The following is a 57,671-nucleotide window of genomic DNA, read 5'->3' as shown; positions in this document are numbered from 1 at the left end:
GGAACAGCCGGGCCTGCAGCGGCGGTTCCTCGTCGAGCTGGAAGCCGTACGCGCCGACGGCCGCGAGTCGCCCGGCGAGATCCGCCTCGGCGATCTCTTCGACGGGCATCGTCACGGGCGCGGCGGGCAGCACCCGCTGGAACGGTTCCCCGTCGTGGTCGCCGAAAACGGTCCGCAGTGTCTCGTGGCGGGCCACGACGTCGCCGACCGCGGCGGTCAGCGCATCCGGGTCGAGGCGACCCCGCAACCGCCACGCGATCGGAATGTTGTACGTCGGATCCGGCCCCTCCAACCGGAACACAAACCACAACCGCCGCTGCGCAAACGACAACGGCACCCGCACCGGCCGCTCCCGCACCACCACCGGCACCCGCGACGAACCCACCAACCGCGGCAACAACGCCGCCACCGACGGCGCATCAAACACCGCCCGCACCGCCACCTCAACACCCAACACAGCACGCACCCGACCCGCAAGACGCATCACCAACAACGAATGCCCACCCAGAGCAAAAAAGTCGTCGTCGATTCCCACCGACGGCAGCCCCAACACCTCGGCGAACAGATCACACAGCGTCTGCTCCCGGGACGTGCGGGCGGCACGCCAGGAGCTCAACGCGGTGAAGTCCGGGTCCGGCAACGCGGCCACATCCAACTTCCCCGCCACCGTCCGCGGCAACACATCCACCTCCACAAACGCTGCCGGAACCATGTACTGCGGCAACCTCGCCCGCAACGCCTCCACATCCACCGGACCACCCACCACATACGCCACCAGGCGACCGTCCCGCACCACCACCGCACACTGCCCGCCCAACACCGCCTCGATCTCACCCAGCTCGATGCGGAACCCGCGCACCTTCACCTGACCATCCGCGCGACCCGCGAACTCCAACACCCCGCCCGCCGACCACCGCGCCAGATCACCCGTGCGGTACATCCGGCTCCCCGCCGGACCCCACGGATCCGCGACGAACCGCTGCGCGGTCAACCCCGCCCGGCGCAGATAGCCGTGCGCCAGGCCGGGACCGGCAACGTAGAGCTCACCCACCACACCCCACGGCACCGGCCGCAACGCCGCATCCAACACATACGTCCGCACATTCGCCAGCCGGTACCCCACCCGACCCGGACCGTCCCACCCATACGCGTCCACAGATGATTCCGTCGGACCGTACAAGTCATGACACGCCAGGCCCGGCGTCGCGCACACCCGCTGCCACAACTGCGCATCGATCGCCTCACCACCGACCAGCAGCACACGCAGACCAGCGTCCAGCACCCCCGCGGGAACAAGCTCCCGCAGATGCGTGGGAGTCACGTCCAGCACGTCCAGCCCGTGCTCGCGCAGACAACCCACCAAGGCCCGCGGATCGCGACACACCTCCGCATCCACCACATGCAACGTGTGCCCATCCAGCAGCCACAACAACGGCTCCCACGAACCGTCAAACGTAAACGACGCCACATGCGCCACCCGCAACCCACGCTCCCGCATCAGATGCTTCCGATGACTGTGGAACAAATTCACAATCCCCCGATGCGGCACCACCACACCCTTCGGCACACCCGTCGAACCCGACGTGTAAATCACGTACGCCGCATCCCCGGCCCGCGGCCCGACGGCTGCCGACAGCTCGACCGGGCCGGCCGAAGCGGCGAACATCCCGGAGGGGCCGATCAGCACACGCGGACCCGACCACGCCACCTCAGCGCCCTCGGCGGCGATCAGCAGCGCCGGTCCCGCGTCGTCCAGCATCGCCGCGACCCGGCCGGCGGGCTGGTGGGCGTCCAGCGGCAGATACGCGGCCCCGGCCTTCAGCACGCCCAGGATCGCGGGCACCGTCAGCGGACGGGCCGTCGCCAGCGCGACCAGGGCCCCTCGCCCGACGCCCTCCCCCGCCAACGTGCCGGCCATCCGCGACGACCAGTCGTCCAGCTCCGCGAACGTCCAGGACCGCCCGCCCGACACCAGCGCCACCGCACCCGGGGTCGCATCCACCTGCGCCCGGAACAGATCCACGATCGACCCGCCCGGCACCTCCACCTCGGCCACCGGCACGATCCGCTCCCGCGCGTCGAGCACATCGATGCGCCCGATCGGCAGCGACGGGTCGGCGGCCACCGCCGCCAGGATCCGCTGCAGGCGTTCGACCAGTTGGTGCGCGCTGTCATGCTCGTACAGATCGGTGGCGTATTCGAGCGCGCCGCGCACCCCTTCGGTGGTTTCGAAGAAGTCGAACGACAGGTCGAACATGGCGACCTGCTGGCGTACGGGCTCGGTCTCGACGCGCAGTGATCCGAGGTGCCAGGTGCGGTCGGCTTCGCCGAGGTAGGACACCATGGTCTGGAACAACGGATGCCGCCCCAGAGAGCGCACCGGATTCAACACCTCGACCACATGCTCGAACGGCACCTCCTGCCGATCGAACGCCGCCAGATCCGTCTCCCGCACCCGCCCCAACAACTCCCGAAACGACGGATCACCCGACGTATCAGTACGCAACACCACCGTGTTCACAAAGAACCCGACCAACCCGTCCAACACCGCATCCGGACGACCCGCCACCGGCGAACCCAACGGAATGTCCGTACCCCCACCCAACCGCGTCAACAACACCGCCACCGCCGCCTGCACCACCATGAACAAGCTCGTACCGGTGGAACTGGCCAGTTCGCGCAGTCGCGCAGTGACGTCGCCGGGCAGGTCGAAGGGCACGACGTCGCCGCGGTGGCTGGCCGCTGCCGGGCGGGCCCGGTCGGTGGGCAGGTGCAGCTCCTCGGGGAGCCCGGCGAGCGCCGCACGCCACAGCTCGGTCTGCTCGGCGAGCCTGTCCGCCTGATCACGCTGCCACAGCGCGAAGTCGGCGTACTGGACCGGCAGCGGCGGGAACGCCGGGGGTTGCCCGGCGCACCGAGCGGTGTAAGCGGCCACGAGGTCGCGGCGCAGCGGCACGTCGGACCATTCGTCGCCGGCAATGTGGTGCAGCAGCAGAAGCAGCACGTGTTCGTCCGGGGCGATGCGGAACAGCCGGGCCTGCAGCGGCGGTTCCTCGTCGAGCTGGAAGCCGTACGCGCCGACGGCCGCGAGTCGCCCGGCGAGATCCGCCTCGGCGATCTCTTCGACGGGCATCGTCACGGGCGCGGCGGGCAGCACCCGCTGGAACGGTTCCCCGTCGTGGTCGCCGAAAACGGTCCGCAGTGTCTCGTGGCGGGCCACGACGTCGCCGACCGCGGCGGTCAGCGCATCCGGGTCGAGGCGACCCCGCAACCGCCACGCGATCGGAATGTTGTACGTCGGATCCGGCCCCTCCAACCGGAACACAAACCACAACCGCCGCTGCGCAAACGACAACGGCACCCGCACCGGCCGCTCCCGCACCACCACCGGCACCCGCGACGAACCCACCAACCGCGGCAACAACGCCGCCACCGACGGCGCATCAAACACCGCCCGCACCGCCACCTCAACACCCAACACAGCACGCACCCGACCCGCAAGACGCATCACCAACAACGAATGCCCACCCAGAGCAAAAAAGTCGTCGTCGATTCCCACCGACGGCAGCCCCAACACCTCGGCGAACAGATCACACAGCGTCTGCTCCCGCGAGGTGCGCGCCACCCGCCCACCCCCGGAACCGAACTCCGGCGCCGGCAGCGCCGCCACGTCCAGCTTCCCCGCCACCGTCCGCGGCAACACATCCACCTCCACAAACGCTGCCGGAACCATGTACTGCGGCAACCTCGCCCGCAACGCCTCCACATCCACCGGACCACCCACCACATACGCCACCAGGCGACCGTCCCGCACCACCACCGCACTCTGCCCGCCCAACACCGCCTCGATCTCACCCAGCTCCACACGGAACCCGCGCACCTTCACCTGACCATCCGCACGACCCGCGAACCCCAACACACCCCCGGTCGACCACCGCGCCAGATCACCCGTGCGATACATCCGGCTGCCTGGCGCGCCGAAGGGATCCGGGACGAACCGGTGGGCGGTGAGTCCCGGCCGGTGCAGATACCCGTCGGCCAGGCCGGTTCCGGCGACGTACAGCTCGCCGAGCGCGCCGGGCGGCACCGGGCGCAACGCGCCGTCGAGCACGTACGTCCGCACGTTGGCAAGCCGGTACGCGGACCGCTCGGCGCCGTCCCACCCGTACGCGTCGACGGACGCCTCGGTCGGGCCGTACAGGTCGTGGCACGCCAGGCCCGGCGTCGCGCACACCCGCTGCCACAACTGCGCATCAATCGCCTCACCACCGACCAGCAGCACACGCAGACCAGCGTCCAGCACCCCCGCGGGAACAAGCTCCCGCAGATGCGTGGGAGTCACGTCCAGCACGTCCAGCCCGTGCTCGCGCAGACAACCCACCAAGGCCCGCGGATCGCGACACACCTCCGCATCCACCACATGCAACGTGTGCCCATCCAGCAGCCACAACAACGGCTCCCACGAACCGTCAAACGTAAACGACGCCACATGCGCCACCCGCAACCCACGCTCCCGCATCAGATGCTTCCGATGACTGTGGAACAAATTCACAATCCCCCGATGCGGCACCACCACACCCTTCGGCACACCCGTCGAACCCGACGTGTAAATCACGTACGCCGCATCCCCGGCCCGCGGCCCGACGGCTGCCGACAGCTCGACCGGGCCGGCCGAAGCGGCGAACATCCCGGAGGGGCCGATCAGCACACGCGGACCCGACCACGCCACCTCAGCGCCCTCGGCGGCGATCAGCAGCGCCGGTCCCGCGTCGTCCAGCATCGCCGCGACCCGGCCGGCGGGCTGGTCCAGGTCGAGGGGCAGATACGCGGCGCCGCTGCCGAGTACCCCGAAGACGGCCGGCACCATCAGGCCGCGCGGCAGCGCGAGCGCCACCAGGTCGCCGCGGGTCACGCCGCCTTCGCGCAGCAGCGCGGCGAGTCCGGCCGCCCATTCCTGCATTTCGGCGAACGTCCACGTACGCCCGTCGGCGACCAGCGCCACGGCGTCCGGGGTTCGGGCCACCTGCTCGCGCAGCAGCCCGGTGATGGTGGTGCTGGGCACCGGTGCCGCGGTGTCGTTCCCGTCGTGCAGGATCCGGGCCCGCTCGGCCGGGGTCAGCACGTCGAACGCGGCCGCAGGCGCGTCCGGGGTGGCGCAGATCCGGGTCAGGACCAGGGTCAGCCGGTCGAGCAGGGTGTCCGCAGCCGCCTGCGTGAACAGGTCGCCGCGGTACTCCAGGTCCAGGTGCAGTTGCGGGCCGGGCCGGGCGGTCAGCGTCACCGGGTAGTGGGCACAGTCGCGGATCTGGGCGCCGGTGACCCGTACGCCGCCGGGCACCTCGGGCAGAGTCTCACCGAGCGGGTAGTTCTCGAAGACGGTCAGCGTGTCGAACAGGTCGCCGTGCCCGGCGATCCGTTGGATCTCGGCCAGTCCGAGATGCTGGTGGTCCATCAGCCGTGCCTGGCCGTCCTGCAGCTCACGCAACGCCACCACGACCGGTGTGGCCGGGTCCAGCCTGATCCGCACCGGGACGGTGTTGAGGAACAGGCCGATCATCGTGCCGGCCCCGGCGAGTTCCGGTGGACGCCCGGCCACGGTGGCGCCGACCACCACGTCGGTGCGCCCGGTCAGCGCGCCGACCACGATTCCCCAGGCGCCCTGGACCAGCGTGTTGAGCGTGAGCCCGCGGGAGCGTCCGAGCGCGGTGAGCCGGGCGGTCAGGTCGGCGGGCAGGTCCCGGACGAGCCGGTCGGGGACGACCGCGCGGGCCGGTGGGCGCGCGGCGAGCAGGGTGGGGCCGTCCAGCCCGGCCAGGGCGTCGCGCCACGCGACCTCGGCGGCCCTCCGGTCCTGGGCCGCGGTCCAGGCGAGGTACGCACGGAAGTCGGCGGGCTCGCCCAGTTCGTCGCCGCGGTACAGGGCGAACAGCTCGTCCAGCAGCAGCGGCACGGACCAGCCGTCGAGCAGCAGATGGTGGTGCGTGACCACGAGCCGGTGCTGGTCTGCGCCCAGCCGTACCAATGTCATCCGCAGCAGCGGCGCGGTGGCCGGGTCGAACCGGGTGGCCAGGTCGGTGTCGAGGAAGCCGGGCAGTTCGTCCGCGGTCAGGGCCAGTTCGGTCCAGGGCAGGGGTACGTGGCGGCCGACGATCGCGGCGGCCTGCCCGTTCTTGCGCCGCCGGAACGCGACCCGCAGGTTGGGTCGCCGATCCAGCAGTCCCTGTCCGGCGCCGCGCAGCCGCGCGGCGTCGACGGGGCCCTCGAGCGCGATGGTGAGCTGTCCGGTGTAGACGTCCGGCCCGTCGCCCGCGAGGTGCACGTGGAAGAGCAGACCTTCCTGCAGCGGGGTGAGCGGCAGGATGTCGGCGATGCCGGTGGCCGGTGCGGTCGTCACGGAATCTCCCACTCGGCTTCGAATTCGTCGATCTCGTCCTGGCTCAGCGCCAGCGTCAGGTCGGACGGGGTGAGCCCGCCCGCGGCCGGTCCCCGGGCGTGGTCGACGAGCGCTTGCAGGGCGGCGAACCATCCGGCGGCGAGGTCGGCCACCGCGGCGGCGTCCAGCAGGTCGGACGGGTGCGCCCAGGTGACGCCGAGTTCCGGTCCGGTCGCGGTGTCCTGCACGTACGCATTGATTTCGAGGGTGTACGGCGCGACCGGCATGCCGAGGTCGAAGCCGCCGGCCAGGATGCCATGGCCCGCAACGTGTTGCCAGTCGGCGCCCGGGGTGGCCGCGAACCGGCCGAGGTAGTTGAAGCTGATCTGCGGTGCCGGGCACGCGGCGAGCGTGGGTTCGGTGTCCGGGTTGAGGTAGCGCAGCATGCCGTACCCGATGCCGTGGTCGGGCAGCGCGCGGAGCTGTTCCTTGACCCGTTTCAGCGCGGTGCCCGCGCCGGGGCCGCCGGCCACGGCGTCGGTCAGGTCGATGTCGCCGGGGTCGAGGCGCACCGGGAAGACGCTGGTGAACCAGCCGAGTGCCGGGGTGAGGTCGGCGTGCGCGACGACCTGTTCCTCGCGGCCGTGGCCTTCCAGCGCGATGAGCACGGACCGTTCGGCGGTGCCGCGCCACCGGGCGACCGCGAGCGCGAGCGCGGTGAGCAGCACGTCGTTGATGCCGGCGTGGAAGGCCGCGGGGACGGTGGTGAGCACCGGTTCGGTGGTGGCGGCGCCCAGGTGCACGGTGTGCCGGGTGACCGTGGCGAGGTCGTCGACCGGTCGCAGCGGCCGGTGCGACAGCAGCGGGTCCGGGCCGGTGAGGATGCCGTGCCACCGCGGGAGCTCGGCGACGCGGTGCGGCGCGGTGGCCGCGGCGCGCAGGTCGGTGGCCCAGCGCCGGAACGAGGTGCCGCGGTGGGCCGGCTCGCGCTTCTCCCAGGCAGCGGCGAGGTCGGCGGGCAGGATCCGCCAGGAGACCCCGTCGACGATGCTGTGGTGGATGACCAGCAGCATCCGGCCCGGCGCGGACGGCCCGGCGTCGAACCACACGGCCTGCGCCATGATGCCCCGTTCGGGGTCGAGGCGGCCGGCCGCGGCCTGCTCCTCTGCTTCCACACAGGCGTCCGGTCCGGCCCGGGTGAGCCACGGCTCGACCGTGCCGCGGGGTGCGACGCGCAGCAGGCCGGCCGCGTCGGGGGTGGCGCGGATCAGCCGGGCGCGCAGCAGGTCGTGCCGGTCGGTGAGCGCATTCAGTACGGCCACCAGGTCGCCCTCGGCGGCACCGGCCGGGGTGGTGAGCACGATGGACTGGCTGAACGCGGCGATCGGCCCGCCGGTCTCGTCGAGCCAGCGCAGGATCGGGGTGAACGGGATGTCGCCGATGCCGTCGTCGGGCCGGTCCTGGTGGCCGGTGTCGAGGTCGGTGACGACGCCGGCGAGCGCGGCGACCGTACGGTGCTCGAACACCTGCCGGGACGTGCAGATCAGCCCGGCGGCGCGGGCACGCAGCACGAACTGGATGGACATGATGCTGTCCCCGCCGAGGCTGAAGAAGTCGTCGTCGATGCCGACTCCGGGCACCCCGAGCACGTCCGCGTACAGGTCGCAGAGGAGTTTTTCGCGCGGCGTTCGGGGGGCGGTGCCGGTGGCCAGCGCCGCGTGGTCGGGGGCGGGCAGCGCGGCCCGGTCGAGTTTGCCGCTGGTCAGCACTGGCAGCCGGTCGAGCAGCACGAACCCGGTCGGCACCAGGTGGGTGGGCAGCCACGACTCGGCGTGCAGGCGCAGCGCTTTGACCAGCGCGGCGGGGTCGTTGAACGCCGCGGGCGTGTTGGCGTGCGGGACCACCGCGCCGGGCCGGTACGCGTCGGCCGGTGCCGCCCCGAGCTGGAAGACGACGTCGAGTTCGCCGGTGGTGGAGGTGCTGTCCCAGGTGACCGCGACCCGGTAGCCGTGGCCGTCGGCCAGGTCGTGGAAGTCCTCGACCGCCGGGCCGGTGCGCCGGTGGTGGGGCACCCCGCTGACCCGCAGTCGCGGCGGGCGCGCGGCGAGCCGCTCGCGTACCGCGTCCAGGCTGCCGTGCCATGGGTACGCGGCCTCCGCCACGTCGCCGGCGGTGGGGGCGGGTGTCCGGGTCAGCACCACGTCGTAGCGGTAGCGGCTGAGCTCGTTGTCGTAGCGTCCCCGTTTGACGCGTACGTCGACACCGCGGATCGCCGGGATCCGCAGGGTGGTGAAGTAGTCGGGGTCGAGTAGCAGTTCGCGTTCGGCGTGTATGGCCGCGTCGATGTCCGCGTCCGGCCGTCCGGCGTGGATCGCCCGGTGCAGCATCCGGTGCAGGCGCAGGTTGCGGACGTCGCCGACGAAGATCGCGCCGCCCGGGGTGAGCCGCCGGGCGGCGGCGTGCAGCACCGCGCTCAGGTAGTCGGCGTTCGGGAAGTACTGGACCACGGAGTTGATGACGACCGTGTCGAACCACCCGGCCGGTACGCCGTCCAGGTCGTGGGCGGGCTGGGCGCGCAACGTGACCCGCTCGGCCAGCCCGGGGACGGTGCCGACGGCGCCGCGCAGCGTCTCGATGGCCTCCTCGGACAGGTCGAGACCCCAGTAGCTTTCGCAGTACGGGGCGAGCCGGGACAGCAGCAGCCCGCTGCCGACGCCGATCTCCAGGACGCGGCGGGGTTGCAGCTCCCGGATCCGGTCGACGGTGGTGTCGCGCCAGGCGCGCATCTCGTCGAGCGGGATCGGGCCGCCGTCGAAGCTGCTGTTCCAGCCGGTGAAGTTCTCGTCGAAGCGTTCGGCCCGACCGGCCTGATAGAGCAGTTCGTGCAGGTCCTTCCACTCGGCGACGTGCGCCTCGGACTGCCGCGCCGCGGACTGCGCCGGCACGACGTACGCGGCAAGCCGGACGTCGCCGGGCCGGTCTTCGCGGGCGATGACCGCGACCTGGCCGACCCCGGGGTGGCGGGCCAGCACGGATTCGATCTCCCCCGGTTCGATCCGGTAGCCGCGCACCTTGACCTGGTCGTCGACGCGGCCGAGGAAGTCGAGCCGGCCGTCGTCGCGGCGGCTGGCCAGGTCGCCGGTGCGGTACATACGCCCGCCCGGCGGGCCGTACGGGTCGGCGAGGAAGCGCTGCGCGGTCAGGTCGGGGCGGTTGACGTAGCAGCGGGCCAGGCCGGGCCCGGCGAGGTACAGCTCGCCGGGAGCACCCGGCTCGACCGGCCGCAACCCGGCGTCGAGCAGGTACGTGCAGGTGCCCGGGTCGGGCCGGCCGATGGGGACGGACGGGCCGTCGTTCGCCTGCGGGTCGCACTCGCCGAGCGTGGAGTTGACCGTGGCCTCGGTCGGCCCGTACGCGTTGAACATGCGGCGGCCGGGCGCCCAGCGGGCGACCAGTTCGGTGGAGACCCGTTCGGTGCCGGCCAGCAGGATGCCGGGCGGCAGTTCACACTCGGCGGGCAGCGCCGCCAGCAACGCCGGGGGCAGGATCATGAAGTTGGTGCGGTGCTTCATGGCGTATTCGGTGAGGGCCGGGCCGGGCACGCGGCGGTCGGCGGGGACGATGACCAGCCGTCCGCCGGAGAGCAGGGCGAGGCACAGGTCCCAGAACGCCACGTCGAAGCTGGGTGACGCGAAGTGCAGTACCCGCACGTCCGGGGTGAGGCCGAACCGTTCGAACTGGGTGGACAGCAGCTTGGCGACGCCGGTGTGGGTGAGCAGCACCCCCTTGGGGCGGCCGGTCGAGCCGGACGTGTAGATCAGGTACGCGGCGTGCTCGACGCGCTGGCCGCGGCGGTCGGGGTCCGTGGCGGGCAGCCCGGCCAGCTCGGCGGCGAAGCCGGGATCGTCGAGCAGCAGCCGAGGCACACCGTCGGTACGCGGCACAGCGCCGGTCACCTCGGTGGTGGTGATCAGGCAGGCGGGCCGGGCGTCGCCGACCAGGTAGGCCAGCCGTTCGGCCGGGTCGGCCGGGTCCAGCGGCAGGTAGGCGCCGCCGGCCTTGAGCACCGCGAGTTCCGCCACGATCATGTCGACCGACCGGGGCACCGCGAGACCGACCACAGCGTCCGGGCCGACCCCGCGGGCGACCAGGGCGTGGGCCAGCCGGTTGGCGCGCGCGTCCAGCTCGGCGTACGTGACCTCGGTGTCCTCGAAGGTCACGGCCACCGAGTCCGGGTCGCGGGCGACCACCGCCGCGAACAGGTCGGGCATGGTGGCCGAGGCCACGGTCAGGGGGCCGCCGCTGACGTGCTGCCCTCGATCGGCGGGTGCGCCGGTGCTGCCGGTGATCTGCATGCAGTCGCTCCTGAGGGGCGCGTCCGGGGACAGGTGGGACGAAATGTGCACGGTGGATCGCGGGACCGGCGCGTCGGCCGGCCCCGTACGGTTGCGGGTCGGTCAGGGGTGGCGGGTGAGGTAGCCGCCCATCGTGCGGAAGTACTCGGTGGCGGCGAGTTCGGTGCCGTCGTCGAGGCGTACGCGTTCGACCGCGAGTCCGTGGCTCGCGCCGCGGCGGGCCTCGGCCCCGGCGACGATCACCACGGCGTCGCCTTCGCGGATGAAGATGCGCCCCGGCGTGCCGCCGTAGTGGCCGCGGGACACCGACGCGCCGATGAGGCGCAGCCGCCGCCCCTGGTGGTACGTGAACGCGTTGGGGTACGGGTCGGACTGGGCCCGGATCAGCCGGTCCAGTTCCTCAGCGGTCCACGTCCAGTCGATGCGGCTGTCCTCTTCGGAGCGCTTGTGGAAGAAGCTGGCCCTGGTGCGGTCCTGCGGCGTCCAGTCGGTGCGGCCGGAGGCGATCAGGGCGAGGCCGTCCACGGTGATCGGGCCGAACAGGTCGAGCGTCTTGTGGAACAGGTCGGTGGTGGTGTCGCGCGGCCCGACCGGAACGCAACGCTGCAGCACGATGTCGCCGGCGTCGAGTTCGCCGTCCATCATGTGCGCGGTCACCCCGACCTCCTTCTCGCCGTTGATCAGGGCCCAGATCAGCGGGGAGAACCCCGCGTACGCCGGCAGCAGCGAGTCGTGCACGTTCAGCGTGCCGAGGCGGGGCAGCTCGAAGACCTGCGGCGGGATCCACGTACGCCAGTTGGTGGCGACGATGACGTCCGGGTCGGCCTCCTTCAGCGGGCCGAGCAGGTCGTCGTCGGGACGGTCGCGGACCTCCACCGCAATGCCGTGGGCGGCGGCGAGGTCGGCGACCGAGTCGTTCCAGATCCGCTCGTACGCATGGTCGCTCGGCGGGTGGGTGACCACGAGGGTGACCTCGTGCTCCGAGTCCAGCAGCGCCTGCAGGGTGCGGTGACCCCAGGTCTGGTACCCGAACATGACAACCCGCACGGTGCCTCCCGGTTCAACTCCGGCCGGTTCGTCCGGCCCACTCACAGCGGCAGAAGTTAGGTTAGTCTAACCTTGCTTTCAGTCGCCCCGGGGGGCGGCGTCCACGGACCGCTGAGTGTCGACTTCGGTCGGCCTGACGATGGGGACTGCCGATGTCGCAAACCGCTCCGCAGGGTGCCAATCCGGTGTATGACCTGGTGGGAGTGGGTTTCGGTCCGTCCAATCTCGCGTTGGCGATAGCCGTGCACGAGCGCAACGCCGGCGCGCACGACCCGGTGACCGCGGTCTTCCTCGAGCGGCAGGCCCGGTTCGGATGGCACCGCGGCATGCTGCTGGGCGACGCGACCATGCAGGTGTCGTTCCTCAAGGACCTGGTCACGCTGCGGAATCCGACCAGCGGGTTCAGCTTCCTGTGCTATCTCAAGGACCGCGACCGGCTCAGCGACTTCATCAACCAGAAGAACTTCTTCCCGCTGCGCGTCGAGTTCCACGACTACCTGGAGTGGGCCGCGGCGAAGGTGACCGGCATGGTCCGCTACGGGTGCGAGGTGACCGCGGTCGCGCCGGTGATCCGTGACGGCGTGGTGGAGGCGTTCGACGTCACGGTGTCCGGCGCCGGGTCGTACCGGGCACGCAACCTGGTCGTCGCGACGGGCCTGCGCCCACAGTGCCCGCCCGGGATCACCCCCTCGGAGCGCGTCTGGCACAGCCGCGACCTGCTCTCCCACATCGACGGCCTGGCGGACGCGGACCCGTCGCGGTTCGTGGTCGTCGGCGCCGGGCAGAGCGCGGCGGAGGTGACCGCGTTCCTGCACGAACGGTTCCCCACGGCCGAGGTGTGCGGCGTCTTCTCCCGGTACGGCTACAGCCCCGCGGACGACAGCCCGTTCGCCAACCGCATCTTCGACCCGGCCGCTGTCGACGACTATTTCCACGCCGCCGCCGAGGCGAAGACGATGCTGATGGACTACCACGGCAACACCAACTACGCGGTGGTCGACACCGAGCTGATCGAGGCGCTGTACCGCCGGGAGTACCGGGAGAAGGTGAGCGGGATCCGGCGGCTGCGGCTCATGAACGTCTCCCGGCTGGTCGACGCGAAGGACGACGGGGACCGGGTGCTGGTCAGCGTCGAGTCGCTGGCCAGCGGGGAGTTCACGCTGCTCGACGCGGACGTGCTGATCTGCGCGACCGGGTACCGGTCGGTGGACCCGTTCCCGCTGCTCGGCGACGCGGCCCGGTGCTACCGCCGCGACGAGGCAGGGCGGCCCGTGGTGGAACGCGACTACCGGATCAGCGCCGAGAGGTCCGTGCGGGCCGGGGTGTATCTGCAGGGCGGCACCGAGCACACGCACGGGATCACGGCGTCGCTGCTGTCGAACGCGGCCGTCCGCGCCGGGGAGATCCTCGACTCGATCGCGGCGCGACGCCTACTCGGGGCTGGGGTGCTCGACGACGTTCTGGATGTACAGCTGCTCGCCTAGTGTGTCGAGCAGGGTGAGCTGCGTTTCCAGATAGTCGACGTGGTGTTCCTCGTCGGCGAGGATGTCCTCGAACAGCTTGGCCGAGGTGACGTCACCGATCGAGCGCATGTACTCGATGCCCCGGCGCAGCCGGTCGACGGCCTCCACCTCGATCGCCATGTCGGACTGGAACATCTCGCGAACGTTCTCGCCGATGCGCAGCGGGAACAGCCGCTGATAGTTCGGCAGCCCCTCGAGGAACAGGATGCGGTCCGTCAGCACCTCGGCGTGGCGCATCTCGTCGATCGACTCGGCGCGGGTGTGCGCGGCCAGCTTGGTGAAGCCCCAGTTGTCCTGCATCTTCGCGTGCAGGAAGTACTGGTTGATGGCCGTCAGCTCCGCGGTGAGCTGTTCGTTCAGGAATTCGATGACTCGTTCGTCGCCCTGCATGACGCGACTGTACCGATTACGACCTATTTCGGCCTATCAGGCGGCCAGCGTGTCCGCGCCGATCTCCTCGACGAGCAGCTCGCCGATGCGCTCGACGCAGCTACCGCAGCCGGTGCCGGCCCCGCAGGCGTCGCCGACCTCCTCCTCGGTGCGCGCGCCGCAGCGGATGACCGCGCGAACTTCACATTCGCGTACTCGAGCGCAGATACACACATACATGTCGCGCCCGCCTTCCCCGTGTACCGATAAGGTGAGCCTTACCTTAAGCGACCCGAGGAAGTCTCGCACCCCTCGAAGGACCAGGGCTTTCTGACCGTCCGGCCAGGGCGGCGGCCGCTACACGGTCCGTGGTTGCAGCACCTGCGCTGCCACGAGTTCGACAGTGACCACCACCGCGGCGGCCTCCACCGCCAGCAGCCCGATCAGCACCAGGACCTGCACCGCGCCGGCCTGCACCGCCGACCCCCCGCCCAGCATCACGCCGACGAACGCGCCCGGCAGCGTGACCAGCCCGACCGTACGGGTCTGGTCGAGCGCCGGGACCAGAGCGCGACCCGCCGTCGGACGGCACACCAGCAGCACCGCGTCCCGGGTCAGCAAGCCGATCGCCAGCGCGGCCTCGTACTCGCCGGCCCGGGCCTGCAACTCGTCCAGCGCCCGGCGCCCGGCCAGCGAGGTCGCGGTCATCGCCCCGCCGATCAGGATCCCCGCCACCGGCAGCACCCCCAGCGGCGTCCACGGCACCGGCCGCGCGATCGCGATCGCCACGCCCACCGGCAGCACCGCGGCGGCGATCGGGATCGCGGCGGCCCACGCGTACCGGGCCGAGCCGATCCGGCGCGCCGACGTGACCGCGGCGACGGCGAACATCATCACGATGAACGCCACGGTCGACCACCACGAACGCAGCACCGCCGCGATGATCAGCGACACCCCGCCGAGCTGCACCACGGCCCGCACCGCGGCGGTGACCGTCGCCCGCCCCACACCGAGCCCGCCCAGCCAGGCCACGACCGCCGCCGCGGCCGTGAGCAGGATCAGCAGCGCGGCGAACGACCCGGACATCATGGCGATCAGTCTGCCCGGCACGACCGCGGGCACGGCGAAGGGCGGCCCCGTTTCCGGTGCCGCCCTTCGTTGCTACGTATCCGGTCCGGTCAGGACGCGGTGGTGAACACCGCGACCGCGTTCGGGCCGACGGTCAGGTCGTGACCGCCGTCGAAGCTGGCCCGCAGCGTGTCGGCGGGCACCGGAAAACCGGTGGCCGGGTCGACCGGCGCCTTGTCGGCGCTGTACACGTACTTGTTCAGCGTGATCGTGCCGGTCGCCGCGGTCATCGAGACCGTCGCGGGCGAGGAGTTCCGGTTGACCAGGACGAACGTCCAGCCACCGCCGGCCGAGGCCGGCAGCTTGGCCTTCAGCACGCGCACGCCGGTCGGCTGCGCCGGGGCGTACATCGTGGAGCCGGCAGGCAGGTACCGCGACAGCAGGCTCCACGTGTAGAACCAGGGGCGCAGCGTCGCCTTGTTCCCGATCTGGTAGTGGTCCCACATGCCGCACTGGACGGCCTTCGCGTACCCGTCGAGGCACCACGCCATGGCGCCGTCCACCCCGGCCCGGGCCTCCTGCACCGCGAGGTCCGCCATTCGCACGCCGTGGGCGTACTCGGAGGTGAAGGAGTAGTCCTTGTCGTCGCCGTCGCCGGGCGCCTTCATCCCGGTCTCGCCGAGAATCACCGGTGCACCACCGTTGGCCGCCTTGAGCTGCCGCACCGCCTCGCTCAGCACACCCTCGGGGTACTCCGGCGGCGAGCCGAGGTCCACCTCGTGCACATAGAAGTGGGCCTCCGACGTGGCCACCTTGTGGTCCAGCGCGGACTGCAGCCACCAGTCGTTGGTGGCCGAGCCACCCGGGTACGTCCAGCCGGCGCTGTGCGAGAACGTCCGGGTGAGGTCGTTCATCGGGTCGGTGGTGGACGCCGTCGGCGTGTTCAGGGTGATCGAGGAGACCGCCCGCTCGATGCCCGTGCGCTTGGGCATCGTCAGCCGCAGGTAGTTGGTGCCCGCGGGCACCGACTGCGCGTTCACGTCCACCCGGTACCACGGCGTGGTGGCGTACGTGACGATCGGCTCGGTCTCCGCGACCGTGACGTTCGTCCAGGTGGAGCCGTTCTTCGACGCCTGGAACGTCCAGTCGGTGCCGGTGTTGTCGGGCGTGCGGTAGAACCGGGCCGAGAAGCCGGTCAGCCCGTTGGCACGCCAGACGATGTTCTGGTCGGTCCCGGCGTTCTCCACCGGCACGGACATCAGGCCCAGGTCACCGTCCTGGGCGGCGATCCCGGCCTCCGCGGTGTCCGGCCCGGCGATCAGGCCGGTGTCGACCTTGGCGGCACTGAACGCGGTGCGCAGGTTCGCGTTGGCGGTGGACCAGTCGGCGTACTTCAGGCCCTTCGCGTTGTTCGGCTCGTTGACGCCGACGTACGCGACGATGTTGGTGTAGCCCTTGTCCTTGAACTTGCGCATCAGGTCGGCCTGCAGCTTGGCGCCGTCGGCCGAGATGTAGAACGCGCGGTCGTTCACGCCCCACATCCCGGTCACGATGCCGACGCCCTGCTGCTTGTAGTGGTCCAGCACCCGGAACAGGTTGTGCATCTGCGGCGTGTTCCAGTCGTACGTGCCGACCGTGCCGGACGGGTTGAACCACGGCTGGTTGATCATGATCCGGACCAGGCCGGGACGGATGAAGTCGGCGCGCTGGGTCATCTGAGCGAACGCGGCGTCGGTCCACTCGTCGTTGCCCGAGGTGTCGTCGTTGCCGCCGCGGAACAGCGGGTCCTGGTTGTACCCGAGTCCGAGCCAGCCGCTGTTGACGGCGTTCTCACCGGCGGCGGCCGGTGCCGGCGCGGATGACGCCAGCATCGAACCAGCCAGGGCGACGACCGCCAGGGGTACGGCGAGCGCGCGCTGGCGGGTGATCCTGCTTCGCATGCACAGTCTCCTGCAGAGTCGAAAAGGGATGGACGGAATGCCCAAGGCAGGGAACCCCGTCAATGTCAGGACTCTATGTGGAGAAGTGTTCGCGTTCCGTAAGGGGGTGTCGTTCCGTGGCCGCGCCGTTGCCGGACGTGGCGTCGTCGAACCGGGCGTCATCGCGGACCGGCCTGCCTGAGCCGGTCCGGTCGGGCAGACTCGACGGTGATGAGTGCCCGCGTGATGGTGTTCGCCCCGGCGCCGATCCTGACCGTGACGATCGAGCAGCAGACGAGCGCGCCCGAGCTGCACCTGCACCCCGGCGGCCATGGAGTCTGGCAGGCCCGGATGGTCGCCGCGCTGGGGGTGCCGGTCACGATCTGCGTGGCCGTCGACGGCGAGCCCGGCGACATCCTGCGCCAGCGCCTCGAACACGAGAACGTGACCGTGAAGTCCGTGCCGCGTGGCTCGCCGAGCGGCTGGTACGTGCACGACCGGCGCGGCGGCAGCCGCCACGAGATCGCCCAGCACCCCGGGGAGCCCCTGCGGCGTCACGACCTGGACGAGCTGTACACGCTGACGCTGACCGAGGGCTTACGCGCCCCGGTGAGCATCCTGTCCGGCCCGGCCGACCCCGGCGTGATCGACCCCGACGTGTACCGCCGGTTGGCGGCCGACCTGACGGGCAACGAGGTCCGTGTCGTGGCCGACCTGACCGGCGAGCATCTGGCGGCCGTCGTGGACGGTGGCGCGTCGTTCGTGAAGGTGAGCCACGAGGAGCTGATCGCGGACGGGCGGGCCGCCGACGACCGGCCGGAGACGCTGCTCGCGGCGGGGCGGCGGTTGCGCGCGGACGGCGCCGCCGCGGTACTGGTCAGCCGGGCCGCCGAGCCCGCCCTCGCGCTGTTCGAGGACCGGGAGGTGTGGGTGCACCCGCCGGCGTTGCAGGTGACCGAACACCGGGGCGCGGGGGACTCGATGTCCGCGGGGGTGGCCGCCGTGCTGGCCCGCGGCGGGGACCTGACGGACGCGATCCGCACCGGCGCGGCCGCGGGCGCGCTCAATGTCACCCGCCACGGCCTGGGCACCGGCCGTGCCGATGCCGTGGCCGAGCTCGCCACCCGGGTGCGGTTCGCACCGTACGGGGCATGACGGGCCGGCGAGCGGGTAACCGGTATCTCATGACCAAGAAGACACGGTCCCATGAGCTGGACGCCGCGGACCGCAATGCACTGCCCGACAAGATGTTCGCGTTTCCCCGGGTCCGCAAGGAGCCGCTGACCGACGCCAGCCACGTGCGCAACGCCATCGCCCGCTTCGACCAGGTACGCGACGTCAGCGACCGCGAGCGCGACGAGGCGTTCCAGCGCATCAAGCGGGCCGCGCACAAACACGGCATCGAGATGACCGAGAACCGCTGGCAGGAGCTGGGGAAACCGTCGGCCACCAGGAAGTCCTCCGACAAGCCCCGCTGACCCGGCGGCCCCCGCGCGGCCGGTCCGGGCCCACATGCCTCATTCAGTCGGGGCCCAGGCCCTGGCGAAGGTGCATCCCGTGCCCGGGCCGGTGCCGCTGCGGCTGCACCGCACCCCGGTGGACGTGGGCGAGACCGTCGAACAGGACCGCGTCGGCGCGAACGTGGTCGGCGAACCACTCCGCGTGGCGCAGGTTGGGCAGTGCGGCGCACGCCGGGGCATGCAGATGCGGGCCGCAATGCGTGGAGACCTGCAGCCCGAACGCGTCGGCCACCGCGGCGGCGGCGAACAGCCCGGTGTAGCCGCCGCAGCGGGTCGCGTCGACCTGCAGGCAGTCCACCGCGCCCGCCCCGCACATGCGGCGGAAGTATTCCGTCGTGGTGCCGTACTCCCCCGCCGTGATCTCCGTGGTGGCCGTGGAACGCAGCAGCGCCAGGTCGGCGAGCCGGTCGGACGAGACCGGCTCCTCGAACCAGGTGACGCCGAGCCGGGCCGCGTCCGCGGCTACCGCGAGAGCCTGCTTGGTGTCGTAGGCGCCGTTCGCATCGATCATCAGCGTGACGTCGGCGCCGACCGCGTCCCGGGCGACCGCCACGCGGTGCAGGTCCCGGGTGACGTGGCCGCCCCGCGCCTCCCCGATCTTGATCTTGACGGCGGTCATGCCGTCGTGGCTCACCCAGCCGGCGAGCTGGTCGCAGAGCTGGTCGTCGGTCATGCTGGTGAACCCACCGCTGCCGTAGACCGCCACGGTGTCCCGGCACTGCCCGAACAGGGCGCTCAGCGGGATGCCGAGCAGCCGAGCCTTGAGATCCCACAGGGCGACGTCGACCGCGGAGATGCCGTACGACGTGAGGCCGGGCGTGGGCGCGTTGCGGCTGGCCTGGCGCATCCGCAGGTGGGCCCGGCCGATGTCGTGCGGGTCGAGCCCACGGACCGCGGGCGCGAGCACTTCGTCGACGACGCCCGCGACCGCGGCGGGCCCGTACGTCCAGCCCAGTCCCTGCTCGCCGTCGGCGGTCACGACGACCGTGACGACCGTGGTCGCCGACCAGGCCAGCGTGCCGTCCGTCTCCGATTCGGGCAGCGGGACCCGGTGGGCCGCCGTCCACAACTCCTTGATGCTCATGTGGTCACCGCCGCTGATCGTGGAGTGCCGCCGCCAGCACCTGCGCGAGATGGACGCCGCGACGTCCGCTGCGGCCGGCAGCGATCTGGACCCGGCACGAGAAGCCGTCGGCGAGCACGAGGGTGTCCTCGCCGGCCTCGCGGACCGCCGGGTAGAGCACCCGTTCGGCGCAGGCCAACGACACGTCCCGGTGCTCCGGGGTCATGCCGAAGTCCCCCGCGAGCCCGCAGCAGCCGCTGTCGAGCACCTTGGCGTCGAGCCCGATGCGGCGCATCACCCGGGTGTCCGCCTCGAACCCGAGCACCGCGTGCTGGTGGCAGTGCGTCTGGACGATCGCCCCGGATGATTCCTGCAGGCGGGGCGCGAAGTCGGGCGCGTCGCGGTCCAGCAGTTCGGCCAGCGTGAGCGTGTGCGCCTTCGCCTGTTCGGCCACGTCGGCCAGGTGCCGGTCGCGGGCACCGGACATCAGGCGGATCATGTCGCCGCCGCGCAGGACCGCGGTGCAGCTCGGTTCCAGCCCGACGATGGTGCGTCCGGCCGCGAGCTGCGGGGTGAGCGTACGCAATGTGTGGGCGACGACGCGCCGCGCGATGCCGAGCTGTCCCGTGGACATCCACGTCAGTCCGCAGCAGACGGGCCGGGGCGGGATCTCCACCGCGAAACCGGCCGCCTCCAGCACGGTGACCGCGCTGGCCGCGACGTCCGGGGCGAAGCTGCTGGTGAACGTGTCCGGCCAGAGCACCACGGTGCCGCGGGTGCCCTGCGGCCGGTGGCGGCGGGCTCGGTGCCGGAACGCCGTGGTGAAGCGCACCGGGGCGAACCGTGGCACGTCCCGGGCCGGGTCGACCCCGGCCGCCGCCTTCGCGAGCCGGGACAGGCCGGGCAGGTGGGTGACGGCGTTGGCCGCGCCCGGCGCCAGCGCGGCGACCCGGGCCCACAGCGGCAGCCACCCCAGGGAGTAGTGGCTGCGGGGCCGGACCCGGCCGGCGTAGTGGTGGGCCAGGAACTCCGCCTTGTACGTGGCCATGTCGACGCTCACCGGGCAGTCACTCTTGCAACCTTTGCACGCCAGGCACAGGTCGAGAGCGTCGCGTACCTCGGTGCTGCGCCAGCCGTCCACGATGGTGCTGTCGGTCGGGTCGACGCTGCCGCGCAGCATCTCGAACAGCAGCCGCATGCGCCCGCGGGTCGAGTGTTGCTCCTCCCGGGTGACCAGGTAGCTGGGGCACATCACACCGTCGTCGTCGGTGTCGCGGCGGCGGCACTTGCCGACCCCGAAGCAGCGGGTCGGCACCCCGGCGAAGCCGCCGTCGTCGGGGAACGCGAAGTGGGTCCGCGGGTGGGCCGGTGGCCAGCCCGCGCCCAGGCGCAGCTGCCCGTCGAGCGGGTTGGCGTCGATCACCTTGCCCGGGTTCATCCGGGCGTCGGGGTCGAAGATGCGCTTGAACTCGGCCATCGCGTCGAGCAGGTCCGGGCCGTACATGGTGGACAGGAGCTCGCCGCGGGCCTGGCCGTCGCCGTGCTCGCCGGACAGCGACCCGCCGTACGAGACGACCAGCGCGGCCGCGCGGGTCACGAACGTACGGAACTTCGCGATGCCGGTCTCGGAACTCAGGTCGAACGGGATGCTGGTGTGCACGCACCCGTGCCCGAAGTGGCCGTACAGCGACGCGGCGTCGTAGCCGAACTCGCGCAGCAGCGTCTGCAGGTCCCCCAGGTACGCGGCGAGCCGGTCCGGGGCGACGGCGGAGTCCTCCCAGCCCGGCCACGTGTCGGGCATGCCGGGCACCCGGGCGGTTGCGCCGAGGGCTGCCTCGCGCACCGAGTCGATCTCCTTGATGTGCGCGGTGTCGGTCACCACCTTGTCGACGGTCAGGTCGCCGTCGCCGCGCAGCGTCGCCAGCAGCCGGTCCGCCGCGGCGTGGGCGGCCCGGTCGTCGTCGCCGGTCACCTTGATCATCAGCCAGGCACCGGCCGCGGGGATCTCGTGGATCGAGACGGTGTTCAGGCGGCGGTCCTTCTCGTACTCGATCAGCTTGTGATCAAGGCCCTCCAGCACGTATGGCGAGTGGCGCAGCGCGGCCGGCACGTGGGCCGCGGCCGTGACGATGTCCGGGTATCCGGCCAGCACCAGGCACACGTGGGTGGGTTCGGGCAGCAGGCTCAGCTCGGCGCGCAGGATCGTGACGCACGTGGACTCGGAACCGATCAGGGCCCGAGCCACGTTGAACCCGTTCTCCGGCAGCAGGTCCGGCAGGTTGTAGCCGGAGATGCGGCGCGGAATCCGCGGGTACCCGGCGCGGATCGCGTCGGCGTACCGGTCGCGCAGGTCGCGCAGCCGCCGGTAGATGTCGGCGCGGCGGCCGCCCGCTGCGAGGATCGCCGCGTACGCGTCGTCGGAGGTGGGGCCGACCCACATCCGCTCCCCGTCGTACGTCAGGATCTCCATGCGGCGCACGTTGGCCGCGGTCGTGCCGCTCCACTGGGCGGTGGCGCCGCACGAGTTGTTGCCGAGCATGCCGCCGATCGTGCAGTGGTCGTGGGTGGCCGGTTTCGGCCCGAACACCAGTCCGCCGTGTTCCCGGCCCGCCGCGTTGACCGCGTCGAGCACCGCGCCCGCCTGCACGACCGCGGTGCGCTCGGCCTCGTCGACCGATTCGACCGCGCCGACGTGCCGGGCGAAGTCCAGCATGACGGCCGCGTTGGTGCACTGCCCGCCGAGGCTCGTGCCGCCGCCGCGGCTGAGCAGCGGTGCCTGGTGCTCCCGGCACACGCGCACCGCCGCCACCACGTCGTCGAGGTCGCGGGGCAGCACCACGCCGACGGGGACCTGCCGGTAGTTGGAGGCGTCCGTCGAATACAACGCCCGGGTGCCGGGGTCGAACCGGACGCCGCCGCGGACCGCCGCGCGCAGCGCGGACTCCAGCGCTGCCGCGTCCACCGGGGGGACCCGCCGGGCGGTCGGCGTGGGCAGGCCGACCGCGGTCATCAGCGGGCCTTCAACTGCTGGATGCGGTCCTTGAACAGGGTGGTGGCGATGGCCGCCCTGTGCGGCTGCCCTTTCAGGAACGACTGGGCGAACTTCTTGGCCTGCTCGTAGGTGACCTGGCCGGGCAGCGGCGGCTCGTTGGGATCGACCGCCACGTCGACCAGCGCGGGGCCGTCCACCGCGAGCGCGGTCGCGATCGCGTCCGGCAGCGCGGCGGGGTCGCTCACGTGCGTGCCGTGGCCGCCGGCGGCGCGGGCCCAGGCGGCGTAGTCGGGCACCGGTTCACCGAAGCGCACCCCGTGCTCCGGGTACCCGAGCACCATCTGCTCCCACAGGATCTGCCCGAGCGAGTTGTTGTTGTTGATCACCACTTTGACCGGCAGACCGTACCGGCAGGCGGTGTGGAACTCGGCCATCAGCATGGCGAATCCGCCGTCCCCGACGTACGCGATGACCTGCCGTCCCGGATGGGCGTGGGCGATCGCGATCGCGTACGGCAGCCCGGGCGCCATCGAGGCGAGGTTGCCCGACAGGTAGAACTCGCGGTTGCCGCGGATGTGCCAGTGCCGGGCCGCCCAGGTCGCGATCGTGCCCGAGTCGCAGGTGAGCACCGCGTCGTCGGCCGCGTGCCGGTCCAGCAGTTGCACCAGGTACTGCGGCGCGATCGGGTCGCGGTCGGCGGACTCCAGGGCCGCCATCTTGCGGCGCCAGTCCTCCATCTGCTCCTGGTACACCTGCAGGTGCTTGCGGTCGGCGCGGCGGTGCAGCTTCGGCAGCAGCGCCTCCAGCGTGGTCGCCACGTCCCCGACCAGCGGCACGTCGGTGGGCAGCCGGTTGCCGGCCCGGGTCGCGTCCAGCTCCACCTGGACCACCTTCACCGAGCCCGGCGAGGGCAGATGCTTCGTGTACGGGAAGTTGGTGCCCAGCATCAGCAGCGTGTCGATGTCGTCGACGAGTTCCGCGCTGGGTGCCGTGCCGAGCAGCCCGATGCCGCCGGTCGTGTAGGGCGAGTCGTCGGGCAGCACCATCTTGCCCGACAGCGTCTTGATGACCGGTGCGGCGAGCATCTCGGCGGTCTCCTCGACGAGCCGGCCGGCGCCGCGTGCGCCGATCCCGGCGAGGATCGCGACCTTGCCGCCGTCGTTGAGCACCTGCGCGGCCTCGTCGAGGTCACGTTCGGACGGGCGTACCGGCGGGGACAGGTAGACCGCGGCGGTGGCCGGCGCGTGGGCCGGCGCCACGGTGGGCCACGGGTTGTCGCCCGCCTCGGCGACCTGGATGTCGTTGGGCAGCGTCAGGTGGGCCACGCCCTTGCGGGCGTACGCGGTGCGGATCGCGATGTCCACCAGCGCCGGGAGCTGGACCGGGTTCGTGACGACCTCGTTGTACTCGGTCACGTCCTCGTACAGCCGGTCGAGGTGGACCTCCTGCTGGTAGCCGGTGCCGAGCACGGAGGTCTCCTGCATGCCGGTGATCGCCAGCACGGGCGCGTGGTCGAGTTTGGCGTCGTACAGGCCGTTGAGCAGGTGGACGCCGCCGGGGCCGGAGGTGGCCAGGCACACCCCGATCCGGCCGGTGGCCTTGGCGTAGCCGGTGGCCATGAACGCGGCCGCCTCCTCGTGGTGCACGAGCACGAACTTGATCTTGTCGGCCTGGCGGCGCAGGCCCTCCATGATCCCGTTGATCCCGTCGCCCGGGATGCCGAACACGGTGTCCACACCCCACGCGGACAACCGGGCGATCATGACTTCAGCAGCTATCTGGCCCATGACCTCCGCAGTACCCCGCGGCGCGCCTGCGATACCTCCGCGGAGGGAGATTTCGGCGGCGGGAGACGGCGGAAAATACACACGTGTCACCGGCACCGGCGCGGGTAACTCAGACCAGCGAGGTTCCCGCTCGCCGAGGAGGCAAACCATGCCACAGCAGGCACCCCGTACCGTCGTGATCACCGGCGCCAGCGGGGGCATCGGCCGCGCGACCGCGCGTCGGCTGGCCGCCCGCGGTGACCGGCTGGCGCTGATCGCCCGCGGCGACGCCGGTCTGGCGGCCACCGCCGAGGACGTCACGCGCGCCGGTGGCACCGCCCTGCCGATCAAGGCCGACGTGGGCGACCACCGCGAGGTGGGGGCGGCCGCCGCGCAGGCCGAGGCCGAGCTCGGACCGATCGACGTGTGGATCAACAACGCGTTCACGTCGGTCTTCGCGCCCTTCACCAGGATCGACCCGGTGGAGTTCCAGCGCATCACCGAGGTCACCTACCTCGGCTACGTGTACGGCACCCGGGCCGCACTGGACCGGATGCTGCCCCGCGGCCACGGCACGATCGTGCAGGTCGGCTCCGCGCTGGCCTACCGCGGCATCCCGCTGCAGAGCGCGTACTGCGGTGCCAAGCACGCCATCCAGGGCTTCACCGAAGCGTTGCGCTGCGAGCTGCTGCACGAGCACAGCCGGGTACGGGTGACGATGGTGCAGATGCCCGCGGTGAACACCCCGCAGTTCGGCTGGGTCCGTTCCCGGCTGACCCGCCATGCCCAGCCGGTCCCGCCGATCTTCCAGCCCGAGGTGGCCGCCCGCGCCATCGAGTACGCCGCGGATCATCCCCAGCGCCGGGAGTACTGGGTCGGCGGCTCGACCGTCGCCACCCTGATCGCCAACGCCGTGGCGCCCGGCGTGCTGGACCGGTACCTGGCCCGCACCGGGTACGCCGCGCAGCAGACCGACCAGCCGCACGACCCGCGTACCCCGGGAAACCTGTGGAAGCCGGCCGACGACGAGGCGGACCACGGCGCGCACGGCGTGTTCGACCAGCGGGCGCACCGGCGTACCCCCCAGCTGTGGGCGTCGCAGCACCACGTCCTGGTCACGCTCGGCGCGACCGCGCTGGCGGGTGCCGCTGCCGCGCTGGCCCGCCGCCGGGCGTGATCCGCACGCTCCCGGGGTGAGCGCGGGCTCACGCCGGGGATGCGCAGCGGCGTCGGGTGCGGGTCAGGGCTGGCGGAGTTCCACCCGGCCGTCGTGGACCCGGACGGGCACCACGGGCTGATCGCTGGCGGCCGGGCCGTGCACGACCGTGCCGTCGGCCAGGCGGAACGTGCTGCCGTGCCAGGGGCACACCACGCAGGCGTCGGGGCCCGCGCCGACGATCTCGCCCTCGCCGAGCGGCCCGGTCTCGTGCCCGCACCGCTCGATCAGCGCGGTGACGTGGCTGCCGGTGCGGTAGAGCAGGACCGGGACGTCGCCGACCGTCCGTACCGTGGTCTTTCCTTCGGGCAGGGAGCTCAGCGATCCCACCGACGTCCAGTCCTCGGGGATGCGGGCGATCTCGGGGACGGCCTGGTTGGTGCCGGCGCCCTGCGCGTACGACAGATGACCGCCGAGGTACGCGCCGAGCCCGGCCGCTGACAGGCCGGCGAAGCCGAGCGACTTGCCGCGGGTGTCCCGGCCGCCCAGCCGCGCAGCCAGCGAGGCGGCGTACAGGCCGAGCGCGACCGTGTTGGCGGCGGCGTGCACCAGCCCGACCCGGCGCCGGTCCCGGGTCATCTGCGACCAGTCGAGCAGCCCGGCGGCGATCGCCGGGGCCGCCGTACCGATGCCGACCGCGATGAGGGTCGTGGCGGCGCGGGCGCGGCCGCGACCGGGGATCAGGTCGAGGACCGCGGCGGACAGGAACGCGCTGACCGGCACCTGCACCAGTGCCGGGTGCAGCGGGTGGCCGAGCCAGATGCCCTGCAGTACGTCGCGCAGCCGCTGCGGCTTGACCGTCCCCGTGACGGCGGCCTGCAGCCTGTCGCTGACCGGATCGAGCGAGCGGGCTTCCTGAAGCCGGGTAAGCATCTGCATGACAGCCGGGTTCCCCTTTCCCCGGCGCCGAAACCCGCTGTTCGCACCGCCCGGCCGGCCGAGGGGATCAGCGCCGGCGGGCTGCGCCCGGGAGTCGTCGTCCACGCCCGACCGGACCGTCGCCTCAACGGCGGCGCCGGCCCTCGGCGGTGACCCGAACGGGTGAGCCGGTCCGGATGCGCCACGAGGGCCGGGGCCGCCGGGCGAAGGTACTAGGACAGAAAACGCGGGCGACCGCGGGAAGGGCTGGGACGCCAGGTCATGCGCTTCGCTTCTCCGGTACGCGATGCCGCGCACGCCGTGGCACGCCCTCGGGAGGTCCCGCGGTGCGGTCGCCCGAACCGGTGATGCACAGGTCGGAGGTCCACACCGCCGATCGTGATCTGGCCGCCGCGGCCGCCAATACGGTCGCGTCGCACCGTGCCCGGATCACGTTCCATGATCCGGCGGCGGTGGATTTCCGGCTGAGTTCCGTGTCGGGCCGGGGCTTCGGAGCGCACACGGTGCGGATCACCGGGATGCGGTACGCCGGCACGTGCGATCCGCTGGACTTTCTGCTCGCCGGATTGCTCACCGAGGGCCACGCGGTGATCGAGGGCGCCGGTCAGGAGATCGCGCTGGACCGCGAGGCCGGGTTCCTCTACCCGCCGGGGCACCCGTTCCGTTGCGACTACCTCGACCCGGCGCTGCTGCACGTGCAGATCCCGCTGGCACACGCCGAGCAGGTGGCCGAGGAGACCACGGGGTTGCGCGGGGCGGATCTACGGTTCGAGGCGATGACCCCGGTGTCCGAACCGATGCGCCGCCACTGGGCGGACACCGCACCCTACCTGGGTCGCCGGCTCGCCGCGCCCGAGCTCACCCCGCTGATCGCCGCGCACCTGCTGCGGTTCGCCGCCGCCACGGTGCTGGCCGTCTTCCCGAACACGGCCCTGACCGCCGCCCGCGGACGCGAACCCGGCCGGATCGCCCCGGCCGTGGTGCGCCGGGCGGTGGCGTACATGGATGCCCACGCCGGCCAGCCGCTCACGGTCGCGGACGTGGCAGCCGCGGCGGGCGTCGGACCGCGGGCGCTGCAGGACGGTTTCCGCCGGCATCTCGGCACCACGCCCCTGAGCTACCTGCGACGCGTACGCCTCGAGCGGGCGCACCGTGATCTGCAGGCCGCGGATCCGGCCGGGGGCGTCACGGTCGCCGCCGTGGCACGCCGCTGGGGTTTCGCGAACCTGAGCCGGTTCGCCGGCGCCTACCGCAGCGCGTACGGCCGGCTTCCGGGCCAGAGCCTGCGCACCTGATCCTCCGATTCAGTCTTTCCCGGGAGCCGTGATGCACACGATCGCCTTCGAGACCGCACACGTGGCGGCGAATCAGTGCTGTTGCGCCGCGCACGCACGCCAGCGGTCCGCGTGGCGCCGAAGCACACCGCCGCACCGGCTCGGCGGCCCGGTGCGCGATGCCGGGCCGGTGTCCCGCCGTTGCCCGAGCCGGCGACGGCACCTCGGGGGGATGTGGTGAGGGCGTTGGCGGGGTGCGGCGGGCGTCCGCCGCGGCCCACGGTCGCCCGCCGGCCGGACCTGGCGGCGCTGCGCCGCCACGCGACGCCCGCCGGGTGCCGGCGGCGCCGGTCCTGACGGCGCCACCACGGCACGTTCGTCACCCGTCTCGCGCCGAAAACAACGCAGCCAAATCACAATTGTCTACAGAGGATGAACGGACGTGATGCCACTCATAAATCAACCCGCCAGCCCTGATCAGTTAACAAACCTATGCTTTTCTGGACCGTGGGTTCGGCCTTCGGGGCCGTGCACATAGGGACCTGGGGAGCACCATCATGCCCGCGTCAGCCGCGCTCGACGCGCCGCCGGCCAGCATCGCCGACGAATCTTCCGCACCATTTCTCCCGGCCCCGCCGGACGACACCGAGTTGTACGCCTATTTCGGCCCGCAGCGCCGCTGGGTCCTCCTGTGCATTTCCCTGTCGTACGCCGTCACGGCGGCCACACTGTTCCTGTTCTCGCTGCGGCACCCCGCGCTGTGGGTGTTTCTGATCCTGCTGGCGCTCAACGCCGCCGGGCTGCTGCTGTCCTGTGTGGACGGCCAGCGTCAGCGGCGGATCACCCGCGACTCGCACGAACTGCTCCTGCGGGCCTGGCACCCGGCACCGGCCCCCAGCATGGACGTGTTCCTGCCCACCTGCGGCGAACCGATCGCGGTGCTGCGCAACGCGTACGACCACGTGGCGCGCCTGCGGTGGGGCGGGGCGCTGCGGGTGTGGGTGCTCGACGACGCCGCCCGGCCCGAGGTCCGGTCGCTCGCCGACGCGTACGGGTTCACGTACCGGACCCGGCCGGACCGCGGTCATCTGAAGAAGGCCGGCAACCTCAACGACGCCCTCGCCCGCAGCGACGGCGATCTGATCGCCATCCTCGACGCGGACTTCTGCCCGCGCCCGGACTTCCTCCAGCACCTGGCACCGTATCTGGAGACGCCGGACGTCGGCATCGTGCAGAGCCCGCAGTGCTTCGACACCGATGCGCGGATGCCGTGGCTGCAACGCGCCGCAGGTTCGGCGCAGGAGCTGTTCTTCCGATGGCTGCAGCCGTCCCGCGACGCCGACGACGCCGCCATCTGCTGCGGCAGCAACGCCGTCTACCGCCGGTCGGCCGTGGAACGCATCGGCGGCTTCGCCCGCCTCGACCACAGCGAGGACCTGTACACCGGGCTGGCGATGCTGCGCGCCGGGTACCGCACCCGCTACGTGCCCGTCCTGGCCGCCAAGGGCCTGTCCCCCGCCACGATGCCCGCGTTCGTCAACCAGCAGTACCGGTGGGCCATGGGCAACCTGCACCTGCTGACCGACACCGAATTCCGTCGCATGCCGGGCCCGTGGCGGTGGCGGCTGGCGTACGTCAACGGCGTGCTCGGCTACCTTATGGCCGCGGTGAACGTGTTCGCCGCGCCGCTGCCGCCGCTGGTGATGATGTTCTGCTATCCCGCCGAGATCCGGCCCTGGCACGCGCTGCCGCTGCTCGCTCCGCTGTGGGTGTGGCTCGTCCTGCTGCCGTCGGTCTCGGCGACCCGGTGGCGCATGGAGGTGATCCGCGCCCACCTCATGGTGAGTTTCGCTGGAGCGCTGGCGCTGGTGCACACGCTGCGGCACCGGTCCGCGGCCTGGGTGCCCACCGGTACGGGCGGCGGCCGGTCCGCACTGGCCCGTACGGTCGGGCGGGTCGCCCTGGGCTGGCTGGCGGTCACCACGATCGCCATGTGGGCCGGCGTGGCCTACGACGCCGCCCGCTACGGCTGGGCGCAACACTGGGGCGTCGCCGGGTACGCGGCGCTCATGACGTACCTGAATGTGCCGTTGATCGCGGCCCTGTTTCCGGACGAGTCCCGGTGAACGGCAGCCGGGACCGGATCGGCTGGCCCGAAGCGCTGGCCATCACCACCGTGCTCGCGGTGATCGGCCTGCTCGCCTCGGGCTGGGTCGACGCGATGCTGCCGTGGGCCCGGTGACGCGAGCCGTGACGCCGACCGCCACCATCGCGGCGCCGGCCGCTCCCGCCGCTGCGGCGGCCTACCGGCTGAACTTCCGGCCCGACATCGAGGGCCTGCGCGCCGTCGCGATCCTCACCGTGCTGGGATTCCACGCCGGCGTGCCGTTCTTCTCCGGCGGGTACGTCGGCGTGGACGTGTTCTTCGTTGTCTCCGGTTTCCTCATCACCGGGCTGCTACTGGCCCGGGTCACCGCGCACGGCACCTTCTCCCTGGCCGACTTCTACGCCCGGCGGGCCAGGCGCATCCTGCCGGCCGCGGGCGTGACGCTGGCCGCCACGGCCACCGCGGCATGGCTGCTGCTGCCGCCACTGGCCCGCGTGGACGTCGCCCACGACCTGATCGCGGCCGCCGCCAACGCGGCTAACTGGCGGTTCGTCGCCGCCCAGACCGACTACCTGGCCGTTCAGGCCGAACCCAGCCCCGTGCTGCATTTCTGGTCGCTGGCCGTGGAGGAACAGTTCTACCTCGGATGGGCGCCGCTGGTGCTGCTGGTCGCGGCGCTGGCTCGCCGGTGGGACCGCCGGGCGCTGCCCGGCATCGCGGTCGCGGTGGGTGCGGTGACCGCCGGATCGTACGCGCTGAGCCTGCGCTGGACCGCGGTCTCGGCGCCGCTGGCGTACCTGGGGTCGCCGTCGCGGGCGTGGCAGTTCGGGGTGGGTGCCGCGGCCGCGCTGGCCGCACCGTACGCGGCCCGGCTGTTGTCCGGCCGCGGCGAGACCTGGGCACGGGCGGTGCTCGGCTGGGGCGGGATCGCGGCGATCGGGTGGGCCACGGCGGCGTTCGACGGGCTGACCGCGTACCCCGGCACCGCGGCGCTGGTGCCGACGCTCGGGGCCTGCGCGGTGGTGCTCGCCGGTCACCGCGCCGACGACCGGTCGCCGGCGGGGGTCGAGGCGGGGCGCCTGCTGGCCACCGGTCCGGCGCGGACGGCCGGGCGGCTCTCGTACGTCTGGTACCTGTGGCACTGGCCGGTGCTGGTGCTGGCCGAGGCGGCCCTCGGCGAGCTGCGCTGGCCCGCGCGCCTGGCCCTGGTGCTGGCGGCAGGAATACCCGCCGCGCTGACCGCCCGCCTGGTCGAACGCCCACTGAGGTTCTCGCTCGTGGTGGCCGCCCGGCCCCGCCGGGGTCTCGCCGTCGGCGCCACCGCGGTCGCCGTGCCGCTGGCCGCGGCCCTGCTGCTGGGCAGCGGCGCCATCCGGCAACTGGAGGCGGGCGGGCCGGCCGGTCCCGTCCCGGTCGGCGCGGCGGGCGGGCCGTGGCTGCTGGCCGAACCCGGACCCGACCGGCAGGCCGGGCCGGTACGGCCCGCACCGGCCCAGGCCCGCCGCGACTTCCCGGCCGACGCCGGCTGCGAAGTGCCGCCGGAGGTGACGACCAGCCCCGCCTGCCGATACGGCACGCCAGGCGCCGCCGACCGGATCGTGCTCATCGGCGACTCACACGCCGGGCAGTGGTTCGCCGCCGTCGACAGCCTCGCGAAACGCCGCGGCTGGGCCGTGGAGGTACTGGTCAAGCAGGGCTGCCCGCTGCCCCGGCTGACCGTACGCAGCCCGCAGCTCGGGCGTGCGTACACCGAATGCGACACGTGGCGGCGCCACGCGCTGGCCCGGATCGCCACCGGTCCACGGCCACGGCTGATCGTCGTGGCCAGCCTCAACCGGTACGCCGCCGACACCCGGGCCCTGGCCCGTGGCTGGGACTCCACGCTGCGGCCCCTCGTGGCGACCGGTGCGCCGATCGTGTACCTGCGCGACACCCCCACGTTCGGGCGGGACGTACCCACCTGCATGTCGGGTGCGCTGAACGACTGGCAACGGTGCGCGGTCGCGCGGGACGCGGCACTGCCGCGCGACCCGCTCGCCGAGGACCTGGCCAGAGGCCGCCGGCCCGGAGTGTCGGACGTCGACCTGACCCCGGCGCTGTGCCCGCCGGGGCCGCGCTGCCCGGCCGTTCGCGAAGGCATACTGCTCTACCGCGACGGCTCCCACCTCACCGACACCGCCGCGGCCGTGCTCGCCCCCCGCCTGGAGCACGAGCTGGAAAGCCAGGGGCTGCTGACCGGGTGAGGACTTCCCGGGTGGCGTGAATCGGGCATGCTGGACGTGTGCGACTGATTCTCAACGTGCTGTGGGTCATCTTCGGCAGCGGGCTCCTGCTGGCCATCGGCTACGGGATCGCCGCCCTGGTCTGCTTCGCGCTGATCGTCACCATCCCGTTCGGCGTCGCGGCGCTGCGGGTGGCGGGGTACGCGCTGTGGCCGTTCGGCCGTACCGTCGTCAGCCGGCCCGACGCCGGGGTGGCCTCGGGACTCGCCAACATCCTGTGGGTCGTGCTCGCCGGCTGGTGGCTCGCGCTGAGCCACATCGTCGCCGGGATCGCGCTCTGCCTGACGATCATCGGGATCCCGTTCGGGATCGCGAACTTCAAGCTGGTCCCGGTCGCGTTCTGGCCGCTGGGCCGGCAGATCGTCGACATCGATCAGAGCCCGGCGCCTCGCTGACGATCAACCAAGCCGGGCGTCTAGATCGTTTTCCTTTGCAAGATCGTTTACTCAAACAATCCCGTTCCGCCATTGCCAGGCGCCTGGAAACCAATAATGATCATCACCGAAACTGGTGATCTTCTACCCCAGTCACGCCATCACCATCGGCCACAGAAATGCACTTCCGATGCACCCCTGCTTTAGTCAAAGTGGGATCCATCACCGCCGCATAACGGTCATTTTTTTTCAGGCTGAGACGCCGCGCGGAAGCTGCGGAGGGTCGGGCATCAATCCGCACCTACGGCCGATGCCACCGGTTCCCGAAACGCGCCATGATTGCAACCGTTCTGCTCCCGAGGCGGGGAGCTGATTCTGGGGTTGCTCGCTCGGCCGAGGCCGTGGATACGCCGAAAGATCAGGCGCTTCACGGGGGGCACCCCTTTCTAAGAAATGGGTGTGGCGGGACGATGTTCCGTCCGCCCTGTGTGTCAGTGAAAGGGAACAGCTTGAACATCTTGAAATTCGCGCGGGGACGAGTCGGAACGGCGATCCTGACCGTTGCTGCCGGGGCGGCCCTCGCCTCCGCGGCCGCGAGCCCTGCGCTGGCGGCGACCAAGGGCACGTGGGTCAACTGGAACTCCAGCTCCGCCCCGCTGACCGTGAAGGGGTACGGCAGTACCGCCAAGGGCTACGGCAAGTGGCGCGTGGTGGACAACAGCCAGGGGACCCGGTCGTACACGTCCGGCTACTACTGGTACGCCAACGCGGACAACCACAAGAAGTACGGCGCGATGGTTTCTCAGTCGAACGCCGGCGTCTGCTACGCCCCGCAGTACACGAGTTGCACGGCTGCGTACTACAACGCCGGTTCCGCCGAGAGCACGCACTCTAACGTCACGGGCGGTCAGTGGCTCGACTTCAGCACCGCAGCGGCCTTCAACGGCAACTACGCGCGCGCCGCAGAGCAGGTGTGCCTGGACGTTCCGTTCCGTAGCGACCCGTGCAGCGGCTACACCTACACCCAGGGTGAGCCCTACTAATTGGAATTCCCGGCCGCCGGGTAATACAGAATTGCCCGGCGGCCGGTCCCACGTATTGAAGGAGAGCTCGACGAGAATGGCCGCGAACCGCTTGGTGTGTCACGAGTTGACGAAGAACTACCGCAATGGCTTCCGGCTCGGGCCGTTGACGCTTGAGCTTTCGGCCGGGGTGACATGTCTGGTGGGCGCGAACGGCGCGGGCAAGTCGACCTTCTTCAGAATGGCCGCACAGGTGGACCGGCCGACGTCGGGCACCGTGCGACTCGAGTCTTCCGACGACCGGGCGGCACTGGGGTACCTGCCGCAGGAACCGAGCCTGCCGCCGGCCGCGACGTGCGAGGAATTCCTGCTGTATGTGGCGTGGCTGCAGAAGGTGCCCACCGGTGCACGTCAGGAGGCCGTCGCCAGCGCCCTGGCCCGCGTCGGGCTCACCGACAAGCGCACCGCCGCGGTACGCAGCCTGTCCGGCGGTATGCGGCGGCGGCTCGGCATCGCCCACGCAATCGTGCACGATCCGGCCCTGTTGCTGCTGGACGAGCCCACCGTCGGGCTGGATCCGCGCCAGCGCATCGGCCTGCGCGAAACGATCGCCAACCTCGGCGGCGACCAGATCGTCATCGTCTCCACCCACCTGGTCGAGGACATCCGCGGCCTCGCCGACCGGGTGATCGTGCTCTCCGACGGCGCAGTCATGTACGACGGCGACGTCGCCGGCCTGGAACGCCAGGCCACGCCGGACGCACCCGGCGACACCGACCTGGAACGCTCCATCGCGGCCCTGATGGGAGCAGCGGTATGACCTCACAGCTCAGATACGCGCGCAAGACCCTGCTCGGCCCGTGGATGATCCTGGCGGCCCTGGGCATCGAGGTGACCAACTTCATGCTGCGCGGAATGCCGTGGCGCGGCGAAGGCCTCTGGAGCGTCGACTGGTTCGCCATCTCGCTGTTCATCATCGGCCCGCTGGCCGCGGGCGTCGCCGCCATCGACGCGGCACGCCTGTCCCGGCCCGGCAACCTGCACCTCGTGGTATCGGTCGCCCGGCGCGGACGTGCCTACCTCTGGGCCGCGGCCTGGTGCGCCATCCCCCTGAGCGTGCTGCATCTGGCGGTCATCGGGGCCGCCATGATCGTCGGCCGTGTCGGGCATCCCAGCGTGAGCTGGTGGTCGCTGCTGGGCGCCGCGCTCGTGCAGTGCGCGGGCATCGTCTGGTACGTGTGCCTCGGCTCCGCCGTCGGCCGCTACACCAATACCCTCGTGGCCGGCCTGGTCGGCGGCGTCGGCGGATTCGCGCTCAGCTACCTCGTCGGCGGAGCGTTCGACAGCAAGCCGACGTTCCAGCTCCTCAACCTCGGCTCAGCAACCATCACCATGGTCGGCAAGTCGTTCAACGCCGGCTACCTGAGCGCCCAGGCCGTGTTGCTGTTGGGGACCGGGGCACTGCTGCTCACCCTGCGGGTGCAGGGCCGGTCCGGCCGCCGGCTGCCCACAGGCGCCGCCGCCGTCGCCGCCGTCCTCGTCGTGGCCGCGATCGCCATCGCACCGACAGCCTTGCCGTCGCAGCGGTACGACTCGACGCCGCACGCGCCCACCTCGTGTACGGGCACCGCACCGCAGATCTGCCTCTACCCCGAGCACCGCCGGTACGCCGCCGCGATCAACAATTCGATCGACACGCTGGCCAAGGCGGCCCAGGCGCACGGCTACTCGCGGCTCGTGCCTGCCCGGATCATCGAGGAGAGCCGCAGCTACCACCCGTCCGGGCCCGGCGTGTTCGCCCTCTACCTGCCCGCCCAGGTCTATGAAGGCGGCCAGTTCACGGTGCAGGATGCGGCGACCGCCATGCTCACCCCCTCCCACTGCGCGTTCGTCCAGAACCCGTCGGTCGGCGGGATCGACGTGGACCGGTTCACCGCCAACTACTTCTCCCTGGTCACGACGTGGCTGCACCTGGCCGGTGTCGACGACGTCATGACCCCGGTACCTGTGCGGCTGCTCACCCCGAAGCAGGCCGACACCGTCCTCAACGACTTCGCCGGCTGCCGGCTGGACGCGTCGCTGTGAACCAGCCGACGCCGGTCCGGTCGCCGGCAAGGCACGCACGGACCACGTCCGGGACTCACCTGTGGATGCTCGTACGGGCCTGGGCCGGCGTCCACTCGACCAACGCCGCCGGGGGGACGTTGGTGGTCGTCGCGGTCGGGTCGGTCCTGCTCTCGCAGGTGTCGTTCTCGGATTTCGGCATGGTGCGGTTGATCTCGCCGGTGTCCGCCCTGCTGTTCCTTCCGGTGATTGCGGGCACGGCCGCCGCCATCGCCTGCGACAACACCGCCAGGCTGCCGCTGCCCGATCCCCCGCGCGCCGCCGCAGCGCGCGGGGCCTGGGCCGCCGTCTGGACCCTCGCCGCGGCGCTCGCCACCTCGTCGGGCATCCTCACCGGCTCGACCATCGGCTGGGCCGCGGTCGTCCGCAACGTGCTGCTCTACAACGCGCTCGGCCTGATCGTCGCGCGGCTCGGCTACCCGCACCTCACGTGGTTGCCGTCGCTGACCTACACGATGGCATGCATCCTGTTCGGCTATCCCAACCACGGGATCGGGTACTACTGGTGGGCCGTGGTCATGGCGGATCAGGTCACGGCGGCCTCCGTCACGGGAATCGGCCTTCTCTACGCAGCGGCGTTCCTTGCGTACGTGGCGCCGATCCGTCGCCGTCGCCACACAGACACGCCATGACCGACGACACGACGGCGCGAGTACTTCATCCCGCGCCGCCGTGTCGTCGGTTCAGTCGGGCCCCTGTCCGCGATGCTCGAGGCGATGGGACGGTGGCCGAGGGCAGCGCGGAGGGCGGCGGTACGCACCTGGGCGACTGCTGCACTGATCACCATCGGGCTGGTCGCGTGCGGCGGGCCTGACCCGGTGCCGGTGCCGGTGCCGCCGGCGCCCACCCCGACGGTGACTCCCACGGCCCCGGCCTGTGTGACGGACGCGAAACTCGTACCGTCCTGCGGTGTGCTCTGGGGTGCCGCCGCCGGCGCGTTCAGCGCCGTGCCGCGGGACCGGGCGTTGAAGCGGTGGGAGGCGAAGACCGGTCGCACCGCGACGATCTTCCACACCTACCACCGGGGCGGCGACCTGTTCCCGAGCCCGGCGGAGATCGCCATGACCGAGGATCCGGCCAGGCCTCGGGTCCTGCTGGTGAACTGGCGGGTGGCCGACGGCACCACGTGGGCGGACGTCGCCCGCGGCGGGGCGGACGGACGGATCGACCGCTGGGCACGCTACGTCCGCGACGCGTATGGTCAACGGTTCTTCCTGGTCCTGAACCACGAACCGGAGGTCGACGTCGATCCGGTCCCCGGGTCCGGGATGACCGCCCGGGACTTCGCCGCCATGTACCGGCACGTGATCACGCGGATACGCGGCGACGGGGTGCGTCACGCGGTCACGGTGCTGGCGTACATGGGCAGCGAGAAATGGATCGCCCGGTCCTGGTGGAAGGACCTCTACCCGGGCGACGACGTCGTGGACTGGGTCGGGCTGGACTCGTACGTGTCCGCGGAGCCGGGCCGCTACCACTACGGCGGGTTCGCCGACCTGCTCGACCGGCAGCCCGGCGGGGGTGGCACCGGGTTCTACGACTGGGCGGTCGGCGCCCACCCCGGAAAGCCGATCATGGTCGCGGAGTGGGGCGTCTACCACCGGGTCGGCCGGACCGCCGACAAGGGCCCCGAGTTCGCCAGCGTGCTGCCGGAGCTGGTGCGGCGGCCCGCGGTCAAGGCCATCGTGTACTTCGACACCAAGGACGATCTCTTCGGCGATCGCGACATCAGCGTCGACAGTTCCCCGTCGAGTCTGGCCGCGTTCCGGAGGCTGGCGGCCAGCCCGCTGTTCGACGTGACGCTGGACGGCCGGTGACGCCCCGCGCGACGCCCACGGCGGGGGTACCTCCGGTCACGTCGTCGCCGTCCGCGCCATGATGGGCGCATGAGCCACCGGCCGTTCGAGGCAACCGTGATCAGAAGTACGGCCGTCCTGGCCGTCGCGCTGCTGCTGGCCCTGGCGGGCTGTACCCGCCCGGCACCGGTGCCGGTGCCCGTGCCACCGGAGCCGGCGCCGTCCGGGAACACTCCCGAGCAGGCGCCCGGACCGTACTCCAAGGTGCTGCTGATCATGGAGGAGAACCACGAGTACGACGCCATCATCGGCGACCAGGAAGCGCCGTACCTCAACGACATCGCCGCCCGGTACGGCATCGCCCGCCACCTCGACGCCGGCTATCCACCGCAATGCCCGTCGCTGGCCGCGTACCTGCTGCTCACCAGCGGCAGCACGCACGGCGTCTGCGACGACCGGGCACCGCGCGCCCACCCGCTGACCAGCGACAACCTGTTCCATCAGGTCGCCGCCAGCGGACGCGAATGGCGCAATTACGCCGAGTCGGCACCCGGGCCGTGCCCGCTGGACAACGCCGACCAGGGCCGATACCTGGTTCGGCACGTGCCGGCCACGTACTACGTCAACGAGCGTGCCGACTGCGCGCGCTGGGTGCTCCCACTGGGTGACCTGAACGCCGGCGCCCTGCACACCGACGTCGCCGCGGGCACGTTGCCGGCGTTCGGGCTGATCAGCCCGGACGCGTGCCACGACATGCACGGCGCCGACGCCTGCCCGCAGCAGCGCACCGCCACCGGCGACCAGTGGCTGCGCGACTGGCTCACCCAGATCCTCGCCGGGCCGGACTACCGCGCCGGACGCCTCGTCGTGATCATCACGTGGGACGAGGGCAGCAAGGAGAGCAACCACATCCCCACCCTGGTGATCGCGCCGACGACGCAGCACGTCACCGCGGACGGGCCGTACACGCACTGCTCGACGTTGCACACCATGGCGGACATCCTGCGCGTGCCGCCGCTGGGCTGCGCCGCCACGGCCCCGGCGATGACCGACGCGTTCCATCTCGCGGCCGCCGATCGGGCGGCGGCCGTCCGCCCGTCGGCGGTGCCGGAGTGAACGCGATGTCCGCCTTGTCGCCGCGGGTCGCGGGAGTCCGGGGCATGCCCTCGCACGCCGCAATGCCCGAAGACCGCCGGCACAGCGCGGCGCGTTAGGGGGTGGCCCGGGGATGTCCCCCTTGCCGGTACCGGTGGGGTTGTACCTACAGTAGTCGGCATGGCACCGGCGCGATCCCTTCACGAGATCCTCTCGGGGTTGACCGGCGACGCCGGCACCCCGGGCGATCTCGCCGCCGTGCTGGACGCGGGTGGGCACCCGGACCTCCCGCCGGACCTGCTCGCCGAGGCCGTGGTCAGCTACGCCGGCACGGCTGCGGCCGAGGTCGCGGAGCATCTGGCGCCGTTCGTCATGGCACACGGTCCGATCGCCGAGGGCGACACCGCGGCGGACGAGATCGACCTGTCCGGTCTGCTCGCCACCGCGCCCGCGCCGAACCTCGACGATCCTGCCCTGGCCGCGCCGGAGATCGATCCGCCCCTGGGGGTCGGCGATGCCGACCCGGCGCATACGTCGCTCGACCACGACCACACGCTCGACCACGACCACGCGCTCGACCACCGGCACACGCTCGACCACGGGCACGCGCTGGATTCCGGCCACACGCTGAACCAGGAGCACACGTTCGACCGCGAGCACGCGCTGGATCACGGCCACACTCTCGACCATGAGCACGCGCTCGATCACGGCCACGCGGTCGACGCGCCCGGGGAGTCCGGGCGGGTGCCGCTGGACTCGGCGTTCGGTCTCGGGCACGACCACGACCTCGGCCTGGACCACGGCCTGGCGATCGAGCCGGACCACGACGCCGCGTTCGACGCGGTGGCTCCGGAGGGGGACCCGACCGGGTACGCCCATCCGCACGGGCTGCCGGAACTGGACGACGTGCATCACTCGGGCGCGGAGCTGTGGGCGACCCCCTTGCTGCCCGACGACGCCCCGGAGATCGACGACGTCGACGACTGAGCGTGTCGTTGCGTCCCGCCGTGCGTGACCGCCCGGGTGATTGCGTCGTTCAACGGTCGTGTCGGGGAAACTGACGGCGATCTCGGGTCGGTGGGGCACCGCCGTCGCGCTGTCGGCGCTGCTCGGCTGTTCGGCGCCAGCGACCGGGGCACCGGCTCCGGCCGCGCCGGTGGTGTCGCGGACCGCGGCCCGGCTCGACGACCTGCAACGGCGCATCACCGGTGACCTGGCCGGGCTGCGGGCGTCGGAGAAGCTCAACCATCACCGCATCGAGGGCGGCGTCGCCTCCTGCATGCGTGCCGCGGGGCACCCGTACCGCGCGGTGCCGTTCGTCGACTACTACCGCGACTTCACCGACGCGGATCTGGGATACGGCATCGGGCACGCCACGGTCTTCGATGCGGTGACCGACGGTGGACGGCGGGTGGTCCTCAACGAGCTGGCCTTCGCGCGCCTGGAACGCGCGGGCGTCCTGGAGCCCACGGTCGCACCCGCCGATGTGCCCGCGCTGAACGCATGCCGGGCACGGGTGCATTACCGCTCCTACTTCGACGTCGAGCCGCCGCCGGGCGCCTATCAGCTCGCCGGCTTCGAGGACTTGCTGGACCCGGTCGCCGCCGACCCGGCCGTCGTGGCCGCCATGAGCCCGTACCGCGACTGCATGAAACAGAAGTACGGGTACGACGTCCCGGACCGTGACGACTTCCTTTTCGCGCCCCGGCTCAACCGCGCTGACGCCCCTGCCGACGGCGCACCCGCCGGGCGAGCCTGGACGCGGGAAATCGCTGCGTTGAACGCCGCACTGGCCGCCGACACGGACTGCCGACGCCCCGCGTACCGGCAGGCGATGACGCTGCTGGCACCCCGCCTGGCCCCATGGGAGGCGAAACACCGCGCGCAGCTGGACGCCATCCGGTCCGTCTGGAAACAGCGGGTCCGGGCCGCCGCGAAACTCGGCCGATAGCGAGCGGAGTCCCCCGCCGGCTACGAGACCAGCGCGGCCGCGTGCTCGCGCAGCTGGCGCAGCCGGTCGAGCTCGGCCATCAGATCACGGTGCCGGCTCTCGCGTTCGGCCGTGGTGCGCTGCGCGGCCTCCGACGCGGCGGCCAGCGCCTTGGCGTTGGAGCGGGCCAGCTCGTCGGCCAGTTCGCTGTAGTGGTCCCGCAGTTGCCGCTGGATGCGCCGCAGGGTGTCGCGGGAGTCCTTGGTCATCACGAAGCTGACCTCGTCGCAGTACCGCCGGATCGCGTTGCGGGCCTGGTTCTGCCGGTTGGTGCGTTGACGGGTCTTCTCCTCGCGCAGGCCCTTGCGGCCCATCACCAGACCGATGCCCAGGCCGATCGGGCCGAGCGCGATCCCGGCAAGGGTACCCAGCGCGGTGAACATCAGTGCCCCGCCGTACGCGCTCTTGAGCGCCACCATCGCCTGCTTGCCGAGCTTCATCTTCTCCAGCTCGATCTTGTGCTCGACCTCGGCGGTGCCGGCCAGCGGCACCGGGTTGGCGATCGCGACGTGGCGCAGGATCCGACCCGCGTCGCGTTCGAAGTGGGTCGCCACCTCGTCGCTGAGTCCGATCGCCCGGTCGCGCAGCATCATGTAGTTGGCGAGGATCTCCTGGGAGACCCGGGCCTTGAGCCAGCGTTCGGTCTCCGACCAGGTGTCCGCGGGGTCGCTCTCCTCGATCTGGGCGTCCGCCTCCTCGATCAGCCGGCGGATCCGGCCACGCAGGTCGTGGTCGATGTCGGCGTTGAGGTCGGCGATGCCGTCGCCGAGGGTCTGCTGCCACTTCGCGGCGGCGGCCTTGAGTCCCTCCACGCGCTGCTTCACCGCGGCGAGGTCGTTCATCACCGTGGCCGCGGCGGCCGGATCGGCCAGGGCGGCCCGTTCGGCCCCGAACTGGCTTTCGATCTGCTCGCAGATCCCGACGACCGCCGCGCCCGCCTGGGCGGCGGCCCGGGTGGCCGCGCCGCCCGAGACGCGCTGGGAGACGAACTTGACCAGGTCGGGGAACCCGGACTCCGCGTTGAGGTCCTTGTCGCCGGCGGCGACGGCGCGCAGCCGCAGGTCGGACGACACGGGAATGATCGGCATCTCCCCCACGGCGCGCAGGTGCCCCGCGTCCAGGTCACGGATCTTCCGCCAGTACGGATAGAAGTCGGTCTTGGTGAGCACACACACCGCCGTCGAGCACACCTCGCGTGCCTGGCGCAGGAACTCCAGCTCGCTCTGGGTGAGCTCCTGCGCCGCGTCCGTGACGAACAGCAGGGCGTCGGCCATGGACGCCGCGGTCAGGCTGGCGGCCGAATGCACCGAGCCGAGCCCGCCGACGCCGGGGGTGTCGACGATGACCAGGCCGCTGGACAGCAGTTGGCGCGGCAGCCGCACCTCCACGCCGGTGGCTCCGTCCACCGCGCCGCCGGCGTCCTTCTCCAGGACATAGTCGCGCACCCGGTCGACCGGCACCGCCTCGCGCCGCGGCGGCACCTCGTCGAGCAGGACCTCGGCGGACGGCTCCTTGCCGTAGCGGACGTAGGTCGGCAGGGCAGTGGCGACGTCGTCGTTGACCGGGCAGACCTTCGTGCCGACGAGCGCGTTCACCAGGGAACTCTTGCCCTGCTTGAACTCGCCGACGACCACGATGTGCACCACCGGGTCGGCCAGGGTGGCGCGGACGGCGGCGAGCCGGCCGCTCAGATCCGTACGGTCGTACGCCTCGCAGGCGCGCTGGGCGAGGTCGACGACCTCGGTCGCCCGCCGCAGCGTGCCGTCGGCGTCAGGTGGTGCCGTGGTTGCGGTCAACGTCGTTCCTCCCAGTCCCGGTAGGGTACGGCGCCCTGGCCGGAGGTCGGCCCGTGCGCCACGGTGGCGTGGCGGGTCCGCCGACCCGCCACGCCACACTGTGTTCGATCCGGCCCGGTGTCACCGGGCGCTGTCCGGCCCGGGATCAGGCGTGGTGGCCCGGGTCCGCGGCGAGGCTGTCGCCCGCGTCGTGGCCCTGCCCGGTGAAGTGGTCGGCCTGCTCGCGGATGATGTGCGAGTCGTCGCCGTGGATCGAGTCGTGCGAGTTGAACGCGTCGTGCGCGTCGTGCGAGTCGTGCGTGGTGACGTCGTGCGAGTCGCGCGAGTTGAACGAGTCGTTCGTGGACTGGTCGTTGAACGAGTGGTTGGTCGACTGGTCGTTGAACGAGTGCTGTGCCGTGGACGCGTTGCCACCGGCGGACACCGACGAGTCGTGCACCCCGTTGGCGTTGACGGCGTTCTGGCTGCCGCCACCGAAGTTGAGGTTGATCGGGCCGACCGCCCCGCCCGCGCCGCCACCGGCGTTGCCGCCGACGCCCGCGCCGCCCGCGGCACTGCCGCCGACCGCGGTGCCGCCGTTGCCGCCGTCCCCGCCGTCGCCCCCCTGACCCTGGCCGAAGCCCTGGCCGCTGCCGCGCAGGCCGACCCCGACACCCGCGCCGACCCCGGCACCGACCGCGCCACCGGCGCCGTTGCCACCGTCCGCGCTGGCGTCACCACCGAAGCCGCCCGAGCCACCGGTGCCGTTGGCGTTGCCGCCGGCGCCGCCGCTGGTGTCGATGTCGAACTGGGCGGTCTGGTTGTTGTTCCCGACGACCGCCTTGTCCACGTCGTCCGCAACGATGCCGGTGTTGTCCCCGAGGACCGGCTTGTCGATGTCGTCGCCGACGATGCCGGTGTTGTCGCCCAGGACCGTCTTGTCCACGTCGCCGTTGGCCTGCACGCCGGAGTTGATGCCGGTGTTGACCGCACCGGTGATGTCGTGACCGGCGGTCACCGCGTTGTCGCCGGTGTTGCCGACCACGTCGCCGTTGGCGGCGCTGCCCGCGAAGCCGCTGTCCCCGGTGTTGCCGACCACGTCGCCGTTGGCCGCGCTGCCCGCGAACGCGCCGTCCCCGGTCGCGCCGAGCACGTCGCCGCCGCCCGTACCGATCACGGAGCCGTCGCCCGCGGTGACCTTGTCCCCCCCGACGACCTCCACCGACGAGTTGTCGCCGGTGACGCCGATCGCGTCGCCGCCGGCGGCCACCGAGCCGCCGGTCGCGGCGACCTGCGTCCCGTCGCCCTGCTGCGCCACCGCGGAGTCACCGGTGGCGGCGTTGACGTCGCCGTTGCCGGTGGTGCCGACGTTGCCGTGGCCGGTCTGGTTGACGTTGGTGGCGTCGATGTCGATGTCGCCGAGGACCGGACCGTCCACGTCGACGTCCACCGAATTGTCGATCTTGGTGGAGTTGTCCGTGAACGTCCGGGAGTTGTCGATGATGTTCTGCGTGGTGAAGTTCTGCGCGACCTGGGTGACCTGCTGCACGGTCTGCGCGGGCACCGCGGACGCGGCGTTGCTGCTGCTGCCGCCGCCGCTGTAGCCGCTGCCACCACCGCTGTAGCTGCCGCCGCCCGAGCTGTAGCTGCCACCCGAGCTGTAGCCACCGGCCGAGCTGTAGCTGCCACCCGAGCTGTAGCCGCTGTCACTCGTGGAGCTGTAGCTGCCGCTGGCGGCCTCGGTGACGATCTGCTGGAGGTCGACCCCGTTGAGCGAATCGGCGTCGATGTTGTTGGCGGCGAACGATCCGGCCGGGTCGGCGAGGAACTTCGCGGTCTCCGCGTCGCTGCTGAACACCTTCTCGAACAGCGCCCGAATGTTGTCGATGATCAGAGGGGTGATCTCAATAGCGGCCATGACTTCTCCTGTACTCGGGCCCGCCCCGTTGGTCGGACATATGAAGCCTGCGGGTTGACGCCGGTGTCGCGCATCGGGGCTATCCCCCTGCCGGGGGACGGGATTAGGGGGGGTGGTATCGGCTAGGACTCCGGGGGCAGGTGTTTGCGCAGCCCAGCGATCATCTCGGCGCGGTTGGCGGCACCGAGTTTGGCACGGATCCGCGCCACATGGTGTTCCACCGTCTTCGGCGACAGATAGAGCTGCGACCCGATCTCACGGTGCGTACGCCCGGCGAGCACCAGCCGTGCCACCTCCACCTCCCGGTCGGACAGCGTGCCCTGACCCGCGTCCGGGGGTGCGTCGTCCGCCGGTCCCTCCGCGCGGGACAGTTCCCGCGCCTTCTCCAGCAGCCGCCGCGCGGCCGACGGGTCGGTGGTCCGGATCGCGGCCTGCCCGAGCAGCCGGGACGCCTCCCACGGCAACTCGGCCGCGACCAGGTCGGCGGCGTCCGCAAGCACGTCGTCCGGGCGTACGTCGCCGGTGAGCGCCGCGGCCCACCGCATGGCGGCCCGGCACTGGGCCTGCTGCCGCGCACCACCGGGGTCGAGGCCGCCGAGGTGGTCGGCGGCTTCGGCCGCCGCGGACACGTCCTCGCCGACGACGGCGATCTGCAGCCGGATCCAGCCGAGCGACACCGCCCACGCGGCCGGCCGGTCGAGCCGGTCGACGACGGCCTCCAGGTCCTCGAGGATCGGCGTGATCCGCCGGTGATGGCGCAGCCGGGCCGCGGCGACCAGCAGTTCCTCGACCATCTCCAGGTGCAGCAGGTCCACCGCGCGCCGGGCGAGCACCGGCTCCGCGAGCGCCCACGCCGCGCGGAGCTGGGCGATGTCGCCGCGCCGGCGGGCGATCCCGGCGGTGAGACAGGCGAGGGTCAGCCGTTCCCGGCCGGGCAGCGACACACCGCTCAAGCGGTCGAGTTCGGCGAGGGCGGTGTCGTACCGGCCGGCCCGCAACCGCACCCAGGCCAGCAGCGTGCGGTGCCGGTCCTGGGCGACGGGTCCACCGGCTCCGGTGGACAGCGCCCGTTCCAGCAGATGCTCGGCGGACGCGGTGTCGCCCGTGGTGACCGCGGCCAGTGCGGCGAGCGCGTGCGGCAGATCCGGCATCGGGACCGCCGGCGGGGCCTGCTCGTACACCTCGGCCGCCTCGATCAGCAGAGGCAGCGCCGCCGCCGGGTCGCCGATCGCCAGCGCCGCCTCGGCGAGGCGGCGCAACGGCACCGGAGCCGGACCGGTCGCCGCGGATCGGGCCGGCGCCGGGCGACCGGTGGCCATCAGTGCCGGTACGGCCAGGACCGGGCCGGGAGTGTCGGCGCCGAGCAGCGCGTCGGCCGACCGGCCCGCCCGGCCGTCGTGCGCGGCGGCGGCCCCGGCGACCATGCGGAGCCGGGCGGCGTCCGCCTCCGACGCGGTCGCCGCGTCCACATCGACCGCCAGGCCCAGCTGGACGGCCGCCTCGGCGCGGCCCGCGGCCACGACCGGCGGCTCTGCGCCGGAGTGCAGCGCCTCGTCGTACCAGGACAGGGAACGGTCGGGGGCGGAGTAGCGAAGACCGTCGGCGGCCCGCCGGTAGACGTCCGCCGCCGCCGGGGTACGGGCGCGGGCGGCGCGCAGTTGTTCCGCGGCGCGGACCGGGTCGGCACCGGTGGCCAGCAGCGCCGACGCCACGGCATCGTGCAGCCGGCGGCGCTCCGGGGCCGGCAGGTCAGCCAGGACCGCGCGGGCGACCGCCGGAATCATCCGCTCGCCGTCGGGAGTCAGCATTCCCTGGTCGCGCAGCGTACGCGCGGCGGCGGCCGCCTCCGCCGGCGCGAGCCCGGAGGCGACGCAGACGACCTCGTCGCCGAGATCGGAACTCACCGCGAGAATGCGGGCGAGCCGGGCGATCCCCTCTCGGGGCGGCGGCGCCGCACCGCCAACCGGGCGTTCGTGGCCACCGGCGAGCAGGCGTTGCACCCGGGCGACCAGCGCGGGCGGGGTGCCGTCCGGGGCGTGCGCCACGGCCGCAGCCAGGGCTGCCAGACCGGCCGAGGCGGCGCGGACCGCGTCCACGTGCGCCGCGGTGGCCGGCCGTTCGATCGCCGCGGTGACCAGTGCGGACAGGGCGCCAGGGTCGAGCGGGCCGAGGTGTTCGACCGGTCCCGTAGCGGCGACCGCTTCGTCCAGTTCGGCCAGTTCCGGCCCGGTGAGTGTGGGCCTGCGGGCGATCGCCATCGGCACCCCGGATCGGGCGGCGGCGGCCAGCGCGCGCAACGCCGCCGCGGGCAGCCGGTGGGCGTCGTCGACGACGACCAGGGCCGCGTCGGCGTGGGCCCGGGCCAGCAGCGCCTGCAGGTCGTCGACGGTGGTGAAGACCACGGGTACGGCCGGCCGCCCGGCCGCGGCGGCGATCTCGCCCAGCCTGCGGGTCCGGCCGGCGCCGTCCACCCCCACCACGACAGTCACCCGTGCAGTCCCTCCTCACCCACGTCGAGCTGGCAGTTTACGGTCGGCGGCGGGGTCTGGTACCCGCTCGCCCCGGGCGTGTACCGTCGGCCCCCGACTCCCGGCACCAGGCTCTCAGATGACCGGCGGGCGAACGGCCGCGAAGTGATGCAGCAGGCACAGTGACGCAGCACATGTCCCGCGGTCGGACGACGCACCGCCGACGGGTCACCCAGTACCTTGCTCATGGGTGGCACGCTCGGGTGTCCGCGGACCGGTCGGCAGGCAGGAATGAACGGAACGCACCCACCGGCAGACCGGGAGCAGCGACGTGAGGATGTGGGGTCCGAGTTGCGGTCCGACGCGGTGACCCCATGCGACTGATCGACCGTACGCGCGACGCGCTCGCCCAGGCCCTCGCCGTGTACCGCGGCACGCCGTACGAGCGGCGGCTCGCCGCCGTGCGCGACCGGCTCGACGAGCCGCTGCGGGTGGCCGTCGCGGGCCGGATCAAGGCCGGAAAGTCGACACTGCTCAACGCGCTGGTCGGGGAACGGCTGGCGCCCACGGATGCGGGCGAGTGCACCCGCATCGTCACCTGGTATCAGGACGGGCACACCTACCAGGTCATGGCGCAGCCGTACCGGGGTGCCCCGCGGCAGCTGCGGTTCCGCCGTGAGGACGGCGCCATCGAGATCGACCTGGGCGACCTGCGCGTGGACGAGGTGGCGCAGCTCGACGTCAGCTGGCCGTCCCAGGCGTTACGAAACGTGACGTTGATCGACACCCCCGGTATCGGGTCGCTGTCCGAGCAGACGTCACAGCGGTCGTGGAATCTGCTCGTACCCGATGACGAGGAGACGCCCGCCGACGCCGTCATCTACCTGATGCGTCACCTGCACAGCAACGACGTCGAGTTCCTGCGGGCGTTCCACGACGTGGAGGTGTCGCGGCCCAACCCGGTCAACGCCATCGGTGTCCTGTCCCGGGCGGACGAGATCGCGGTGGGCCGGCTCGACGCGATGGCCTCGGCGAAGCGGGTCGCCACCAGGCTCGGCACCGATCCGAGTGTCCGGCGGCTGGTGCAGTCCGTCGTCCCGGTGGCGGGACTGCTCGCCGAGACCGCGGCGACGCTCACCGAGTTTGAGTTCGCCCGGTTGCGCCGGATCTCGGAGCTGCCCGTCGCGTCCGCCGAGCAGTTGCTGCTCACCGCGGACCGGTTCGTCCAGTCCATGCCGGAGCTGGGCATGACCTCGATCGAACGGGAGTCGCTGCTGGCCCGGTTCGGGTTGTTCGGGCTGCGGCTGTCCGTGGCTCTGCTGCGGCACGGCACGTGCGGCACCGCGACCGAACTGGCCCGGGAGCTGATCGACCGCAGCGGTCTGGCGCAACTGCGGGAGGTCCTCGGCTCGCTGTTCTTCGAACGTCGCGACGTACTCAAGTCCCGGTCCGCCCTGCTCGCGCTGGCCGAGGTGACCCGCGTCCAGGCTTTGCCGGGCAGCGCGGGGGTCGCCGCCACGGTCGAGGAGATCATCGCCTCGGCTCACCCGTTCAACGAGCTGCGAGTGCTGTCCAGCCTGCGCGCGGGATGGGTGACCGGCAAGCCGGAGGTCGTCGCGGAGCTGGAACAGCTCATCGGCGGCGCCGGTGCCGCGATCCACCAGCGGCTGCGGCTGCCGCCGGACGCCTCGGGCGCGGAACTGGACGCCGCGGCGGACGCGGCGCTGGCCCGCTGGCAACGCCGGGCCGAGAATCCCCTGACCTCCGCGGAATTGGCGGTCGCCGCGCGGGTGGCGGTCCGTTCGTGCGAAGGCATGATCGCCGACCGGCGACGGCTGCGGTGAAACCGGATGAGCCGGGACCGAACCGGCTGCGGCGCCCCGACGTTCGCTCTTTCGACGACCTGACGAGCCTTGAACTGATGATCACAATCGGAGCATCCATCGATGTACGCGCTTGGCATTGACCTCGGAACCACCTTCACGGCGGCCGCGATCTGGCGCGACGGCCGGGCGGAGACCGTCTCGCTCGGCGATCGAAGCGCAGCCATCCGGTCGGTGGTGCTGCTGCGCGAGGACGAGACGTTCCTGACCGGGGACGCGGCGCATCGCCGCGGTTTCTCCGAGCCGCAGCGGGTGGCCCGTGAGTTCAAGCGGCGGCTGGGCGACACCACCCCGATCCTGCTCGGCGGTGTGCCGCAGTCGGCCGAGGCACTGATGTCGCGCCTGCTGCGGTCGGTCGTCGACGAGGTGGCCCGCCGGGAGGGCGGCCGCCCCGCGGCGATCTGCGTGTCGCACCCCGCGAACTGGGGTCCGTACAAACTGGACCTGCTGCGCCAGGCCGTACGGATGGCCGACCTCGACCTGCCGGTGACGTATACGACCGAGCCCGAGGCGGCGGCGGTCAACTACACCCAGCAGCAACGGGTCGAGCCGGGCACGGTCGTGGCCGTGTACGACCTCGGCGGCGGCACGTTCGATGCCGCGGTGCTGCGCAAGACACCGTCGGGTTTCGAGGTCCTGGGGCAGCCCGAGGGCATCGAACGGCTCGGCGGCACCGACTTCGACGCCGCGGTGTTCAATCACGTCCGTACGGCGCTCGACGGCAAGCTGGAGGAGCTCGACGAGGACGACCCCGCGGCGATCAACGCGGTGATCCGGCTGCGGGAAGAGTGTGTCCAGGCCAAGGAGGCCCTGTCGTCGGACACCGACACGACCATCCCGGTCCTGCTGCCGAACGTCTCCACCGACGTCCGGCTCACCCGGGCCGAGTTCGAGGCGATGGTCCGGCCGGCGCTGCACGGGTCCGTGGAGGCGCTGCAGCGGGCGCTGCGGTCCGCCGACTGTTCGCCGGAGCAGGTGCACTCCGTGCTGCTGGTGGGCGGCTCGTCCCGGATGCCGATCGTCGCCCAGCTCGTCGGCTCGGAGCTGGGCCGGCCCGTGGCGGTCGATGCGCATCCGAAGCATGCGGTCGCGCTGGGCGCGGCCCGGCTGGCCGGCGGGGACACGGCGAAATCCACCGGGCCCGGCCCGGTCCCGCCCGGCCGGCAGGCCGCATCCGCGGGTGTGGTTCGCCAGCAGGGCGCCCCTGGCCAGATAGGCGCCCCCATGGGCGCGCCCGGCCCGCAGGGAGCACCCACCGGCGGACCTCGCCCGCAGACCGCACCCACGGGCGCGCCCGGCCCGCAGACCGCATCCACGGGTACGCCCGGCCCGCAGGGAGCACCCACCGGCGGACCTCGCCCGCAGGGCGCACCCACGGGCGCGCCGGGCCCGCAGGGCGTACCCATGGGCGCGCCGGGCCAGCAGGGCGCACCCGCTGGGGCTGCCCGGCAGCAGGTGGGCCCGGCGATCGTGCCGGGCGGACAGACCGCACGTCCGAACCCGGCGGGCGGGACCGCGCCGGCCGGTGGACCGGCACCGGCGGCATATGGCGCGCCGGTGACCCCGAATCCGTCGTCGCCGGCCGGCGCGGCCCCGGCCGCGCGGAGCCGGACGTACACGTCCACCACGGCCGGTCCGGCCGGCGCGGTGGTGTCACCGGAGGCGGAGCCGCCGGCGAAGCGGACCTGGAGCGTCCTGGTCGCGGCCGGCGCGGTGCTGGTCGTGCTGCTCGGCGGCGGCGCGGCCGCCTGGGCCCTGCGCAGCGGCAACCGTGCGGGCGGCGCCAAGCCGGCCGCCGTCCCGGACGACGAACAGTGCACCGCCGCGATCAAGGCCAACCCGCGCTGGGTGTGCCTCACCTCGGCGCGGATCGCCGACGGGAAGTTCATCGTCGAGTACGACGCCGATTTCGGCGGCAGCCAGCCCGCCGTCAAGGGCGGTTACCACCTGCACATCTACGGCGGCAACGGCACCACTCCCCCGGACACGATCGAGGGTGAGCAGGCGCCCGACGACCAGAAGGGATTCTGGTACGTCGAGGATCAGCGGCCGTCCGTGGTGGAGACCAGCGACGTACGGTTCGTCAAGGCCATCGGCGACGCGCCGAAGGTGTGCGCCCGGATCGCGGATTCCCACCACGGTCTCGTGCCCGACAGCCACGGCACGTACAAGACCGGCAACTGCGTACCGATCAAGCGGTAGATCGCCGCTCGGACCACGACGAGGGGCCAGCCAGGTTCGCCGCGCCGCCGTCGAGGACCGCCCGGTACGCGGCGCGGGCCAGCCGCCGACCCCACGGCGAGCGCGGGCCGGCGTAGGGTGCCGCCGGGCCGGAGGGCGGGCACAGGACCACCACCGCGTCGGTCGCCGTCCCGGTGGCGGCGAGGCCGAGGTCGCGGATCGCCTGCGCCTTGGCCTCGGTGAGCGTGGCGACCGCGTTGACCAGCGCGCCGTCGGCCAGCCTGTGCGGCACCCACGCCACGATGTTGACCGTCCCGGGGTGCGGCGCCGTCGCGGTCGTGGGCGCCGCCGCCTGGGTCGGGGAGCTGAGCCCGACCGTGGCCCACAACCGCACGTCGCCGTCGCCCGCGGCCACGACGTCGGCGGCGTCGACGCCGGTGAGCAGGCCGACACCGGGGCCGGTCAGATCGAGCGCGGCGGCGATTTCGCGCAGGTGGGTGGCCGGGTCGTCGCGATCGTAGGACATCGGGACGGTCGCGTTGACGACCCAGCCGCACGGCCCGATCCCGCCGCCGAGCACCGCCGACGACACCGCGAGTGCGGACTCGGGCAGCCGCCACACCAGCAGCGGAACGTCGTCGCCGGACTCAGCTCGGTGCGTCAGTACCGGTTCGATCACCGCTCGACCCTAGCGCCCGGGCCGCGGTGGGCGCCGCCGTATCGGGGGCCGGGTCGGTGCCGCGCACCGACCGCAGCAGGAGCTCGGACACGTCGGTGACGCGCACCTCGTCGGCCGCCTTGCCCTGCTGCTTGCGGGTGGCGACACCGTCGGTGAGCATGCTGATGCAGAACGGGCACGCCGCGGCGACCACGCTCGCCCCGGTGTCCAGCGCCTGGTCCGTGCGGGCCTCGTTGATGCGGGTGCCGAGTGACTCCTCCATCCACATGCGGGCGCCGCCCGCCCCGCAGCAGAACGACGTCTCACGGCTGCGGGGCATCTCGGTGAACTGCAGTCCGGGCACGCTGCCCAGCACGTCCCGCGGCGGGTCGAAGACCCGGTTGTGCCGCCCGAGGTAGCACGGGTCGTGGTACGTGACCTCGGCCTCGACCGGGTGGGCCGGCCGCAGCCGGCCGTCGGCCACCAGCCGGGACAGCAACTGCGTGTGGTGGACCACGTCGAAGTCGCCGCCGAGCTGGCGGTACTCGTTGCCGATGGTGTTGAAGCAGTGCGCGCAGGTCACCACGATCTTCCGCGCCCCGGCGGTGGTGAGGGTCTCCACGTTCTGCCGCCCCAGCTCCTGGAACAGCAGCTCCTGGCCGAGGCGGCGGGCGGCGTCGCCGGTGCACGTCTCGCCGCTGCCGAGCACCATGAACCCGACACCGGCCTCGTGCAGCAGCTCGGCGACCGCGCGGGTGGTGCGCTTGGCGTTCTCGTCCAGCGCGCCCGCGCATCCCACCCAGAACAGGTACTCGACGTCGTCGGGCAGCCGTTCCTCGCCGTCGTCGCCGAAGACGCGCACCTCGAACGGCAGCCCGGCCGTCCACTCCAGACGCGCGGTCGCGCCGCGGCCCCACGGGTCCCCGGACCGTTCCAGGTTGCGCAGCAGGACGTTGGCCTCCTTCGGGAACTGCGACTCGATGAGCACCTGGTAGCGCCGCATGTCCACGATGTGGTCGACGTGCTCGATGTCGACCGGGCACTGCTCGACGCACGCGCCGCAGGTCACGCAGGACCACAGCACGTCCGGGTCGATGACGCCGCCCTCCTGCACCGGCGCGACCAGGGGACGCTCGGCCTCCGCGCGTACGTCGGCGGGCAGCTTGTCGCGGGCGGAGTCGGACCCGGCAAGCAGGTACGGCGCCTTGGCCAGCGCGTGGTCGCGCAGGCTCATGATGACCAGTTTGGGATTGAGCGGCTTGTCGGTGTGCCAGGCCGGGCACTGCGACTGGCACCGGCCGCATTCGGTGCAGCTGCCGAAGTCCAGCATGCCTTTCCAGGTGAAGTCCTCGATCGCGCCCCGGCCGATCTTGTCGTCCTCGTCGGGGTCCTCGAAGTCCACCGGCGTGCCGCCCGAGTACACCGGCAGCAGCGGGCCCAGCCCCCGCGGGCGCCGGGAGAACAGCACGTTGAGCGGCGCGAGCCCGATGTGCAGGTGCTTGGAGTGCACGACGATGACGAGGAACGCGAGCACCGCGCCGAGTGACGCGAGGACGCCGACCGTCTCCAGGACCTCGTTGGCGGCCTGCCCGGCCGGCGCCAGTAGCCGCCCGACCGCCTCCGACGCGAACGCGCCGTGCGGGAACGGGAAGTTGCCGGTGTTGACCTGGGCGCCGCGGTACAACAGCAGCGTCCACATCACGTTGAAGATCATGAAAAGCACGAGCCAGGCCGCGCCGAGGTGCGATCCGAAGAACCGGGACCGCCGGCCCTCGCGCTGCGGGCGGTGGCGCAACCGGATCGCGCCGAAGACGACGAGCGAGACGAGCACGGCCACGATGAACATGTCTTCCAGGAAGCCCAGCCACGCCTGCGTGCCGATGATCGGGATGTGGAAGTCGGGGTCGAACAGCGCGCCGTAGCCCTCGACGATCGTCGCGCCGAGGATGACGAACCCCCAGAACACCGCGAAGTGCGCGAGCCCCGGCACGCTCCACTTCAGGAGCTTGCGCTGGCCAAGTACCTCGGTCACGATCGCCCATCCGCGGGTGCCCAGCTCGCTGGTGCGCTCGGGCTCCGCCGGCTGCCCGGTACGGGCCAGCCGGAACAGGGTGAGGATCCGCCGCCCGGCCAGCACGAATGCGACCGCGGTCAGCGTCAGCCCGAGCACCAGTCGTACCGTCACGTTGCCACCTCTCTGGAGCTGATCACCGGCTGGGCCTTGCGTCTTCTGATCTCGGCGAGCAGCTCGGGCACCACCCGGTGCACGTCGCCGACCACGCCGAGGTGGGCCAGGTCGAAGATGGGAGCACCCGGATCACGGTCGATCGCCACGATCGTCTCCGCGTGCTGCATGGCGGCGCGGTGGCGGACCGAGCCCGAGATGCCCAAGGCCAGATACAGGCGCGGATGGACGATCGTGCCGAGCTGGTCGATCTGGTCGCGCCGCGGGCACCAGCCGAGCTCAGTGGCGGTGTGCGACCCGCCGGCGATGCCGCGCAGCGCCTCGGCGAGCGCACCGACCAGGCCGAACGACTGCTGCGAACCCATCCCGCGGCCGCCGGCGACGACGATGGCCGCGGTGGCCAGTTCCGGCGGGAGCTCGACGCCGGCGGGCCGGCGGCCGAGGCGGCGCACGGCGCGGACGGCGGGCGGGAACGTGACGTCGACACGCCGGACCTCCGGCTCCACCGGGGCAGCCACCGGTATCACGGCATCGGTGCGCACGGTGAACACCGGCGTGCCGCCGCTCACCCGCGCCTCCACCCGGTACGCGCCCTCCAGCGCCGACTTGACCGCGACCGGCCCGCCGGCGCCCATCCGCAGGTCGGCCACGTCAGTGATGAGCCCGGTGCCCAGCCGCGCGGTCAGCCGGGCGGCCACCTCCTGCCCGAGGCGGTGGGAGGCGATCAGGACCGCGGCGGGTCTCGTCCGCCGCGCGAGATGGGCCAGCACCTCGACGCGGGCCGCGGCGGGATGCGCGTCGAGCTCGGGGCGGGCGACGGCCGCGATCCTCGTGGCACCGAACCGGCCCAGCAGCGCGACACCGGCCGCGTCGGCCCGGCCGCACACCAGCGCCGTGGGCGGGCCGAGCCGGCGGGCGAGGGTCAGCAGCGCACACGTGGAGCGGCACACGGTCCGCTGGGTTGCGGTGTGGTCCACGAGCACCAGCACCGGTCTCATCGCCCCTCCTCACCCGGGTCGTGCTGCGGCTACAGGAACTCGTTGACGGCCAGGAAGTCCGCCACGCGGATGGCCGCGACCGTGGGATCGTCGGCGAGCATGACGCGGGCCGGGACGCCGCGATCCGCGGCGTCCGCCCGCACGACCGTGGGGCCCGCACCGCCACCGGCATCGAGATCGAGGTCGAGGTCGGCCAGTGTCCAGGTGCGGATCAGCTTGTGGTGTGCGTCGAGCGTCGCCGCGAGCGTGGGCCGGCGCGGCTCGCCGCAGCGTTCGGTGACCGAGACCACGGCGGGCAGGGCGGCCGCGAACGCCTGCAGGCCGGCGCCGTCGTCGCGCCAGATCTCGACCCGGCGCTCGCGGACCTGCAGGATGTCGGCGAAGCAGAGCACCGGCACGCCCAGCAGCTCGGCGACCATGGGGGGCACCGCGGACATCGCGGCGTCCGACGACGCGGCGCCCGACAGGACGAGGTCGAAGCCGAGCCTGCGCACGGCGGCGGCGAGCACCCGCGCGGTGGCCAGCGCGTGGCTGCCGCGCAGCCGGTCGTCGACGAGGTGGAGCGCGTCGTCGGCGCCGAGGATCAGCGCTTTGCGCAGCGCCCCGACCGCCGCGGCCGGACCCATCGTCACCGCGGTGATCTGTACGTCGCGGCGCCGCCGCGCGATCCGCAACGCCTGGTCGACCGCATACTCGTCGGCGTCGTTGAGCTGGCCGCGCCGGGCGGCGCGGTCCAATGTGCAATCCGCGTCGAACGTCATGCCGCGCAGCGTGCACGGCACGTGTTTGACCAGGACGACGATCCTCACCGATGCAGCCTCCGCCCGCTCAAGAGCACGACGCTGCCGCGAGCATACCGGCGATTGCATTGATCAACATAAATTCTTGGCGGGTCGTGGATTTGTCCTCTCACGCGGGTAGGACGACGCGCCCGTGGGTAACGGGTACGTCAGGCGCACAGGGGGCCGAGCCGCGCAGAAGGCGTGCGCCGGGCCCGCGTGGATGCAGGGAGGGGCCATGCCGGAGCAGTCGTGGAGCAACAAGCGCGAACGGCAGTACAAGCACATCAAGGCGAGCGAGAAGGACCGCGGCCGGCCCACCGACCGGGCCGAGGAGATCGCCGCCCGTACGGTGAACAAGCAACGCGCCGAGTCCGGCGAGGCCCGCAGCTCACGCGGCTCGGGCGGCCGTTCCAAGGAGCAGCTGTACGCCGAGGCGAAGCGCCGCCACATCACCGGCCGTTCGAAGATGACCAAGGCCGAACTGGAGCACGCCCTGCGTTGAAAGGCCGCGGGGCCGGGCACCGGCACCGACCGGCCCCGCTCCATTCCGCTCCGTGGCCACACGACGGGTGAACCGATGATCACGAGAAGTGGTCGCCCGCTCCTATCCTGGAGGCCGTTCCCGGAGCGGAGGTAGGAATGCGGCGTGCGTCCAGCGGCCTGAGCGGTTACCTCCACATCGTCGCCGGGCTGCGCCGGCGCGTGCAGGACCTCCGGCTGGGCTGCGCCGACCTGCGCGACGGGCGCATCGTACGGCCCGGCTCCGACCTGGGGACACTGCTGTCGGCCACCGGCGCCTGCCGCGCACGGATGGAGGCGGTGACGAACCTGATGTCGCCGGGCGCCGGCGGTGTCCGGTGGTGGCGCAGCGGCCCCGGCCTCCGGTACTGGGCGGCCAACCTCGCCGCCCTGGACCGCGGTGTGACGATCGCCCGGGTGTTCATCTGCGCCGAGGTCGACGAGCAGGTACGCGCGCTGCTCGCCGAACAGCGCGCGGCCGGTGTCGACGCCGTACTGGTGTCCCGCGAGGACGTCCATCCCGACCTGCAGGTCAACCTCGTACTGTGGGACCGTCGCCGGGCCTGGACCGCCGACATGAACGCGCAGGGCGCGATCGTCCAGCACGTGGTGTCCGCGGACGAGCGGATCGTGGAGCGGCTGGGCGAGGCGTTCGACGGTTGCCTGGGAAGTGCCCGGAGGTGACGCCGCTGGCGGCTGCGGTCGTCGGGCTGCTCGTCTGGGCGGTGGGCGAGATCCGGTCGGTACGGGTCCGCGCGCTGGTCTACAGCCTGCCGGTACCGATGACGCGGTGCTGCTCGGCACCGGGGTGTACGTCGACGGCGTCCAGGTCGTCGGGGTGCTGTTGCTGGTGGCGTTCTTCGCGGTCACCGCGCTGCTGCACGGGCGGCTGGGCTGGCCGGTGGTGCTGGCCGATGTCGCCGCCGCGGCCGGCTACGTCGCGGTGGCGTGGGCGCTGCCACCGGCCCTGCCGCTGCTGCCGTGCCTGATCGGGGTCGCCGGGCTGTGGCCCGGCTGCGGCACTGACGACCGCGGCCCCGCCGAAACGGTGCGGCACACCGCCGGGCTCAGCCGGTTTCGGTCGCCTGGCCCGCGGTCGCGCCGACGCTGGGCCGTGTGGTGTCCGCGTCTCCGGACTCCCCCCGCCCGGCCGGTGCGCCGGACCGCGGCCCCGGGGTGGCCCCGGCGGGCCGTGGTCCGCGCGCCAGCGAGGCGAGCGCCCCGACCGCCGCCATCGCGACGGCCAGCCAGAACACGATCACCAGGCCGTGGTGGAACGGTGTCGCGATGAGCCGTGGGAAGAACGCGAGACCGGTGAGGGTATCCGCGTTCGCCGACGGCAGGGCGCCGAGGACCTGGGGGCCGAGCAGCTCCGCGATCGGGTTGTAGCCGAGGAACGCCGCGAACAGCGTGCCCACCGGGGGCAGCTGGGCGACCTGGGCGGCGGTCGCCGTGGGCACGCCCTGCGCGGTGAGGCCGGAACTGAGCGTGCCGGGCAGCGAGTCGGCCAGGCCCGCGACCATGAGCGAGAAGAAGACGCCGATCGAGAGCACCTGGCCCGCGTTCATGAACGTGGCCCGCATGCCGGACGCGGCGCCGCGCATGCTCGCGGGCACGCTGGACATGACCAGCGCGGTGTTCGGCGCGGAGAACAGCCCGCCGCCGAGCCCGTTCACGAAGATCAGCGCGGCGAAGACCGGGTAGGAGAAGTCGCCGGGCAGCATCAGCAGGCCCAGGAACGACACCGCCATCACGAGCAGGCCGCCCGCGGCGAACGGGCGCGCCCCGAACCGGTCCGACAGGAATCCGGACAGCGGCCCGGCCAGCAGGAAACCGATCGTCATGGGCAGCAGGTAGATGCCGGCCCACAGCGGGGTCGATTCGTACGAGTAGCCGTGCAGCGGCAGCCAGATGCCCTGCAGCCAGATGATCAGCATGAACTGCAGGCCGCCCCGGGCCACCGCGGCGAGCAGGCTGGCGGCGTTGCCACTGGTGAACGCGGCGTTGCGGAACAGCGCGAGCGGGAACATCGGCTCGCTCACCCGCGACTCGATGACCCCGAACGCGATGAGCACCGCGGCGCCCCCGGCCAGCCCGGCCACGACCCACGGGTTGGTCCAGCCCATGGTGTGCCCGCCGTACGGCTGGAT

40 protein-coding genes (2 of these 40 only partly in view) are annotated in these 57,671 nt (G+C 72.3%); 20 read left to right on the top strand and 20 right to left on the bottom strand.

Annotation, left to right across the window (positions count from 1 at the left end; all coding sequences use genetic code 11):
* The 3 genes from ACMCNK_RS03165 to ACMCNK_RS03155 all read right to left on the bottom strand — a co-directional run.
* Positions 1–6,394, bottom strand: the 5' end (the start) of a protein-coding gene (locus tag ACMCNK_RS03165; protein ID WP_412734870.1) for an amino acid adenylation domain-containing protein. The gene continues 7,085 nt to the left of window position 1, outside the view; the window shows 6,394 of its 13,479 coding nt (coding positions 1–6,394); its start codon is at positions 6,392–6,394; its stop codon lies off the left edge, out of view.
* On the bottom strand, positions 6,391–10,728 hold the full coding sequence (locus tag ACMCNK_RS03160) for an amino acid adenylation domain-containing protein (RefSeq protein ID WP_412734869.1): 4,338 nt from the start codon (positions 10,726–10,728) through the stop codon (positions 6,391–6,393). The genes ACMCNK_RS03165 and ACMCNK_RS03160 overlap by 4 nt, the downstream gene beginning before the upstream one ends.
* Before the next feature lie 102 nt (positions 10,729–10,830).
* The gene (locus ACMCNK_RS03155) at positions 10,831–11,775 is read right to left on the bottom strand and encodes a methionyl-tRNA formyltransferase (protein WP_412734868.1); all 945 of its coding nucleotides are present in this window, start codon (positions 11,773–11,775) and stop codon (positions 10,831–10,833) included.
* Between the two features lie 152 nt (positions 11,776–11,927).
* Between ACMCNK_RS03155 and ACMCNK_RS03150 the strand changes: the two genes are divergently transcribed.
* A complete protein-coding gene (locus tag ACMCNK_RS03150; RefSeq protein ID WP_412734867.1) occupies positions 11,928–13,259 on the top strand; it encodes a lysine N(6)-hydroxylase/L-ornithine N(5)-oxygenase family protein in 1,332 nt (443 codons plus the stop codon).
* Here ACMCNK_RS03150 and bfr read toward each other — a convergent pair.
* The 4 genes from bfr to ACMCNK_RS03130 all read right to left on the bottom strand — a co-directional run bounded on the left by bfr (position 13,206) and on the right by ACMCNK_RS03130 (position 16,675).
* The gene (gene bfr / locus ACMCNK_RS03145; RefSeq protein WP_412734866.1) at positions 13,206–13,688 is read right to left on the bottom strand and encodes a bacterioferritin; all 483 of its coding nucleotides are present in this window, start codon (positions 13,686–13,688) and stop codon (positions 13,206–13,208) included. The two genes, ACMCNK_RS03150 and bfr, sit on opposite strands and share 54 nt — an antisense overlap.
* A gap of 36 nt (positions 13,689–13,724) precedes the next feature.
* Complete coding sequence (locus ACMCNK_RS03140; RefSeq protein ID WP_412734865.1) at positions 13,725–13,907, bottom strand: bacterioferritin-associated ferredoxin; 183 nt, start codon at positions 13,905–13,907, stop codon at positions 13,725–13,727.
* 117 nt (positions 13,908–14,024) lie between these two features.
* Entirely contained in the window at positions 14,025–14,756 is a 732-nt protein-coding gene (locus ACMCNK_RS03135) for an ABC transporter permease (protein WP_412734864.1), read from the bottom strand.
* A gap of 89 nt (positions 14,757–14,845) precedes the next feature.
* A complete protein-coding gene (locus tag ACMCNK_RS03130) occupies positions 14,846–16,675 on the bottom strand; it encodes a hypothetical protein (protein WP_412734863.1) in 1,830 nt (609 codons plus the stop codon).
* A 210-nt stretch (positions 16,676–16,885) separates the two neighbouring features.
* Between ACMCNK_RS03130 and ACMCNK_RS03125 the strand changes: the two genes are divergently transcribed.
* Positions 16,886–17,809, top strand: a complete 924-nt coding sequence (locus tag ACMCNK_RS03125; protein ID WP_412734862.1) for a 1-phosphofructokinase family hexose kinase — start codon at positions 16,886–16,888, stop codon at positions 17,807–17,809.
* The gene (locus ACMCNK_RS03120; RefSeq protein ID WP_412734861.1) at positions 17,806–18,132 is read left to right on the top strand and encodes a DUF6582 domain-containing protein; all 327 of its coding nucleotides are present in this window, start codon (positions 17,806–17,808) and stop codon (positions 18,130–18,132) included. The genes ACMCNK_RS03125 and ACMCNK_RS03120 overlap by 4 nt, the downstream gene beginning before the upstream one ends.
* A 43-nt stretch (positions 18,133–18,175) precedes the next feature.
* Here ACMCNK_RS03120 and ACMCNK_RS03115 read toward each other — a convergent pair whose 3' ends face one another.
* From ACMCNK_RS03115 to ACMCNK_RS03105, 3 genes are read right to left on the bottom strand one after another with little or no spacing between them, the layout of a single operon-like run.
* A complete protein-coding gene (locus tag ACMCNK_RS03115) occupies positions 18,176–19,258 on the bottom strand; it encodes an enolase C-terminal domain-like protein (protein ID WP_412734860.1) in 1,083 nt (360 codons plus the stop codon).
* Between the two features lie 4 nt (positions 19,259–19,262).
* Positions 19,263–22,247 (bottom strand): FAD-binding and (Fe-S)-binding domain-containing protein, encoded by a 2,985-nt coding sequence (locus ACMCNK_RS03110; protein ID WP_412734859.1) that lies wholly within the window; start codon positions 22,245–22,247, stop codon positions 19,263–19,265.
* Positions 22,247–24,016, bottom strand: a complete 1,770-nt coding sequence (locus ACMCNK_RS03105; protein WP_412734858.1) for a thiamine pyrophosphate-dependent enzyme — start codon at positions 24,014–24,016, stop codon at positions 22,247–22,249. Before ACMCNK_RS03105 ends, ACMCNK_RS03110 begins: the two co-directional genes overlap by 1 nt.
* A gap of 148 nt (positions 24,017–24,164) precedes the next feature.
* On the opposite strand from ACMCNK_RS03105, the gene ACMCNK_RS03100 reads away from it, so the two are divergent.
* Positions 24,165–25,172: an SDR family oxidoreductase gene (locus ACMCNK_RS03100; RefSeq protein ID WP_412734857.1), complete on the top strand. Its 1,008-nt coding sequence runs from the start codon at positions 24,165–24,167 to the stop codon at positions 25,170–25,172.
* 63 nt (positions 25,173–25,235) lie between these two features.
* Here the strand turns inward: ACMCNK_RS03100 and ACMCNK_RS03095 are convergent, their stop codons facing one another.
* Positions 25,236–26,090, bottom strand: a complete 855-nt coding sequence (locus ACMCNK_RS03095) for a Rieske 2Fe-2S domain-containing protein (RefSeq protein WP_412734856.1) — start codon at positions 26,088–26,090, stop codon at positions 25,236–25,238.
* A gap of 326 nt (positions 26,091–26,416) precedes the next feature.
* Here ACMCNK_RS03095 and ACMCNK_RS03090 point away from each other — a divergent pair, with 326 nt between their 5' ends.
* From ACMCNK_RS03090 to ACMCNK_RS03035, 12 genes are all read left to right on the top strand, one after another.
* Positions 26,417–27,385 (top strand): AraC family transcriptional regulator, encoded by a 969-nt coding sequence (locus ACMCNK_RS03090; protein ID WP_412734855.1) that lies wholly within the window; start codon positions 26,417–26,419, stop codon positions 27,383–27,385.
* A 536-nt stretch (positions 27,386–27,921) separates the two neighbouring features.
* Positions 27,922–29,490, top strand: coding sequence for a glycosyltransferase family 2 protein (locus ACMCNK_RS03085; RefSeq protein ID WP_412734854.1), 1,569 nt, complete (start codon positions 27,922–27,924; stop codon positions 29,488–29,490).
* 112 nt (positions 29,491–29,602) lie between these two features.
* Complete coding sequence (locus tag ACMCNK_RS03080; RefSeq protein WP_412734853.1) at positions 29,603–31,714, top strand: acyltransferase family protein; 2,112 nt, start codon at positions 29,603–29,605, stop codon at positions 31,712–31,714.
* A 38-nt stretch (positions 31,715–31,752) separates the two neighbouring features.
* Positions 31,753–32,148 (top strand): YccF domain-containing protein, encoded by a 396-nt coding sequence (locus tag ACMCNK_RS03075; protein ID WP_412734852.1) that lies wholly within the window; start codon positions 31,753–31,755, stop codon positions 32,146–32,148.
* Between the two features lie 488 nt (positions 32,149–32,636).
* Positions 32,637–33,170, top strand: a complete 534-nt coding sequence (locus ACMCNK_RS03070; protein WP_412734851.1) for a hypothetical protein — start codon at positions 32,637–32,639, stop codon at positions 33,168–33,170.
* Entirely contained in the window at positions 33,157–33,969 is an 813-nt protein-coding gene (locus ACMCNK_RS03065; RefSeq protein WP_412734850.1) for an ATP-binding cassette domain-containing protein, read from the top strand. The genes ACMCNK_RS03070 and ACMCNK_RS03065 overlap by 14 nt, the downstream gene beginning before the upstream one ends.
* Positions 33,966–35,234, top strand: coding sequence for a hypothetical protein (locus ACMCNK_RS03060; protein WP_412734849.1), 1,269 nt, complete (start codon positions 33,966–33,968; stop codon positions 35,232–35,234). Before ACMCNK_RS03065 ends, ACMCNK_RS03060 begins: the two co-directional genes overlap by 4 nt.
* Before the next feature lie 65 nt (positions 35,235–35,299).
* Positions 35,300–35,905 (top strand): hypothetical protein, encoded by a 606-nt coding sequence (locus ACMCNK_RS03055; RefSeq protein ID WP_412734848.1) that lies wholly within the window; start codon positions 35,300–35,302, stop codon positions 35,903–35,905.
* A gap of 84 nt (positions 35,906–35,989) precedes the next feature.
* Positions 35,990–37,090: an endoglucanase gene (locus tag ACMCNK_RS03050; RefSeq protein WP_412734847.1), complete on the top strand. Its 1,101-nt coding sequence runs from the start codon at positions 35,990–35,992 to the stop codon at positions 37,088–37,090.
* 69 nt (positions 37,091–37,159) lie between these two features.
* On the top strand, positions 37,160–38,185 hold the full coding sequence (locus ACMCNK_RS03045) for an alkaline phosphatase family protein (RefSeq protein ID WP_412734846.1): 1,026 nt from the start codon (positions 37,160–37,162) through the stop codon (positions 38,183–38,185).
* Between the two features lie 159 nt (positions 38,186–38,344).
* Positions 38,345–39,151, top strand: a complete 807-nt coding sequence (locus ACMCNK_RS03040) for a hypothetical protein (protein WP_412734845.1) — start codon at positions 38,345–38,347, stop codon at positions 39,149–39,151.
* Between the two features lie 58 nt (positions 39,152–39,209).
* Positions 39,210–40,115, top strand: coding sequence for a hypothetical protein (locus tag ACMCNK_RS03035; protein WP_412734844.1), 906 nt, complete (start codon positions 39,210–39,212; stop codon positions 40,113–40,115).
* A 20-nt stretch (positions 40,116–40,135) separates the two neighbouring features.
* Here the strand turns inward: ACMCNK_RS03035 and ACMCNK_RS03030 are convergent, their stop codons facing one another.
* The 3 genes from ACMCNK_RS03030 to ACMCNK_RS03020 all read right to left on the bottom strand — a co-directional run bounded on the left by ACMCNK_RS03030 (position 40,136) and on the right by ACMCNK_RS03020 (position 46,336).
* Entirely contained in the window at positions 40,136–41,950 is a 1,815-nt protein-coding gene (locus tag ACMCNK_RS03030; RefSeq protein ID WP_412734843.1) for a dynamin family protein, read from the bottom strand.
* Positions 41,951–42,095: 145 nt separating this feature from the next.
* The gene (locus ACMCNK_RS03025) at positions 42,096–43,847 is read right to left on the bottom strand and encodes a hypothetical protein (RefSeq protein WP_412734842.1); all 1,752 of its coding nucleotides are present in this window, start codon (positions 43,845–43,847) and stop codon (positions 42,096–42,098) included.
* A 122-nt stretch (positions 43,848–43,969) separates the two neighbouring features.
* The gene (locus ACMCNK_RS03020; RefSeq protein ID WP_412734841.1) at positions 43,970–46,336 is read right to left on the bottom strand and encodes a LuxR C-terminal-related transcriptional regulator; all 2,367 of its coding nucleotides are present in this window, start codon (positions 46,334–46,336) and stop codon (positions 43,970–43,972) included.
* Positions 46,337–46,689: 353 nt separating this feature from the next.
* On the opposite strand from ACMCNK_RS03020, the gene ACMCNK_RS03015 reads away from it, so the two are divergent.
* Together ACMCNK_RS03015 and ACMCNK_RS03010 are read left to right on the top strand one after the other, a co-directional pair.
* Positions 46,690–48,159: a dynamin family protein gene (locus ACMCNK_RS03015; RefSeq protein ID WP_412734840.1), complete on the top strand. Its 1,470-nt coding sequence runs from the start codon at positions 46,690–46,692 to the stop codon at positions 48,157–48,159.
* A 102-nt stretch (positions 48,160–48,261) separates the two neighbouring features.
* Complete coding sequence (locus ACMCNK_RS03010) at positions 48,262–50,400, top strand: Hsp70 family protein (RefSeq protein ID WP_412734839.1); 2,139 nt, start codon at positions 48,262–48,264, stop codon at positions 50,398–50,400.
* Here the strand turns inward: ACMCNK_RS03010 and ACMCNK_RS03005 are convergent.
* The 4 genes from ACMCNK_RS03005 to ACMCNK_RS02990 are packed head-to-tail and all read right to left on the bottom strand — an operon-like array spanning position 50,390 to position 55,029.
* Positions 50,390–51,058: an adenosylcobinamide amidohydrolase gene (locus ACMCNK_RS03005; protein WP_412734838.1), complete on the bottom strand. Its 669-nt coding sequence runs from the start codon at positions 51,056–51,058 to the stop codon at positions 50,390–50,392. The genes ACMCNK_RS03010 and ACMCNK_RS03005 overlap by 11 nt on opposite strands.
* Positions 51,027–53,222, bottom strand: a complete 2,196-nt coding sequence (locus ACMCNK_RS03000; protein WP_412734837.1) for a (Fe-S)-binding protein — start codon at positions 53,220–53,222, stop codon at positions 51,027–51,029. Before ACMCNK_RS03000 ends, ACMCNK_RS03005 begins: the two co-directional genes overlap by 32 nt.
* The gene (locus ACMCNK_RS02995) at positions 53,219–54,220 is read right to left on the bottom strand and encodes an electron transfer flavoprotein subunit alpha/FixB family protein (protein ID WP_412734836.1); all 1,002 of its coding nucleotides are present in this window, start codon (positions 54,218–54,220) and stop codon (positions 53,219–53,221) included. The genes ACMCNK_RS03000 and ACMCNK_RS02995 overlap by 4 nt, the downstream gene beginning before the upstream one ends.
* Before the next feature lie 29 nt (positions 54,221–54,249).
* Entirely contained in the window at positions 54,250–55,029 is a 780-nt protein-coding gene (locus tag ACMCNK_RS02990; RefSeq protein ID WP_412734835.1) for an electron transfer flavoprotein subunit beta/FixA family protein, read from the bottom strand.
* Between the two features lie 208 nt (positions 55,030–55,237).
* On the opposite strand from ACMCNK_RS02990, the gene ACMCNK_RS02985 reads away from it, so the two are divergent.
* On the top strand, positions 55,238–55,504 hold the full coding sequence (locus ACMCNK_RS02985) for a plasmid stabilization protein (RefSeq protein ID WP_412734834.1): 267 nt from the start codon (positions 55,238–55,240) through the stop codon (positions 55,502–55,504).
* A gap of 137 nt (positions 55,505–55,641) precedes the next feature.
* The gene (locus tag ACMCNK_RS02980) at positions 55,642–56,205 is read left to right on the top strand and encodes a hypothetical protein (RefSeq protein ID WP_412734833.1); all 564 of its coding nucleotides are present in this window, start codon (positions 55,642–55,644) and stop codon (positions 56,203–56,205) included.
* 79 nt (positions 56,206–56,284) lie between these two features.
* Here ACMCNK_RS02980 and ACMCNK_RS02975 read toward each other — a convergent pair whose 3' ends face one another.
* Both ACMCNK_RS02975 and ACMCNK_RS02970 read right to left on the bottom strand, forming a co-directional pair.
* Positions 56,285–56,578 (bottom strand): hypothetical protein, encoded by a 294-nt coding sequence (locus ACMCNK_RS02975; protein ID WP_412734832.1) that lies wholly within the window; start codon positions 56,576–56,578, stop codon positions 56,285–56,287.
* Between the two features lie 10 nt (positions 56,579–56,588).
* Positions 56,589–57,671, bottom strand: the 3' portion of a protein-coding gene (locus ACMCNK_RS02970) for an MFS transporter (RefSeq protein WP_412734831.1). It continues 705 nt past the right edge of the window; 1,083 of the gene's 1,788 nt are visible here — the last part of the coding sequence; the start codon falls outside the window, past its right edge; the stop codon is at positions 56,589–56,591.

It is taken from the genome of Krasilnikovia sp. MM14-A1259, from assembly GCF_047159535.1.
Classification (GTDB): Bacteria; Actinomycetota; Actinomycetes; order Mycobacteriales; family Micromonosporaceae; genus Actinoplanes.
The sequence above is the reverse complement of the archived record's forward strand: the minus strand, read 5'-3'. Positions and strand labels throughout refer to the sequence as shown.

What these genes read in the sequence shown, in the direction of transcription:
- ACMCNK_RS03025 (WP_412734842.1), bottom strand. Translation starts at nt 43,847, where the DNA reads ATGGCCGCTATTGAGATCACCCCTCTGATCATCGACAACATTCGGGCG.
- ACMCNK_RS02985 (WP_412734834.1), top strand. Translation starts at nt 55,238, where the DNA reads ATGCCGGAGCAGTCGTGGAGCAACAAGCGCGAACGGCAGTACAAGCAC.
- ACMCNK_RS03130 (WP_412734863.1), bottom strand. Translation starts at nt 16,675, where the DNA reads ATGCGAAGCAGGATCACCCGCCAGCGCGCGCTCGCCGTACCCCTGGCG.
- ACMCNK_RS03085 (WP_412734854.1), top strand. Translation starts at nt 27,922, where the DNA reads ATGCCCGCGTCAGCCGCGCTCGACGCGCCGCCGGCCAGCATCGCCGAC.
- ACMCNK_RS02980 (WP_412734833.1), top strand. Translation starts at nt 55,642, where the DNA reads ATGCGGCGTGCGTCCAGCGGCCTGAGCGGTTACCTCCACATCGTCGCC.
- ACMCNK_RS03060 (WP_412734849.1), top strand. Translation starts at nt 33,966, where the DNA reads ATGACCTCACAGCTCAGATACGCGCGCAAGACCCTGCTCGGCCCGTGG.
- ACMCNK_RS03055 (WP_412734848.1), top strand. Translation starts at nt 35,300, where the DNA reads ATGCTCGTACGGGCCTGGGCCGGCGTCCACTCGACCAACGCCGCCGGG.
- ACMCNK_RS03095 (WP_412734856.1), bottom strand. Translation starts at nt 26,090, where the DNA reads ATGCAGATGCTTACCCGGCTTCAGGAAGCCCGCTCGCTCGATCCGGTC.
- ACMCNK_RS03140 (WP_412734865.1), bottom strand. Translation starts at nt 13,907, where the DNA reads ATGTATGTGTGTATCTGCGCTCGAGTACGCGAATGTGAAGTTCGCGCG.
- ACMCNK_RS03110 (WP_412734859.1), bottom strand. Translation starts at nt 22,247, where the DNA reads ATGACCGCGGTCGGCCTGCCCACGCCGACCGCCCGGCGGGTCCCCCCG.
- ACMCNK_RS03045 (WP_412734846.1), top strand. Translation starts at nt 37,160, where the DNA reads ATGAGCCACCGGCCGTTCGAGGCAACCGTGATCAGAAGTACGGCCGTC.
- ACMCNK_RS03160 (WP_412734869.1), bottom strand. Translation starts at nt 10,728, where the DNA reads ATGCAGATCACCGGCAGCACCGGCGCACCCGCCGATCGAGGGCAGCAC.
- bfr (WP_412734866.1), bottom strand. Translation starts at nt 13,688, where the DNA reads ATGCAGGGCGACGAACGAGTCATCGAATTCCTGAACGAACAGCTCACC.
- ACMCNK_RS03135 (WP_412734864.1), bottom strand. Translation starts at nt 14,756, where the DNA reads ATGATGTCCGGGTCGTTCGCCGCGCTGCTGATCCTGCTCACGGCCGCG.
- ACMCNK_RS03150 (WP_412734867.1), top strand. Translation starts at nt 11,928, where the DNA reads ATGTCGCAAACCGCTCCGCAGGGTGCCAATCCGGTGTATGACCTGGTG.
- ACMCNK_RS03105 (WP_412734858.1), bottom strand. Translation starts at nt 24,016, where the DNA reads ATGGGCCAGATAGCTGCTGAAGTCATGATCGCCCGGTTGTCCGCGTGG.
- ACMCNK_RS03100 (WP_412734857.1), top strand. Translation starts at nt 24,165, where the DNA reads ATGCCACAGCAGGCACCCCGTACCGTCGTGATCACCGGCGCCAGCGGG.
- ACMCNK_RS03125 (WP_412734862.1), top strand. Translation starts at nt 16,886, where the DNA reads ATGAGTGCCCGCGTGATGGTGTTCGCCCCGGCGCCGATCCTGACCGTG.
- ACMCNK_RS03040 (WP_412734845.1), top strand. Translation starts at nt 38,345, where the DNA reads ATGGCACCGGCGCGATCCCTTCACGAGATCCTCTCGGGGTTGACCGGC.
- ACMCNK_RS03015 (WP_412734840.1), top strand. Translation starts at nt 46,690, where the DNA reads ATGCGACTGATCGACCGTACGCGCGACGCGCTCGCCCAGGCCCTCGCC.
- ACMCNK_RS02995 (WP_412734836.1), bottom strand. Translation starts at nt 54,220, where the DNA reads ATGAGACCGGTGCTGGTGCTCGTGGACCACACCGCAACCCAGCGGACC.
- ACMCNK_RS03115 (WP_412734860.1), bottom strand. Translation starts at nt 19,258, where the DNA reads ATGAGCATCAAGGAGTTGTGGACGGCGGCCCACCGGGTCCCGCTGCCC.
- ACMCNK_RS03120 (WP_412734861.1), top strand. Translation starts at nt 17,806, where the DNA reads ATGACGGGCCGGCGAGCGGGTAACCGGTATCTCATGACCAAGAAGACA.
- ACMCNK_RS03010 (WP_412734839.1), top strand. Translation starts at nt 48,262, where the DNA reads ATGTACGCGCTTGGCATTGACCTCGGAACCACCTTCACGGCGGCCGCG.
- ACMCNK_RS03050 (WP_412734847.1), top strand. Translation starts at nt 35,990, where the DNA reads ATGGGACGGTGGCCGAGGGCAGCGCGGAGGGCGGCGGTACGCACCTGG.